This is a genomic window from Synechococcus sp. RC10A2, assembly GCF_047502605.1.
The window spans coordinates 1-44,965 of record NZ_JANSHP010000091.1 but is presented as its reverse complement, the minus strand read 5'-3'; the positions used below and the strand labels follow the sequence as shown (position 1 = coordinate 44,965).

The window sequence follows — 44,965 nt, the reverse complement described above, 5'->3', positions numbered from 1 at the left end:
GTAGATCTCGGTGATCGGACGGCCCAACTCTGACTCAATGCGGGCAAACGCCTCCTGGGAAGGAAAGCTGGGCAATTGATCCTGCAGCTTGGTGAGCTCTTCCAAGTAGTCTTTGCGCACCAAGTCCGGTCGCGTCGAGAGGGCCTGCCCCACCTTGATGAAGGTAGGCCCTAGGTCAGTGAGCAGCTTGCGCAACTGCTCTGCCCGCTGGGGCACTTTGCGATCGCCCTGTCCCCAAAGCTGATCCCAGCGTAGACAGAGAACAAACCAGAGGAGGGGCCAGAGAATGGCCAGCGCCCGACCCATCACCCGGAGCAGGCGCCAGCGGTAGTAACGAGTGATGAATTGCGGATCGTAAACTTCTAGGTCGGCAATGGAGGAAATCCTGTTAACCACGCTCAAGGGATCTCACAATCTGTTTTTAAAGCTCTTAATATCTATCGTAATCTATCGTAATGGCAAAAGCCTCTTGTTTTCTCTTATCTTGCTTAACAGCGCCTCCTCAGCGTTCGCCAGCCAGGTTCTCGGCCAAAGCCGGCTTCCCCCGATCAAATGACGGTGTTGTCCGGGATCACCGAGTCCTTGATGATGGTGACGATGCCGTTGCTGATCCAGATCCCTTCCTCTTCCCGCTGCGCTTCGCTGACGTGATCCTTGTTGAGGATGCGGACATTGCGCCCGATGCGGGCGTTTTTGTCCACGATGGCGTTGACGATGTGGGAGTTGGCGCCGATGCCCACCGGTGGGATCCCAGCCTCCAGCTTGGCCTGCCGCTCTTCTGCCGACTCGTAGTAATCGGCCCCCATGACCAGGGTATTCTCTACAATGGTATTGGCCTCCAGGCGGCTGCGAATGCCGATGATGGAATTGCGAATTTGAGCATTTTTGATGATGCAACCGTCGGCAATCATGGAGTTGACGATCTGGGAATCGAGGATTTTGTTGGGGGGCAAAAAGCGTGGGCGGGTGTAGATGGGCATTTCGCTGTCAAAGAAGCTGAAGGGAGGGTTGGGCTGCTGCACCAGCGCCAGGTTGGCTCGATAAAAAGCCTCGATGGTGCCGATGTCCTCCCAGTAGCCCTTGAACGGGTAGGCCTGCAGATGGTACTTGCCGATGGCTGACGGCAGCACCTCTTTGCCGAAGTCGGTGTGCTCCTTCACCTTCAGCATCTCGATGAGGGCCTCCCGCCTGAATACATAGATGCCCATCGAGGCGATGTAGGGCTTGGCTTTGGCCTCTTCCGGGCTGAGGCCGAGGGCTTGGGTATCCACCTGACAGGCTTTCAGCAGCTCCCCTTGCGGCTTTTCTTTGAAATCGACGATCCGTCCATCGGCGTCGATCTTGAGCAAGCCAAAACCCGAAGCCACTTTTTCTTCGCAGGGGAGCACCGCCAGCGTCACATCGGCTCCGGTTTGCCGGTGATAGTGAATAAAGGGGCGGTAGTCCATGCGGTAGAGGTGATCCCCCGATAGGATGAGGAAGTCCCGCGGCTTCCAGGAGTCCATCAGCCAGAGATATTGGCGCACAGCGTCGGCGGTGCCCTGAAACCAATCCGGGTTATCGGGCGTCTGTTGGGCCGCTAAAATATCCACAAAGCCGCCTGTGAAGGGAGACATGCGGTAGGTGTTGATGATGTGGCGGTTGAGGGAGGCGGAGTTGAACTGGGTGAGGACGTAGATTTTATCAATATCAGAATTGATGCAGTTGCTGACCGGGATGTCGATGAGGCGATACTTGCCTGCCAGAGGCACAGCAGGTTTAGCACGGCGCTTGGTCAGGGGATAAAGTCGGGTGCCACGCCCACCGCCCAGGATAATCGCCAGTACATCGCGCATGGTTGTCCTCCACCAGGCTACACCCAATAGCATAGACTGCTGCGGCGGCACCTGACCCAATCTGGCCAAGGGGAATCGGGAAATCGGAAGCGCCTGAAACAAACCCTGGGGAAGCTGATGGCACGCGTCCTGGCTTTTACCAACAACAAAGGGGGCACCGGCAAGTCCACCCTCTGCGTCCACGCGGCTCAGTTAACGGCTCAACGGGGCTACCGAGTTCTGCTCATCGATCTCACCTCCCAAGCCACCGCCAGCAGCCTTTACCTGGAAGAGGCCGGATCCCTGCCCCCCGAGGAAACGGTTTGGGCCAGCCTGCACCCGCAGTACCGACGTCCTTTGGAAGAGGTGATCTATTGCACCGACAAGGGGGTGGATGTGGCGCCCTCCCACAGCACCATGGCGGAAGTGGCGGCCCAACTGGCGGCTGCTGGCGACTCCGGGCAAGACCTGTTGCAGCATCAGCTCGCTCCCCTGCTGCCGGATTACGACTTTGTCTTTCTCGATACGCCAGGGGAACTGAACGCCCTCACCGCCAACGCCCTGCGGGCGGCCCGGCGCGTGTTGATCCCGACACGGCTCAACCGCGTCGACTTCTCTTGTACAGAGGTGACCCTGCGCTATGTCGAGTCCCTGAAGGGCGAGTTGAGCCAAGTCCGCGCCATCTTGACCATGCTGGACGACCGCTACTTGCCAGGGGGCATCTGGTCCGGATCCCATACCGGGCAATTGTATGTGCAAGCGCAACAGATTTTTGCGGATGTGCTTTCACCCGTTACCATTCCAGATAGCAGCGATTTGCGCACCGCTTTTGACTACGGCTTGACGGTCATGGACTATCGGCCTGGCTCGGTGGTGTGTCAGCGATTGGAGCAGTTTGTCGAACATGAGGTGCTCTTGTGACTGGATCGGACCGTAGCCTCTTTCCTTCTTCGGGAGAAACTTCCCGCACTCGGCGCAAGGCCAGTGCTAAAACCAGTTCAGAGCCCACCCCTGCAGAATCTACTCCCACGGGCGAGGAGCCGACAACGATGTCTTCTCAGTCTCCTACAGAACCAGCCCCAGAATCGCCGGACCTTGAAACCCTCAAAAGCCAACTGGCCGAAGCTCAACAACTTTTGCAGGACTACCAAAACAAAGTCTCTGCCCTGCAAGCTCAGCTACAGCAAGTCACTGCCCACCGCGACGAATTGCAGAAGGCGCTGGCCCAGTTACAGGCGGTGGCCGAGGAGCGGGCCAAGACCATTCAGGAACTGCAAAGCCGCCGAGGGCAAGTCGCACCTTTACCCAAGCCGCAACCCCAGCCTTCGCCTCTGCACGCGCAAAAGAAGATCATGAATCGGCCCATCTTTGACAACGTGTCGCCCACCGACGAAGATATGCCCCCCTACATGCTGGACTAGGCAGTTGGTACTAGTCTGGATTGCGCCGGAGGAAAGGAGGGTGTAGGGTTAGGGATCCCTGTCTGCTCGGTTGCCGTTCCGGTCTGCACGCTATGACTCCATCCCAGGCGAAGATGACTGTTTCTGGCGATGCCATTCCGCCCCACGGGGGCACCTTGGTCAACCGCATTGCCTCCCCTGAGCAGGCGCAGGAGCTGCGCTCCAAAGCTGAACACTGCCCCATCCTCCACCTCGACGAGCGGGCCCAGTCGGATCTGGAGATGATCGCCATCGGGGGCTTCAGCCCGCTCACCGGCTTCATGGGGCGGGAAGATTACCAGTCGGTTCTGGAGACGATGCACCTGGCCAACGGCCTGGCTTGGTCGCTGCCGGTAACGCTGCCGGTCTCTGCCGAGATAGCTGCCGATCTCAAGGAAGGGCAGACCATTGCCTTGGCCAATGCCGAGGGCAGGCTCTTGGGCCTGTTGGAATTGACCGAGAAGTTCACCTACGACAAAACCCGCGAAGCGCAGCAGGTCTACCGCACTACCGATGAGCAGCATCCGGGGGTGAAGGTGCTCTACCAACAGGGATCCGTCTATTTGGCCGGCCCTGTAACTCTCTTGCAGCGGGATCCCCATCCCCTTTTCCCGGCCTACCAGATCGACCCGGCCCAGTCGCGGCAACTGTTTCGGGAAAGAGGCTGGAAAACCATTGTCGGCTTTCAAACCCGCAACCCCATCCACCGCGCCCACGAGTACATTCAAAAGTGCGCTCTGGAAATCGTGGACGGGCTGTTTCTCCACCCGCTGGTGGGGGCCACCAAAAACGACGACATCCCCGCCGAGGTGCGCATGCGCTGCTACGAGGTGCTGATCGAAAAGTACTTCCCCAAGGAGCGGGTGATCCTGGCCATCAACCCTGCGGCCATGCGCTACGCCGGCCCGCGCGAGGCCATCTTCCACGCCCTCGTTCGCAAAAACTACGGCTGCACCCATTTTATTGTGGGCCGGGATCACGCCGGGGTGGGCAACTACTACGGCCCTTATGATGCCCAGCATATTTTCGATGAGTTCCGTCCCGAGGAACTGGGCATCATCCCCCTCAAGTTTGAACATGCCTTCTATTGCACCGTCACCGGCACCATGGCCACGGCCAAGACCAGCCCCAGCCAGCCCCACCAGCGCATCCACCTCTCGGGCACCAAGGTGCGGGAAATGCTGCGCCGCGGCGAGATCCCCCCGCCGGAGTTCTCCCGCCCCGAGGTAGCCCAACTGCTGGCCGAAGCTATGCGTGAGCGGGGACAGCCTGAGTAGGGGCAAAAAGAGCCTGCTCCAGCCCAGGCCCTCTGTGTTCTTGGGGAGTCGGCCAAGCTGAAATAGGGCGCTGCCTCCTTGCCTAGGCTGACTCCGCTAGATTGATCGTTGGGTTGCGGTCGCAGAGCCCCCAGGTATCAGCTTAAAACCGGTTCTGTACATGGGCATCACCGGCCAGTCCTCTGGCGCAGCCTCAGGGATACCAAACCATAAACAAACCCACGCCCAAAAGCAGGGGAAGGATGCTGCTCTCCTAGGAAACTCTCGCCAGGAAGCCCTCCATGGGCAGCAACAGACCTCATCCCGCCTCAAAGCGGAGCTGGTCGGGATCCACATAATAGCAGCGGGCATTGTCAACACAGATCAACGCCCAGCCATTTTGGTCAACATCGACCAACGTATACTCGGATTGAGGGATGAAGTGGCCCTGGTGGTTGCGGGTCTCGCCTTTAACCCAAACGGTCTGACGGTTCATCTTCAAGTTCCTCCAATTTACAGTCAAAGAAAATCAAAAGCAGAACTCAATTTCAATGCAAGTCGATGCAAGAAGTGTCACACCAAACAGAAACCCTTGCATCTCCTCAAAGCCCAACAAATCCACAGGCTTGCGTGGGATGCAAGCTAACTCACAGCGGTGCCCGAATACCGTCTTGCGATTTGGTAAGAGAAGTCTAGCACCAACTCTATGAGAATATTGTTAAAAGTTGCGGATTAAGTTGACAAGCTCTAGATTTTCCTAAATTCTTGTTGCAAAATCGGGTTAAGCCTGCTTAACCTGCTTGGTCTACTTCAAATAGCCATTGGTGCATCTTGCTCAACTGAGGCCAATTGGGACGGCGGTTCCCTCCCTCTGCCAAGTTAGATTTGACCCCCTCGATCTGCTCGGGATCCCGCGCCAAGATTTGCTTGATGATCTCCACCTGCTGGCGTACCCCTGTTTTTTTCAGCTCCAGCATCGCCAAAGTCAAGTTCACCCGCGGCTGGGCGTCCACCGGGTCTAGCTTCACAGCAGTTTGGGCAGCTTTCAGGGCTTTTTCCGCTTGCCCCTCCAAAAGATAGAGCCAGGACAAGCAAGTCCAGGCTGCTGCCGCCTTCGGGGATCCCTTACAAATGGCCTCGAAGGAAGGGATCAGCGTCTTGGCCGCTTCCCCCGCCTCGTAGCGCCGGATCCCTTCCTGAAACAATTCTTCAATGGCTGCGCTCATCGTTCTCAACTCGGCATAATGACGTATTGACAAGTGCACTACTTTATGGGTGTAAGGCTGCTCTTGCCTGTTCGCTCATCTGTTGTAGCGCACCGGTGTCGGGGAGAGGGATCCCTTCTCCTTCCGCCAGCCAGAGCCAGTACTCGATGTTGCCGGCAGGGCCGGTGATGGGCGACCACGTATAGCCCTGCACCTGCCAGCCGCGGGCCACCGCCGCCTGCATTACTGTCTGCAGCACGCGGGCATGGACGGCCGGATCCCGCACTACCCCCCTTTTGCCCACCTGGCCTCGGCCCGCCTCAAACTGCGGCTTGACTAGCAGCAAGGCTTCCCGCGGCGAGCGCAACAGCTTCCACAGAGGATCCAACACCTTAGTCAGGGAAATAAAGGAGAGATCCACCACTGCCAGATCCGGCCAGTTGGGAGTGGGCACCTCGGTTCCGTAGAGATCGGCTGGCTGAAGATAGCGCAAGTTGGTTCGTTCCCTAAGGATTACCCGCGGGTCAGTTCGCAAAGACCAGGCCAATTGGCCATAGCCCACATCCACCCCATAGACCCGCTGCGCCCCTCGTTGCAGGAGGCAATCGGTGAAGCCCCCAGTGGAGATGCCAGCATCCAAACAGATGCGACCCTGGACTTGAATGGGAAAAGCTTGCAGTGCCCCCTGAAGCTTTTCTCCTCCTCGCGAGACAAAAGCAGACTTGGCCTGGATGTGGACTACAGGATCTCCGCTTACCCACGTCCCGGCTTTTTCCGCCCGTACTCCGTTGAGGAAGACTTCTCCCGCCAAGATAGCCCGCTGCGCCTGCTGGCGCGAAGAAAAATACCCTCGCTCCACCAGCCAGGTATCCAGGCGGACTCGATCGGCCATGCCCTAGCCACTGGCCTTCCACTCCATCAAGATAGACGACCGGGATCCCTTCTGTCAGCCGCGACTTAGCCAAAGCGCCCGCTCACATACTCTTCCGTCTCGCGGTTGGCGGGAGAGTTGAAGATCTTCTCGGTGCGGTCAAACTCTACCATTCGTCCGTAGCGGATCCCTCTCTCGTCAAGTTCAGTGTTGAAGAAGGCAGTGAAGTCGGACACGCGAGCTGCCTGCTGCATGTTGTGGGTGACGATGATGATCGTGTAGCGACGGCCCAATTCCTTAAGCAGCTCCTCAATGCGCAGCGTAGAAATAGGATCCAGCGAGGCGCAAGGCTCGTCCATTAGAATTACCTCCGGCTGAATGGCCAGGGTGCGGGCAATGCAGAGGCGCTGCTGTTGTCCACCGGAGAGGGAAAGGGCGCTCATCCTCAACTTATCTTTCACCTCATCCCAGAGAACGGCCTGGCGCAGTGCCCGCTCCACGAGCTCGTCCAGATCCCCCTGGTAGCCATTAATCCGGGGCCCAAAGGCAATGTTGTCGTAGACGGATTTGGGGAAGGGGTTGGGCTTCTGAAACACTAGGCCAACCCGCCGCCGCACCTCAGAGGGATCCACATCCGGGTCGTAGATGTTTTTCCCGTGGAAGATAACGGAGCCTTCTACCCTTGCCCCTGGGATTAAGTCATTCATGCGGTTGAAGCAGCGCAAAATAGTGCTCTTGCCGCAACCTGAGGGTCCAATAAAGGCTGTGATGTGATTTTTCGGGATCTTCAGGGAAACCTGCTTAACCGCCAGGTGGGAGCCGTAGTAGACGCTCAGATCCCGCGTCTCTAGTTCAACCTCCAACCGGGTGGGTTGCTTAGGAGAGCCCGACTTGTCAGAGAGTGGAGAGCGCATAGGCGTGTTGAAAAGAAGATAACGTTGCTGCAAGGCTTAGATAGTGATGGCTTCTTGGCGACGACTCACAAGGAGCCGGAAACTGACGGTGGTAATCAGGACCAAAATCACCAGAGCCAAAGCCCCTCCCCAGGCAAGCTTCTGCTGGTTTTCAAAGGGGACAAGGGCAAAGTTGTAGATCAACACAGCCAGCGAGGCCACTGGCTTCAACAAACCGCTGGGCCAGAGAAAGCTAAACAAAGCCGTGAAGATCAGGGGCGCCGTCTCACCTGCAGCGCGGGCAATGGCCAACGTCACCCCCGTCAGGATCACCGGCAGAGCCGCTGGCAACACCACGCGAAACACCGTCTGCACTCGCGAAGCCCCCAACGCATAGGCAGCAGCCCGCGTATCGGCCGGCACCAGGCGCAGCGCCTCTTCACTGGACAAAATGATGATAGGCAGGGTCAGCACCGATAGAGCCATCCCGCCGGCAAGGGCCGAGAAGGTTTTGGAGGAAAGCACCAGCACCCCATAGGCAAACACCCCGGCAATGATGGAGGGAACCCCCGTCAACACCTTGATAACGAAGCGCAGAAAGGAGGCCGTGGGGCTGTTTTTGCCAAACTCCGAGAGATAGATGGCTGCGAATAGACCAATGGGGAATGTGATGGAGATAGCAATCGACACCACAATAATCGTCCCCAGCACCGCATTGCCAAATCCGCCCACCTGATCGCCCGGAGGAGGGGGAAGCTGGGTCAGCGTCTGCCAGTTCAGGCGCTCGATGCCCCTGGTGAAAACGTAGTAGAGGATGAGAGCCAGCACAAAAATGGCGAAGATGCTGGAGATAGTTGTCAGCGCTGTCATTCCTACATCCAAGAAGATGCGCTGCCAGGGCTTCGCTCTGCGCTTAAACAAATTGCCTTGCTCTACCGCCTGCACTTGCGCCGTCATGTTCCTCTACTCCCACGAAGCTGTTAGCGCAAACTTGACACGGCGTATCATCAGCTCCGCCGCAATGTTAACCACCAGAGTGATGGCTAACAGAATCAAGGCCAAATACATAAGTGCTGCAACCTGCTCGGGGCCCGCTTCCGCAAACTCGTTGGCCAATAGGGCTGGGATGTTGCTGGCAGGAGCCAGAAGCGAGATGCTAATGCCGCGGGCATTCCCAATCAGCATCGCTACTGCCATCGTCTCCCCCATGGCGCGTCCCAAACCCAAAACCACCGCTCCCAGGAGGCCGCCAATTGCTGCCGGCAGCACGACACCAAAGATGGCTTCCCAGCGAGTGGCTCCCATCGCATAGGCAGCCGCCCGCAACTCTGGCGGAACGGACACCAGCATTTCCCTGGCGATGGCAGTAATGATGGGGATGATCATGATCCCCAAGACAACCCCCGATGTCAACATCCCAGGCCCTACTGGTGGTGTGCTGAAAATGGGCAGCCAGTTGAAGTGCTGGAACAAAAACATCTGTATAGGGCGGAAGAAGGGGATGAAGATAAACAACCCCCAAATGCCGTAGACCACACTGGGAATGGCTGCCAGCAGCTCCACCACGATGATCAAGGCTGTGCGCAAAGGCTTGGGCAAAAAGTCCTCGCTCAAAAAGATGGAGATGCCAAAGCTTAAGGGAACGCCCACGATCAGAGCAATCAGAGAAGTTACCAGCGTGCCGTAGATCTGGGGCCAAGCACTGTAAATGTCCTCAACAGGATCCCAGGTGGTGCCCCAGAAAAAGCCCAGCCCGAACTTCCGAATGGCAGGTAGCGCCTGAATCCCAATCTCCAGGGCAATCCACAACAGTAGGAAAGCCGAGAAAAAGACGGCGATCCGCGTTGCCCAAATGAATAGCCAGTCGCGCCGGCGCTGGAAGACGGGCCGGGGCCGAAATAGAGAACTGCTCTCCGAAAAGGTAGTGGTCATCTGCTGGGTAGGGGTAGTGGTCATCTGCTGGGTAGGGGGTACAAACCTCTACGGAGTGATTTTTTCCAGGGCAGCCAGAGCTTTCTTCCGCGTTTCCTCCGGCAAAGGCACATAGCCCAGCGGCTCCGCAAAGGATTGCCCTTCGGTGAGGCCGTAGCGAAGAAACTCTTTGACAGCCTTGGAGGTTTCAGCTTTGGGGTAGGCTTGGTAAGCCAAGATCCACGTGTAGCCCACAATGGGGTAGGAGTCTTCCCCTTCGGGATCTGGGTCAACCCCCAGCAGCCGCTCGTCGAGCTTGATTCTCGCCAGCGCTGCCTGCTCCGTCTCAACTTTGGGGACGACGAACTTGCCTGCCCGGTTTTCCAGGCGAGCGAAATTTAGGTTGTTGAGCTTAGCAAAGCCGTACTCCACATAGCCGATTGAGCCAGGAATCTGCTTGATTTGTTCAGAAACGCCTTCGTTACCGCGAGCTCCCACGCCAGTTGGCCAGTTCACGGAAGAGCCACGGCCCACTTTTTGCCGCCATTCGGGGCTAATGGCGCTGAGGTGGGTGGTAAAGATGTCGGTGGTGCCACTGCCATCAGAGCGGTGCACAACAGTAATCGGCAGATCTGGGAGAGTCACGCCTGGGTTAAGGCCAGCCAGCAGCGGATCGTTCCATTTCTTGATCTTGCCCAGGAAGATATTGGCCAGCGCCAGGCGAGAGAGGCGAAGTTCAGGACCTACGCCGGGGACGTTATAGGCTGCCACCAATGCCCCGCCCACCATAGGCACGGCCACCATGCCCTTGGGAGGGTTGGCTTCACCCTCAATCTTGCTAATCTCCTCAGGACGCGGCACGCTATCACTGGCGCCGAAGTCGACAGTGCGGGCCACAAATTGCTGACGGCCAGCGCCGCTCCCCACCGATTGGTAGTTGACTTGGATGTTGGGGTTTTTCTTGCCAAATTCTTGGGCCCACGTTTGGTAGAGGGGGGCCGGGAAGGTAGCTCCAGCGCCGTTGATGGTTATCGTCTTCTGCTGGGCAAACACTCGCTGCCAGCCGGCCTGACTTGCCGCAAAACCAGCAGCAACTGCCGACAAGGACTTAAGGAAAGAACGACGACCCAAGGAATGCGACATCGACATACAGAGATCTCTCCACTGAAGAGCGTGTCCTAGCCCAGGTCAAAAAGCTGCAACTGTGAAACCTAACTCCAAGAGTTCAGTCCACCGGGCCGAAGAAAGCACAGGATCTCGTTGAGACCCCAGCCCTTGCAACTCAGTCGCTAATCGGTCGCTAAGTGTAACGTAAGGTCAACCCTTTTTGGGTCAACAAGAGGTTAAATTCAGGTTATTTCTAGGTTATTTCTAGGCCCAGCAGCCGAGGTCGCGACTGTCGGGCTTAATCAGGGTAGAGACCCCAGGGGGAGGCTGGGGCTGGGCTGACATTGGTCGGGGGAATGCCTAGAATAGAGGTCTGTCAAGAGAGTGGGTGCCTTCCTCCTATGGCAAAAGATGTGCAGGTGATGCTGCGCCAGGCGGTTCCTGGGCTCGGCAAGCCGGGAGAGGTGGTGAGTGTCAGGCCGGGCTATGCCCGCAACTACCTTTTCCCGCGGCAGATGGCGGTGCGGCTTACGCCTGGACTTCTCAAGGAGCAGCAGATGCGGCGGGAGCAGGAAGCAGCCCGCAAGCTGGCTGAGAAGCAACAGGCGGAAAACTACAAGAAGGCTTTGGAGACGATTGGCCGTTTTGTCATCCGCAAGAAGGTGGGCGAAAAAGACCTGCTCTTTGGACAGGTAACTGCCAGCGATATTGCCGAGGTGGTGCTGGCTACCAGTGGCCTCGATATCGACCGCCGCAATGTCCTACTCGATGAGGAGATCAAGAAAACTGGGGTCTACCTGGTGCAGGTGAAGTTACACCCCGAGGTTACCGCTACGCTGCGCATTCAGGTCACGCCTGAGTAGAAAAGAGGTTCTGGTTCAGACGGCTATGCCCACTTGGCCCGCTGCGCTAGGGTGTGCAGCCTAGCAGTCGGAGAGCGGGGGAGAGCTTGGTTTTTCTACCCTGGCTGGTGGTGATTAGCGATTACGACCTGAGCGGTGGGGATCGGCTTCCGCCTCAGAACATCGAAGCTGAGGAGGAGATCTTGGGCGGCATCCTCCTTGACCCTGAGGCGATGGCGCGGGTGGCGGGGCTCTTGCGGCCTGAGATGTTCTACCTCTCCGCCCACCAGGAGATCTACCGGGCTGCTCTGCAGTTGTACAGCCAGGGCCAGCCCACTGACCTGACCACTGTTTCTGCCTGGTTGGCAGATCACCAGCTCTTGGAGCGGGTGGGAGGAACGGCGGCAATTCGCCGCCTAGTGGAGCAGACGGTTAGCAGTGTCAACATTGACCAGTATGCCCGTCTGGTGGTGGACAAATACATGCGCCGCCGGCTGATTCAAGTCAGCAACACCTTGGCGCGTCTGGCCTACGACACTAGCCAGCCTCTCCCTCAGCTCCTGGATCGAGCCGAGCAAGAGGTGTTCAGCCTCACCCAGGAACGGGTGCAGCGCAGCCTTGTTCCAGCCTCGGAAGTTTTGGTAAACATCTTCTCAGAGTTGGAGGAGAGGTTCCAGAGCGGGGCTCAGATCCCTGGGATCCCGACCAAATTCATTGACCTCGACAACCTGACCCAGGGCTTGCAGCGGTCGGATTTGGTCATCCTAGCCGGCCGTCCCTCGATGGGAAAGACCAGCCTGGCTCTTAACATTGCCCAAAATGTGGCTGCCTACGTCAAGCAACCGGTGGCCATCTTCAGCCTGGAGATGTCGCGGGAGCAACTGGTGCAGCGGCTCTTGGCCAGCGAGGCGCGCATTGATAGTAGCCGTCTGCGATCCGGGCGCATCAGCGAGAATGAGTGGCAACGCCTGGGGCAGGCGATTGGCTTTTTGTCGCAACTGCCTTTGTTTATCGACGACACGCCCAACTGCACGGTTACAGAAATTCGCTCTAAGGCGCGGCGTCTGCAGGTGGAGCAAGGAGGGACGTTGGGGTTGGTGTTGATCGACTACTTGCAGCTAATCCAGGGATCTGAGTCCGACAACCGGGTGCAGGAATTGTCGCGCATTACCCGCGGCCTCAAGGCGCTAGCCAAAGAGCTGATGGTGCCGGTGCTGGTGCTATCTCAGCTCAGCCGGGCAGTGGAGTCGCGCTCAGACAAGCGTCCGCAACTGGCAGATTTGCGGGAGTCGGGTTGTCTAGCCGGCGATACCCGCGTGAGGGACGTGGATCGCGGCAAGATCTGGCGGCTGGAGCAACTGGCAGCCCTGCCGCCTTCAGCAGAACTGCCGCGCCTGCTTAGCCTCAATGGGCGCGGGCGGCTGGTGCCCCAACAGCCAGTGAGGGTATTTTGCAGTGGGCGGCAGCCCACATGTCTTCTAAAAACCCGCCTCAACTTTTCCATTCGTGCCACTGGCAACCACCCTTTCCTAACTCGGGACGGCTGGAAAACCCTCGACGAGCTGCAACTGGAGGAGGAGGTGGCGGTGGTGGTGCAGGAGGGGTTGATCTGGGATCCCGTCGTCTTCATTAGCGAGCCGGGGGAGCCGCAACCGGTTTACGACATCGAGATGCCCCGCCACCACAACTTTGTGGCCAACGGCCTGCTGGTGCACAACAGCATCGAGCAGGATGCCGACGTGGTGATGATGATCTACCGGCCCGAGTACTACGATCCCAACACCAGCGATCGCGGAATTGCGGAGGTAATTGTTGCCAAACATCGCAACGGCCCCACGGGCACGGTGCGCCTTTTGTTTGAAAGCCAGTACACCCAGTTTCGCAACTTGGCGGATCCCTATCGGTGAGCGAAAGCCGCAGCAGAAAAAGCCGCAGCAGAAGTAGATCGGGACTCCTTTCAAGGACAGGTCCGGGGTGCGAGGTGTTAGCCTGAGATTGCCCCCCTAGGGCAGGTTGCTGTTGCTGGCTACCTCCCTCTGCCTAAAGCCATATGTTCAAAAGCCTGTTGATCGCCACCGATTGCCGCGATGGACTGCAGCGTTTTGGCAAATGCCTAGAAGAGCTTTACCTGAATGGGATTGAGCGCGTTGCTTTTGTGCATAGCGTTGCTCGGCAGGACGACGACATTGGCCTTCCCGAAGACCTCACCCCCAAAGTGCAGGCGCAACAGGCTCGCTTACAAGAGGTGTTGAGCGCCGTTCCTGCAGGGCTGGAAGTCAAAGTCTTGGTGCAGGCGGGCAAGGCGGTGGATCTGATTTTAAGAGGGATCCAAACCTGCAGCTCCGACTTGCTAATCACAGGCATGGGGATCCACAATCTGCTCACCGAAAAACTGTTTGGAAGCACCACCTTGGAGCTGCTGCCGAAGCTGACCATCCCGGTAATGGTGATGCGTCCGCAACTCATCGCCGCCTTTACTCTGGAAGAATTGCGCCTGCGCAGCCGCCACCTATTTCGCTCCCTCCTAGTGCCTTTTGACTTTGAGGAGCCCCGCCGGCAGCTCCTCAGCCGTCTTGGCCAACTGCTGCCAGGAACTTCCCAGTGTCAGGCCATTACGCTGCTCTATGTGGTGGATCCCAGCGCCCGCCGCAACCAGGGATCGCCGGCAGAAGAGCTCAAGCGCAGGGCCGAGGCCGACTTGGCCCGGTTAGTCGAACCGCTGGTCGAGCAGGTAAAACCGGTGCAGTTGCGGGCCTTGGTGCGGGTGGGATCCCCGCTTCAGGAAATCCTGGCCACCGCTGCTGAGGAGGACATGACCGCCATTGCCACCGCCTCCCCACGGGTGGGGACCTTTTGGGAGTGGTCAATCCGTAGCCTCACCGGCGAGATTCTACGGCAAAGTTGGCATCCGGTGTTGTTTTTCCCGCGCGGTTCCTTAGCGTAGTAGAGCTGCCCAACCCCCCTTCTATGCCGCTTGACCAAACCTTGAAGGAACTGTTCCAGGCGGTGGCTCAGGGGAAGCTCTCCCCCGAGCAGGCCCTGCAAGCCTGTCGCTTCCTGCCTTTTGAGGCGGTAGGAGACTTCGCCCGTGTGGATCACCATCGCCTTCTGCGCACCGGCTTTCCCGAAGCCGTGTGGGGGCCGGGCAAAACTCCTGAGCAGATTGCCCAGATTCTGGAGCGGCTGCACCGCCAGGGATCCCTAGCTTTGGCCACCCGCGTCGATCCCTCGGTCTATGCCCAAGTTCGCTGCCGCTTGCCCCAGGCCCAGTATTCTCCTGTAGCGCGCTTGTGCTGGATCCCTCCCCAAAAGGTGCATAGCTATCCCGGCCAGATTAGCGTGATCTCCGCTGGCACTGCCGACGTGCCGGTGGCTGAAGAGGCCGCTCTCACCGCCGAGCTCTCCGGGTTTCAGGTCAACCGCCTCTGGGATGTGGGAGTGGCCGGGATCCATCGCCTGCTGCACCACCGCGCCGCTCTGGAAGCCGATGTGCTGATCGTGGTGGCGGGCATGGAGGGAGCCTTGGCCAGCGTGGTGGCGGGCCTGGCAGACTGTCCGGTAATCGCTGTGCCCACCAGCGTTGGCTACGGGGCCAGCTTCCAGGGCTTGGCTGCCCTACTGACCATGCTCAACTCCTGTGCTCCTGGGGTGGGGGTAGTGAACATCGACAACGGCTTTGGGGCTGCGATTCTGGCCGGCCAGATCCTGCGCTGTGGCCAGCGGCTGGCGTCGCGATTGCCCTCGCCTGCATCCCCTGGAGAGGGAGAAGGTTAAGAAATGTAAAACAATCCTAAGCCAGACAGGCTATACTCAGGCCATGGCTAGGCCGGGATTTTGGCTGTCTCCGCTGGGAGGTTGTTTCCAAGAATTGAGGGGTGGGTTCTTTCCTCAGGTATCATTCTTGGGGCGCTCCCTAACGACCATAAAAACGACCATAAAAATGAAAGCAAATGAAAGGAGTTGTCGATTATAGGATAGCAGTCTGGGGTTGGCTGCACTGAACGAACGATTTTTTAGCCGGGGTACATGAAGCTTGCTGCTATGTCCATCGAGGCAATAAATACCGCTGTGGCTCTTGTTCAGGGGATCGTTCAGTCCTTCACTTGGACGGATCTCTTTTTGGTGGTGGCTCTGGTGTTTTTGGAAGCAGCCCTCTCTGCTGATAACGCCGTCGCCCTAGCTGCTTTGGTCAAGCATTTGCCCACCCCCCAGCAACAGAACCGGGCTTTGCGCTGGGGCATCATTGGCGCCTATGGTTTTCGCATCGCCATTGTGTTTGCAGCGGTTTGGCTGGTGGAGTATCCGCCCGCTCAGTTTCTTGGGGCCTGTTACTTGCTCTGGCTGGCCTGGCAGCATTTTCGCGGGGAAGAAGAAGGACCCGAGCAAGACATCACTCGCCAGGCCAATTTTTGGCAAACTCTGGTGATGGTAGAGCTGACGGATCTAGTCTTTTCTTTCGACAGCATCGCCGCTTCGGTGGGCGTCTCCCGCAAGGCTTGGGTGATCATCCTCGGCGGCATTCTCGGCATCACCCTGATGCGCTACATGGCCTCTTTGTTCTTGCGCTGGCTGGATGAGTTTTCCCGCCTGGAAGATGCTGCCTTTGCCATCATCGCCCTGGTGGGAAGCCTCATGCTGCTGGAGGTGTTTTTCCCCCAAATTGAGCTCCCGGAATGGGGGATGGTGCTGGCTGTGCTGCCTTTGTTTGTCTGGGGCTTTTCGCAGCGCCGCAGTCCTTCTCCTCCAGCCGTGGCCCAGCCAGATTCGACTCTGCCCAGTTCGACGGAAGGGATCCCTGCCGGCTTAGCCGCTCTTGCTGAGGTTGAGTCTGCCGCTGAGCTGGACTAAGGGAGCCCAGGGAGGAATTTCGGATCCCTGGGGCCGGTGAACGCCGGCAGGTTGTTCGGGCAACGGGAGGGCCTTGTAGACTAGTAGTGGAGGCAAGCCACCGGAGGAAGGTATCCTGATTCCGCAGTTTTGCCAGAAGTGGTGGGCAAAGTGCTGCCAGCAAGCCACTGCCACAAGCAGGGACAGCCAGCAGAAGCCGCCAGCAGGGGTAGAGAATGGTCAACCTCAGCCCCTTTCCTCTCCAGCCAAGGTAAACGATCCGATCCCTCTGGTAGAGCTGCGGCAGGTCTGCAAGCGCTTTGGGTCTACGGTGGTGCTGGATGGGATTGACCTCAAGGTGTACCGGGGCGATGCCCTAGGAGTGGTGGGGCCTTCCGGCACCGGCAAATCGACCTTGCTGCGCATTATTGCCGGCCTGACGGAGCCGGAGGCTGGCGAGGTGCTCTGGTGTGGGATCCCGCTGCCGGAAATTCAGGCCGGCCATCAGACTCCCCCCCTGCGGGTAGGCATGGTATTCCAGCAAGCGGCCCTCTTCGACTCCCTGACGGTGGAAGAAAACGTCGGTTTTTTGCTCTATGAGCACTCGCGGCTGCCGCGGGCACGCATTCGGGAGCTGGTGGCGGCCAAGCTGGAGGCGGTGGGGCTGGCGGGCAAGGAGCACAGCCTGCCGGAGGAGCTTTCTGGGGGGATGCGCAAGCGGGCCAGCTTCGCCCGCGCCATCATGGAGGATCCGTCGCTGCCCCAGGACGAGCCGCAACTGCTGCTCTACGACGAGCCCACAGCAGGCTTGGATCCCATTGCTTCCACCGTGATCGAAGATCTCATCCGGGATCTGCAGCGCGTGAAAAAAGCTTGCGAGAGCTACATTGTGGTGACCCACCAGCACAGCACCATCTACCGCGCCACCGACCGGATTGTGCTCTTGGCCCAGGGGCGGGTGCAGTGGGAGGGATCCGTGCAAGAGATCGAAACGTGCGACAACCCCTTTGTGCGGCAATTTTTCAGCGGTAGCGTAGAAGGGCCAATTCAAGTGGCAGGGCAGGTGTGATGCGTTCGCGAGCAATCCGAGAAGGGGCGGTGGGCCTGTTGATCTTGGCGGGGGCACTGGGCTTTGCCGGGCTGTTTTTGTGGATCTACAACTTGCGCTTCGGCAGCCGCGGCTTTCGGTTCACCGTCACCTATCCCAATGTGGCCGGCCTGGCGGAAGGCTCCAGCGTGCGGCTGCGGGGAGTAGCTGTGGGCCGGGTGGAGCGCATCCTGCCCCAGGCAGCCCAGGTGGAGGTGCAGGTGGCTATCGACCAGCCGCTGGTCATCCCGCGCGACGCCCTGTTTGTTACCACCCAGACGGGGCTGGTGGGGGAGACGGTGATGGATATCCTGCCGCAGGCGGCTGTGCAGCTAACAGGATCTCCCTTGGCAGCCGATTGCGACCGCAGCCAGATCATCTGCGATGGGGATAGGGTGGAGGGCGAGCCGGGCGTGGGTTTCGGCCAGTTGCTGGTTCAGGTGGATCGGCTGGTGACGCGCATCAACAACGATGAGTTCTTCGATACCCTCAACGCCACCTTAGAAGGGATCACCCGTGTTGCCAACAGCGTGGCCGACCTCTCGGAAACTGTGGAGAAGCAGGTGGCAGCCCTGCGCACCGAAGATCTGGACTTGTCGCAATTTACCTCGGCTGCTGTGGCTATCCAAGACGCGGCTGGAGCTGTGAGGGAAACGGCCCGCAGTTTTCAAGCGGCTGCCGATCGGTTCACCGTTCTGGTGGAACAGAACCGCACCTCCCTCCAGGCTGCCCTGGAAAACATCCAGCAGGTGAGCGCTGATCTGCAAGCCATGTCGAGCGCGGTTCGCCCGCTGCTTACCGATCCGCAACTGCAGGCGGATGTGCGCCAGATCCTGGCCGAGGTGCGAGCGGCGGCGGAGAACGTGTCCCAAGCTACCGACGATCTGCGGCAGCTTGCCGCCAGCCTCAACGATCCGGGCACCCTGGCGACCTTGCGCCAAACTCTGGACTCGGCCCGCATCACCTTTCAAAACGCGCAAAAGATCACTGCCGATATCGACGAGCTGACCGGGGATCCCCAGTTTCGTCGCGCTCTCCGGGAACTGGTGTTGGGGCTGAGCAACTTGGTCTCCAGCGCCCCTTCCAACAACGGGATTCAGCCCGCTGCCGTCCAAGTCGCGCCCGTTTCTTTTACCCTCGCCCCTATGGGGCAGCAGCCGGTTCCCCAAGAGGAAGCCAAGATCCCTGCCGAGATCCGCTCCCCTAGCAGCGGCAAAAGCCATTGAAGGGATCCCGAAGCTGGGGTAGGCTTTGCGGGTATAGGACGCCGCGCCGTCGACCAGGGTTGAGGTGTGAGGAATGTGTGGCATTGTCGGCTATGTGGGCTTTCAGTGGGCTGCCCCCATTCTGGTGGAGGGCCTACGCACCTTGGAGTATCGCGGCTATGACTCCGCAGGCATTGCCACCGTGGATCCAGAAGAAGGCTTGAGGATCGTGCGGGCCACCGGCAAGCTGCACAACCTGGTGGTGAAACTCACTACAAACATGCCCACAGCCAGGGTGGGGATTGGGCATACCCGCTGGGCCACTCACGGCGGCATTAGCGAAGAAAATGCCCACCCCCACTGCGACGTCCAGGGGCGCGTCGTGGTTATTCAAAACGGCATTGTGGAGAACTACCTGGAGCTGAAGGAGCACCTGCTGCAGCGCGGGATCCCTTTTCGCTCCCAAACCGATACCGAGGTGATCGCCCACCTGCTGGGCCTGTACACGGAGGAGCTGGGCTGCTTTGAGGCAGCTTTTGCCAAAGTCATGGGACAACTGCGGGGAGGCAATGCCGTGGTGGCCTTGGATCGGGAGGCGCCGGATCGTCTGATTGCCGCCCGCCTGGGCAATGCCGGGGCTGTGGTGATTGGCGAAGGGGAAGGGGAAAATTTTGTGGCCTCGGATCTGCCCGCCATCGTCCGCCACACCCGCAGGGTGGTGTTTCTGGAAGATGGGGAGATGGCCATCCTCACCGACTCCAGCGTGCGCTACCTGCGCATTACCGGCGAAGAGCTGCGCAAGACTCCCATCACCGTAGCCTGGGATCCCGTCTCGGCGGCCAAGGGGGGCTACAAGCACTTCATGCAAAAGGAGATCTACGAGCAGCCGCGCACCATCACCGAGACGCTGCGGGGGCGGGTGGATCTGGAAGCAGGCCGGGTGAACTTGGAGGGGCTGGCCCTGGCAGAAGCGCAACTGGCCCAGGTGGAGCAGATCCACGCTGTGGCCTGCGGCACTGCCTGGCACGCCTGCCTGGTGCTCAAGTACTTCATTGAGAGCCTGGCCCGCACCCCGGTGCAGGTGGACTATGCTTCCGAGTTTCGCTACCGCCAGCCGGTGCTGCGTCCCCACAGCCTGCTTTTGGCTCTTACTCAATCCGGGGAGACGGTGGATACGCTGGCAGCCATGAGCGAGGCCCGCAGCCAAGGGATCCCCACCCTGGCCATCGTCAACGCCATCGGATCCCAGGCCACTCGTCTGGCGGATGCCGGGGTGATCTACATCCACGCCGGGCCGGAGATCGCCGTCGCCTCCACCAAGGTGTTTACCGGCATGCTGGTGGCAGGATACCTGCTGGCCCTGCAACTGGCCCAGGCCAAAGGGATCCTCAGCCCGGCCCAGATCCGATCCCACCTGCAAGCTTTAATCGAGCTGCCGGGCAAGATCAGCCTGTTGTTGAAAGACGCCGCCCTCTACGAGCAGTTGGCGGAGCAGTACCACCACGTCACCGACATGCTCTACCTGGGCCGCTGGGTCAACGCCCCCATAGCCCTGGAGGGGGCCTTAAAAATGAAAGAGGTCAGCTACATCCACGCCGAGGGCTACCCAGCAGGGGAGATGAAGCATGGCCCCATTGCCCTCATCGACGAGCGCATGCCGGTGGTGTGTATTGCCACCCGCGATCCCGTCTACGAAAAAATGCTCTCCAACATCGAGCAGGTGCGGGCGCGGGGCGGGCGAGTCATTGCCCTGATCAATCCGGAAGATACCCAGGTCCGGGAAAAAGCCGACCACGTCATCGAGGTGCCCAGCACCACACCTCTGCTGTCGGCGGTTTTGAACGTCATCCCCCTGCAGCTGTTTGCCTACGCCATGGCGCTGCGCCGCGGGGCCGATGTGGATCAGCCCCGCAACCTGGCCAAGTCGGTAACCGTCGAGTAGCGTCTGCCAACCTTGTCACCGCCGGCCTCTGGCTTTTGCAAAATCGGGCAGATCACGTCCTCCTGGGCCGTCGGTTCCGCTGGGATCCGCCAATCGGAAAGGAGGCTTTCAATTTGGCCTTTTAGAGTTTGCAATTCGGCCATGCGCTCTTCGATTTGCCACAGCTTCTCCTGCAGGTGTTGGCGGATTTCTGGGCAGGGCTGCTCCCCCCGGTCGTACAACTGCAGGATCTGGCGAATTTCCTCCAAGCTCAGGCCCAGGCTTTGGCAGCGGCGAATGAAAGCCAGCCGCCCCAGCACTGCCGGATGGAAGAGGCGATAGCTGGACTCCGACCGCTGCACCGTTGGCTTCAGCAGGCCCAGCGACTCGTAGTAGCGCACCGTGCGCACCGGCAACCCCGCCGCCGCCGCCACCTGGCTAATTCTCAAGCTGCCCAATGCGCCATCGGCAACTGCAGGACTGAACATAGCACCACCAGCTCCCCAAGAGCTTCAGCTTAACAAAGCCAGCCCCGCAGCCGGATCCCCTGCCAAGAAAAGCGGGGATCCCTCAGCTTTTGTGGCCCATCTCGGCGGCTTGGATCAAGGCCCTGGCCCGCTGTTGATCCAACTTGGCCTGCAGGCGCTCTTGCTTGTCGCTGCTGGTGTTCAAAACTTGGCTCGCTTTGTCCAAGAGGGCCTGAGCTGCGGCCTTATCCACTTTTTCTCCCCGCTCGGCGCGGTTGACCAGAACGGTTACCTCGTTATTTTCCACTTCCGCAAACCCGCCCATCACGGCAATGGCCGACCACTTGCCACCGGCCTTGACCCGCATCACGCCGTTGCCGATGGCCGTCAAGAGAGGGGCGTGGTTGGTGAGGATGCCCAACTGACCTGAGGTAGCCGGGAGGATCACTTCCTCGGCGGGGGCATCCCAAACCGTGCGGTCGGGGGTGATCACGCGAACCATCAGCGTCACAGCAGGTCTCCTGAAGGGTTGAGCTTGGCACTTCTATCCTACCGGATCGCGGTTGCTCTCGGTTCTGCCCCTCTGCGTGGCGAGACTTAACCTGGGCATAACCTCTCCTTTACTTCCGTCGAAGAGGCAAGCGGTAAGGTGTTGTCGGGAACACTTGTCCTCTACCCCAACTCAGCCGCGAAGCCAACCCCATGCTGTTATTGGTAGGGGAAAGCCCAACGACCAGTGTGCCCAGTTTGCCCTAGCGGAGCTAGCCTATGCCTGAAACGATGCCCGGCCATTTTGCTGCCGGCCTGCCTACACGGGAGCGGCAATTGCTAGAAGACCTCTACCGAGGCCGCAGTTTATCTCCCTACAGTCCCGGCCAGGTCATCCCTTTGTTTCCCGAGGAGTGGGTGATCGTCTGTCGGGGTGTGGTGCAATTGACTACCCTCTATCCCAATGGCGGCGAGGCGCTGTTGGGATTTGCTGGCCCCTCCATGCCCCTGGGATCCCCGCTGACAATGTTGGATCCCTACCAAGCCAAGGCGTTGACGGCGGTTGACGTGTTGCGGCTGCCGGCAGCCGAGGTGGAAGCCTCAGCAACCCTGAGCCAGGGGCTGCTCAAGCAGTTGGTGCGGCGGTTGCGCCAAACCGAAGCGCTGCTGGCCTTGGCCGGGCGGCGGCGGGTGGAGGATCGGCTGCGCCAGTTGCTCTGCCTATTGGCGGTGGAGTTGGGATCCCCAATGGCGACGGGGGTGCGCCTGCAGGTGCGCCTCACCCACCAAGACTTGGCCAATGCCATCGGCACTACCCGCGTCACCATCACCCGTCTTTTGAACCGTTTCCGCCAGCAGGGCTGGATCGCGGTGGACAAAAACCGCCATCTCATCATCAAGCTGGCCCAAACGCCCTGACGGCTTTAAGCCTGGCGTTGGAGCTGTTGGAGGAGCCAGTTGGCGGCAGCAGTGTTGGTCTGGCTGGCCAGGCGTTCCAGAGCCTGTTCAAGCAGGGCTATCGGCAAGCCTGCCAGCACCTGTGACTGGGCAATGGCCCGATAGCGCCTGTCCTTGGCCAGGGCAAAGGCAAAAACACGCCGCCCCTTGACATCGATGACCCAGTACTCGCGAATGCCCAGACTGGCATAAAGCTGCTTTTGCTCGTCCAGGTCAAGAGCCAGGGTGGTGTCGGCAATTTCGCCCACCAGGTCGGGAGGTCTTTGGAAACGCAAATCAATCCGCCGCGGCTCGCCGGCTTGGTATTTGGGGATGTTCTCCCCTTTGTAGAGCACTAGGTCAGGGGCGCAGGCGTGGGTTTCTGGGTACTCAATCAGACAGCGACCATAGGACTGCAGCGGCACATCCGGGTGCAAAAAGGCCCAGGCGAAAAAAATGGCCGTCATCAAATCGCTGACGGAGGCGTGCTCTGGCCCTTCTTTGCCCATGTTGACCCACAACCAACCCCGATGAAAGGAGAGTTTTTGCCACTCCAGGTCAGGATGGCTGCGAATGGCCACATAGTCCTGCCAAGTGGCGTCGTGCCGCTCGAGGATGGGGGAAGTCGAGGTCTTGAGAGAGATTACAGTCATAGTCCATCCTGAAGCTGGGAATCTTAAGCCTGGCGTTGGAGCTGTTGGAGGAGCCAGTTGGCGGCAGCAGTGTTGGTCTGGCTGGCCAGGCGTTCCAGAGCCTGTTCAAGCAGGGCTATCGGCAAGCCTGCCAGCACCTGTGACTGGGCAATGGCCCGATAGCGCCTGTCCTTGGCCAGGGCAAAGGCAAAAACACGCCGCCCCTTGACATCGATGACCCAGTACTCGCGAATGCCCAGACTGGCATAAAGCTGCTTTTGCTCGTCCAGGTCAAGAGCCAGGGTGGTGTCGGCAATTTCGCCCACCAGGTCGGGAGGTCTTTGGAAACGCAAATCAATCCGCCGCGGCTCGCCGGCTTGGTATTTGGGGATGTTCTCCCCTTTGTAGAGCACTAGGTCAGGGGCGCAGGCGTGGGTTTCTGGGTACTCAATCAGACAGCGACCATAGGACTGCAGCGGCACATCCGGGTGCAAAAAGGCCCAGGCGAAAAAAATGGCCGTCATCAAATCGCTGACGGAGGCGTGCTCTGGCCCTTCTTTGCCCATGTTGACCCACAACCAACCCCGATGAAAGGAGAGTTTTTGCCACTCCAGGTCAGGATGGCTGCGAATGGCCACATAGTCCTGCCAAGTGGCGTCGTGCCGCTCAAGGACAGGGGGGGTGGCTGGCTTTGAGGCAAGAACCATCGCTCTTCCCTCAGGGGGTTTCCCTCAAGCCTATCATCAGCCCTCGAGAAGTCGCTCCTCCCGCTCCAGAGAAGCAGGCTAGGGCCGGCCAGAAGCCTCAAAAGGTCAGGAAACCTGCCGGGATCCCTAGACCGACAGCGGGGCTTTGCGCCAGGCCTGGGGCTGTTGGAACTTGTGCAGATCTCGGATCAGCCGCACCCAGCCGTCGGCCATCGACTCGACCAGGAGCTTGCCTTTTTCGGGCGTGGCGGCGGTGGCATCCCCCAGGACGCCGCTCCGGCTGAGGTCGCGGGTTGTCCAGGCAAACGAGATCCGCCCTTCCAGGCTGAGCAAGCTATCTTGCGGCAGATCCGAGGGGTACTCGCAGACCAAGCGGTCGGTGCGCACCGTCTCGGGCAACAGGTACATCAACATGCTGGTCTCGCCGTCTCCGGCGTGAATGCCCAATTCCTGCTCTTTTGCGGTCATCAGCTCCTGGCCTTGGTGGGGAACGCGCCAGACGGACACCGGGAAGAGCAGGAAATCTTCGTACTTCTGGTGCAGGTCGCGGGCCACAATCTGCAGCACCTCGGGCTGGCCGCCGTGGGAGTTGAGGAACACCAGCTTGCGAAACCCAGCCCGGTAAATGCTTTCGGCCACTTCGGTCAACACCGCCATCAGGGTTTGCGCCGAGAGGGTGATGGTGCCGGGGAAATGCCAGTGCTCGTTGGCCTTGCCGTAGCACTGGGTGGGCAGGACATAGGCCGGGATCTCCGGCTCTAGTTTTTCCATGGCCCGCCCGATGATTGCCGTGCCGATGCAGGCATCTACCACCAGGGGCAAATGGGGACCGTGCTGCTCGATTGAGGCCACCGGCTGGATGATGACTACGTTCTCTTTGTCGGGCATGGCCTGGATCTCCGTCCAGGTCAGGTAGGGAAAGAAACGGTGGGGCGGGATAAAGGTGTGCATCATGGCGGGATCCGGTTTCCAGGAATTTGGAGGAGCCTTGCCTGCAAGACTAGCACCATGGGCAATCTGGGATCCCCTCGCAGAACCTGAGAAGGCATCCCTTAAGATCAGGTGTAGTTGGTCTCAACTTTCCTAAGCGGAAGCCAGCCGTTCCATGACCCTGTGGCCCTGTCTGCCCGCTCAATGTGGCTCTGGTGAGGATCTCCCCATTAGGGGACGTCCTCTGCCTGCTGGGAGGACGGAAGTAGGGAGTGTCCTCACCTCACCCCGCCCCATCCTAGCCTTGCCGGGGTCGCAGGCCACCCTCTACGTGGAGCTGATTCAGGTTTCTCTTCACAATCTTGAGGCGGGATCCCCAGCTCTGCTTTGGGTGCGACCCCTGTTGCTCAAGCAGGGATCCCAAGTTTGGAACCTGCGATCCACCTCGGATTTGCTCTGGCCGGCTGCCGGCTTTGTCCCGGCCTACGCCGAGGAGGTGCTGCCGCTGCTGGAGCAGGCCGGGGATCCCCTGCCCCAGGAGGCCCGCCAGCGGCTGCAAGCCTTTTTGCAGCAGGTCTGCCAGGGCTAGGACTCCGTCCCGCTATTGCCAAGGGCCAAGCTCTGCAGAGCCGATTCCAGCCGCGCCAGCGCCTCGTCAATTTCCGCAGGCGTGACGATCAAGGGGGGCACCAAGCGCACCACCTGGGATCCCGCCGGCACCAGCAACAGCCCTCGCTCCAGGGCCGCCCTGACCACCTCAGCCGCCGGGATCCGCATCACCAGGCCCTGGATCAGGCCCCAGCCGCGCACCTCCTGCACAAGCTGCGGGAACTGCTTGGCCAAGCGAGATAGACCCTGGCGCAGATGGGCTCCTGTCTGCTGGGCATTCCAAACCAGGCTCTCGACCATCAGGGTGTGGCAGACCGCCAGGCCAACCGCACAGGCCAGGGGGTTGCCGCCGAAGGTGCTGGCGTGATCCCCCGGCTGGAACACGGCGCAAAAGTCTTTGGCCAGGAGGGCGCCAATTGGGATCCCGCCCGCCAGGCCCTTGGCCAGGGTAAACACATCCGGCTCTATCCCCAGGTTGCAGTAGCCCCAGAGCCTGCCGGTGCGGCCCAGCCCCACCTGTACCTCGTCCAACATCAGCAAGATGCCCCGCTCGCTACAGACCCGGCGCAGCCACTGAAAGTAGGCGGGATCCCCGGGCACAACCCCTCCTTCTCCCTGCAGCGGCTCCAGCAGCACGGCACACACCCGCTCGCCCCAACGCTCCAGCACTGCCGCCGTACCCTCGATATCGTTGTAGGGAACGTAGTCGAAGCCGGGCACCAGCGGGGCAAAGTCTTTTTGGTATTTCGGCTGGCCGGTAGCGGTGAGGGCAGCCAGGGTGCGTCCATGAAAGCTAGCCTGGGCGGTGAGGATCACCGGATCTTGGATCCCGCGCACCGTATGGGCATATTTGCGGGCCAGCTTGATGGCGCCTTCGTTGGCCTCTGCCCCTGAGTTGCAGAAAAAAACCTTATCGGCACAGGAGTGCTGGGTCAGCCATTGGGCCAGTTGCGCCTGGGGCCGGTTGTAGTAGAGGTTGGAAACATGGTGCAACTGTTGCGCTTGCTGAGTCAGCGCCTGGATCCAAGCGGGGTGGGCATGGCCCAGCGTGCAGGTGGCAATGCCAGCCACAAAATCCAGGTACTCGCGCCCTTCTTCGTCCCAAACCCGGCAGCCTTCCCCCCGCACCAGGGTCAAAGGATAGCGAGCGTAGGTGGACATCACATGCCGGTCGAACAGCTCGGCGGTTGTCCCGGAGCCCAAGTCGACAAGAGAAGCGCTTAGCGGCGGCATGGCAGAGGGAGAATGGACAATGTCTCGAGTGTATCACTCTGGGCGGGGGATGATATTCTGGCAAAGCCCAAGGAGAAGGGATCTACACCCATGAGGCGGCGGGGGGTAACGGTCTGGTTTACGGGGCTCAGCGGCGCGGGCAAAACCACCCTGAGCTGCGGTGTCGCCCAGCAGTTACAGGCTTTGGGGTTGCCGGTGGAAGTGCTCGATGGAGACCTGGTGCGGCAACACCTCAGCAAGGAACTGGGCTTCAGCAGGGCGGATCGGGATGAGAACGTTCGTCGCATCGGCTTTGTGGCAGAGATGCTGACCCGCCACGGGGTGATCGTGCTGGTGTCGGCCATCTCCCCCTATCGCGCCACCCGGCAGGAGGTGCGGCAGCAGATCGGCAACTTCATCGAAGTCTTTGTGGACGCCCCCCTGGAAGTTTGTGAACAGCGCGATGTGAAAGGCCTCTACCGCAAAGCGCGGGCAGGCCTCATCCGGCACTTCACCGGCATCGACGACCCCTACGAGCCGCCAGAATATCCAGAGGTGGTCTGCAAAACCGCCGAGCAAAGCATCTCTGAATGTATCGACTTGGTGATGCAAAGCCTGAGAAGCCACGGCTATCTCCAATAGGGCGCTGGGCCTGGCGGGTTTGGGATCCTTGTGGGAAGATGTGAACAAGCATTTCGTTTCTGAGAATCAAGGTAGCTATGGCAGTGACTCGTGCCGGACGAACCTTTGTGATGCGGGGCAGCAGCGAAGGGAACCCTGCCAAGTTTCTGGAAATGGCCAGCTCTCTGATCAACACCCGCACCCGCCAAGGTAGCGGCAAAAAGGTTCAAGATCGCTCCTCCTACGGCAAGGCGGGCAATCCGCAAGAGTTTATACAGATGGCCAGCGAGTTGCGCCGATCCCTGGAGCAGCGGGGGCGGTAGCTGCTCTTTTCCTCTCCTCTAGACTGTAGGATCCCCGTCCGGCTCAGCTAGCCGGACGCTTTTCTTTGTTTTGCCCTCCAGGCAGACAATTGCTGGCCTGAGGCTCCCTGGCTTTCTATTCCACCCTCCCCAACCTTGCTCCTGCGGTTTGCCGCTCACAAAAGAAGAGAGGATGTCAGGATGGGAAAAGTGCTCCTCTGAGCGCTCTTGCCGGTGGACGTAGTGAGGTGAAAAAGCATGAAAAACACGGGCTTTTGGCTGGCCGGGATCCTGGGGTTGCTCCTGGATCAGGCGAGCAAGCGCTGGGCGGTGGAGCGGCTGCTGCCGGGGCCGGAAATCGAGCTGTGGCCAGGGGTGTTTCACCTTACCTATGTGGAAAATACCGGCGCCGCTTGGAGCCTATTTGCCGATTCGGCAGAGTTCCTCAAGTGGGTCTCGCTGGGGGTAGCGGTGGCGCTGGCGCTGCTGGCGATTCGCGGCAGCAGCCTGGGCCGTTGGGAACAGGTGGGCTACGGCTTGGTCTGGGCAGGAGCGATGGGGAACGGCATCGACCGCTTTCTCAACGGCTATGTGGTGGATTTTTTCAACTTCGTCTGGATTGGCTTCCCCGTCTTTAACGTGGCGGACGTGGCCATCAACGTGGGGGTGGCCTGCTTGTTGGTTGGCCTGTGGCAGGGCAGCCCGAAAAAAACGGCGCCGAGACCCTAGGCGACCTACTTCGCCCCCGCCCACTGGCGATCCCCAGCTTCTTGCGCGGCCAACTCAGGCTGCGAGGGAGCCTCAGGATCCGGCGGAGCGCTCCACCACAACCCCACAGCTGGCCCCAATCCCAGCAAGAGCCCCAGCCCTGCTGGCGCGACAATGCCGGATCCTACGCTCATCAGCAGGGCAAAGGCAAAATTGGCTACATAGAGCAGCAGCGGCCCCAGCAACTGGCGGCGGTTCAAGACCGGCTGATCTTTCCCCCAAAGGAGGTTGGCCGCGGTCATAAAGGCAGCTCCGGTGAGCATCCAACCGCCGAAGTTTTGCAGCGGCATGCCGAAAAAGGGCCCCGGCTGGAACCACGTCCAAAAGGGGATCAGGCCGCGGGTCATGGCCGGATCCAGCACGAAGTCCCAGGCGGTGAGCAGCAGCGCCCCCAACAGGATGGCCTCGCAGTGGATCAGCCAATGGCGCCCCGCTTGCAACGCCACCCGCCCCAACAGGTAGGACGACAGCCCCACGTAAAACCAAGACAAAGGGATCGTGAAGGGAACCAGTCCGGCGATCTTGTAGCCCAGCCCGCTCAGGTAGCCGTAGTCGCCAAAAGGGATCCCGGTGCTGGTGCCCAGCAGCTCGCTGGCCAAGGAAATGCCCACCGCCGGGATCAAAAACATCAACAGGCGCCGCACCCCCAACAGCCGGGATCCCATCAAAGCCGCCGCCAGCGCTCCAGACACCATGTAGGCCACGCCGCCATTGCCCATGCTCCAAGAGAAGGCCTGCAGACCAATGGGGGGTAAACTGGCCACCCACTCGGGATGCGGTACTACCCACAGTAGGCCCACCAGCCCGAAGAGCAAGGAGAGAATGTGCAAGCCCAGCGCCAAAGCCTCCAACCGCTGCCAGATTGACCCAAACCCAAGGAGAACACCTCGCCTATCAGAAAACCGGAAAGGCAGGCTAACAAGGACACCAGAGGATAACGAGGAGAACAGCCAACGCATGAGAAGCTCCCGTAGGGTGGTTGATCAGAGCCGCCTCGCTACCCCACCGCTTGAGCAGCGGCTGAGGAGAAAAGCGGATGGCCAAAGCAAACTGCCTGGCCTGACCAGGGTAGGCCTGCTGATATTTTGCTGCCTATTGTATCAATTCGTAAACATCCTGCCTGGTTTTCCGCAGAGCTCCTCTTGGTCAGAGGGATCCCTGAGGGGAGTGTACGCTCAGTTGAGGCGGGCTGTGGAGCGCCGGGACTGGGCTCAGGCCTTGCGCCTGGTGGATCTTCTGCTGCAGCGGTCCCCAGATCCCGCCCAGCGTCAGGATCTGGAGCACTATCGGTTGGCGCTGGAGAGCCATCGCTCTTCTAATGGGGATCCGCCGCCGCCCCAGTGGCCGTTTTTGCACAAGCCCTTTGTCGGGGAATTTCCCGTCACCAACCTCTTCGACCACGACTTGCCCTTGGGGGAGGAGGATGGCAACGGACGGTTTGTCAGTGGGCAAGGCCAAGTCTGGATCCCTGGCCCGCTGCACCCCTGCGGCAAAAGCGATGGCCATGCCGGCTATGACTGGGCCATGCCGGTGGGCACCCCCATCCTGGCCGCCGCCCCAGGACGGGTTACCGTAGCGCGTCCGGAGCCAGCGTTTTTCTGCCCTGCCTTGGGTCGCCCGGTCAGGGGGTTGCGGGTGCGCATTCTGCACGAGCCAGCTGGCTTGGAAACCCTCTACGCCCACCTCAGCCAAATCCAGGTGCAGGAGGGACAGAGGGTAGCCGCCGGGGAGGTGATCGGCCTGTCGGGCGACAGCGGCTGTGCCAGCGGGCCCCATCTCCACTTTGAGGTGCGCCGCTTTGACCAAACCAATTCCGGCCAGCCCGCCCCTGTCGATCCCTACGGCTGGTTTGGGGCTGACCTGGATCCCTGGAGCCTGCATCCCCTGGGAGCCGAAAGCCTGTTTCTCTGGCAGGTGGGCCAAGCGCCCAGCCTAGGCGCCTGCTGGCAGGCTCAACAGCTCTCTGGCCCTCCTCAATAGACTAGAGACATTTCCCGCAGCCCCGACCCCTCTCCCAGTGGGAGTCTCCCCTCACCCCCGACCCCTCTCCCAGTGGGAGAGGGGAGTTGCAAGGGACTGCTTTGTGGCAATTTGGAACGAATCCCAGCGGTCTATTGTCTCGTCGCCAATCGGAAGACTTGGGATGTTACAGATCGCGGCGGACAAAGCCATCTCCCTCCCACTGGTAGAGGGTGGCGCGCGAGTCGCGGTTGGATCCCGGCACGCTGGAGATGACCAGGAGCCCTTGGGAGCTGACCCGCAAGCTGGCATTGCTTAAATCGGTTACGCTCAGCAGCGGCACAAACCCCTCCGGCTGGTGTTCCAAGATCAAGACAGACCGCAGCAGGCTGATTCCCCCTCGCTCGGTGAGCAGTACCAGCTTGGGCTGGGCGCTGGAGGTAATGTCGGTGCGCAGGTGCGCCTCCACCAGCCGTCCGGGGATCGGCTCAGCCGCATGGAGCAGGCGAAAATCGTATCCTCCCTGATGGGCGAAGCTGAGAACGCGCACCACCGGCTCCACTGTCGGCTGCCGCTGGATTTCAAACACGGCCACCACATCCTGCCGATCGGAAGCGGTGAGGCTGGCCGCAAACAGGCGCAGGTTTTGGCCGCGATTGCCGCGGATGAACTCCCACCAGATGGATTGACGAAAGAGGGCAACTACTCCCTCGCGCGCGGTGCCTCCCTCAGAAACAGCCGGCAACAGCGGAAGCAGCGGCTGGGGGTGGGCAGAGTTAACAGCAAGGGGTAGCGCCAGAGCCAAGGCTGCTCCCCAACTTATCCGACCCCAGAAATCCAAGGGCTTTCGCATACTTCCCCACTCCTCGACCCTAAGATTTTAAGAGATTGCCCGGTTTTGCTTAAGAGACAGTTGGCAGTTCCCTCAAGCAGAATCTCTAGAAGTGGGCCAGGGCAAAAAGCGATAGCCCGCCTCTTCAACGGCAGCAACGATCTCCGGCAAAGCTTCTGCAGTATGGGGCCAGCGGTCGTGCAGCAGCAAAACCAGGGGTTGTTCAGAGGCTTTCATCACCGACAACTGGGATCGAACCCGCTGCAAAAGCTGGTCTACTGTTTGGCCGGCATAGGCATCCTCAGGACTAAGGTTCCAGTAGAGAACCTGATACCCTGCCTGTTCCAAAGCGCGACGCAAAGCAGAGTCTAAGCGAAAACCGCCCGGTGGGCGAACCACCAGTTGGGGATCCAAGCCCAACGTCTTGAGCAGTTGGGTTGTCTGATCCACCTCGGCATAGAATATCTCGTCGCTGCTATAGAGGCGTCGATAGTCGTGAGTAAACGTGTGGTTGGCTATAGTGTGGTCGTGGGTTTGAATGGCTTTGGCCAACTCTGGAAAGCGAGAAACGTGATTGCCGATGAGAAAGAAGGTGGCCGGAATCTGTAGCTGATCCAAAACCTCTAAAAGGCGAGGGGTGGACTGCGGCCAAGGTCCATCGTCAATGGTGAGAAAGGCAGAGCGAGGTGGCACTTCCAACAAAGGCCCGAGCGCCTCTTCCAAAGGCAGTTGCAAAGGCCGGCTATTTTCCAGCGGATCGAGCAAAGTGGGATCCGCTGTCCAGCCATGCTGCAAAAAGACCTCTACCTGGGCAGGTGCAGGGGTGATCAGCAGGCGCCCAGTCTGTTCGTCTCGGTTGCCCCAGCTCAGCCGGTAGGGCAGCTCCCTAGGAACCTCAACAGCGGTCGAGGGCGTAATCACCGCATAGGGAATATCGATCAAGTAATGCCCATTTACCCGCTCTTGGTAAACCCAGGCAGCAGAAGGAGCCGATAGGTAAACCAGCAGGTCTTGGGGAGGGCTGCCGAGCACAACCCGAACGCTCTCGATCGGGAGAACAGGATCGTATTCTGAGGTTAGAGTCAGCTTTAGATCAAAAAAAGACTGGGCCTCCACCGCGCAGTACTGCAGCCCCACCAATAGGAAAACCAAAAAAAAGATCGCCGCTTTCAGAGAACGCATGGGAGTTTCTCGGGGCTTCGCAACAATCATAGGGCAAAGGGCCATCCCAGCTCCCTCAAGAGGGCGGAATGAGCCCAAACTAAGAGCGCAGGCGCTCTTCCCATTGACGAGCAGGGGAGGCTCGGCGGATGTCCCGCCAAATGGCTGTGGCCGCCAGCGCTCCGTCAGCAACCGCAATCGCCACCTGATTGAGGCCTTGCTTCAAATCTCCTACCGCGAACAGCCGCGGATGGGTGGTGCGGCACCACTCGTCGGTCACGAGGTTTTCGCCCTGCCACTGCAAGTTGGGGATCCCTTTCAAATAGTCGTTGTGGTACTTGGCTCCCATGGCCACCAGGCCGGTAGTTGCCTCGATGTAGGTGCCATCCGCGAGCTCTACACCGCGCATCTGGTGGTTCTCGCCCAGAAAGCGGCGGATGGGAGATTCGTAAAGGGGATAGCCGTGCTCGGCCAGTTTTTGGCGCATTTCAGGGCCGACCGAGCAGAGGCCGTGAGTCAACACCGAGATATAAGGCGTAAACCAGTTGAGGACAAAGGCAGTGTTGATTTGAGCCTCTGAGCCGACGATTAAAACTGCCTTTTGATCCCGCATTTCGTAGCCATCGCAAATCATACAGACATGCAATGAATAGCCGGCATAGTCGTAAACATTTTGCATGTCCGGCAATTGCGGCAGATGATCGATGATGCCTGTTGCCGCGATCAAATACTTGCTGCGAAAAACGGGGTAGAGGCTGTTGACTTTTCCCACCTTGACCTTGACGGCAAAAAGGTCTCCCTCATCCTTCACATTTTCCACATAGCCCCATAGATAGTCCACCCCCAAGCTGAGGGCGTGCTCCCTTCCCTGTCGCAACAGCTCTCGTCCTGGCGTGTTTGGCGGCAGGCCCAGATAATTGCGCAGATCCTGCATCCAAAAAGATCGGCCTTTGCCTTTTTCCACCACCAGACAACTCAAGCCATAGCGAGCCAGATAGATTGCCGCCGACAGCCCCCCTGCGCCGCCACCGGCGACAATGACGTCGTAGGTTTTGTTCAAGCCAACTTCTAGGTTCTTGCTGTTTAGTTTCATAGACAGACTCCCTTTAGGTGCTTTTCAGTCTTTCCGGTTGCCCCCACCGGTCAATGAGGTATGGGTCAAGACATCAAACCTTAAAATTTTAGGAAAAAGCCAGAAAGAGTCTCCGCCTTCAGGGGCCTCGAGGTCAAGGCCGACAAGCCCAGAGAACAATCGTCTAAGATAAGAGGCAAAGCTCCCACTCAGGAGAGACGTCTTATGCCAGGCATCTTAGCGGCAATCGCCCTGATCTTCCTCGGTTACCTGTTTAACTCCGTCAAGATCATCAGCCAGGGCTATGAGGCGCTGGTAGAACGTCTGGGCCGGTTTCACCGCAAGCTAACACCCGGGCTGCACGTCATTTTTCCTCCCATCGACAGGATTGTGTTCCAGGAAACCATTCGCGAGAAGGTGTTGGACGTGCCGCCGCAGCAGTGCATCACCAGCGACAACGTTTCTTTGATGGCGGATGCGGTGGTCTATTGGCGCATTACGGATATGATCAAGGCTCGCTATGCAGTAGAGGATGTACAGCGGGCTTTGGTGAACTTGGTGCTGACGGCCCTGCGGGCCGAAATTGGCCGCATGGATCTAGATCAGACCTTCTCCTCCCGCGCCGAGATCAACGCCCGCCTTTTGACAGAACTGGACGAGGCCACCGATCCCTGGGGGATCAAGATCACCCGCGTGGAAGTTCGAGAGATTCAGCCCTCCAAAACCGTGCAGGACTCGATGGAAAAGCAGATGGCTGCCGAGCGGGAGAAGCGAGCGGCCATTCTCAAATCCGAGGGGGAGCAGCAGGCCAGCATCAACCAAGCGGCGGGGGCTGCCAAGGCGCAGTTGTTGCGAGCAGAAGCTGAGAAGCGCGAGCGGCTGCTCCTAGCCGAGGGCACGGCTGAGGCCATCAAAACCATTGCCGCCACTTTGCAGGAAAACCCAGAGGCAGCCAACGCGCTGCAATACTTGATGGCGCAAAACTACATCGATATGGGTCTCAAGGTGGGCAGTAGCCCCAGCTCGAAGGTGATCTTTATGGATCCCAATTCCATCCCCGCTACCCTGCAAGGGTTGCTCTCTATGGTGGATGTGGCCAAGGGAGAACAGGGATCCCGCGCTTCCGGGGCTTCCCAAAAGTTGGGCAGCTCCACAGCTTTCCCGACCGAGGTGAACTTTCCTCAGCTCGACTAGCAGCGACAGCTATGGTAGCTTCAAGGGATACCGCTTGGCTGCTGGTGGGGCAGGTGGTGGCTGCTCATGGACTGCGGGGCTGGCTGCGGGTTAAGTGCTGGTCGGATTTTCCGGAGCGCCTTACCGAGCCAGGGCCGCGCTGGCTGCAGCGGGATAGCGATCCGGAGCCTCTGTTGCATCCTTTGATCGAGGGGCAGTTTTTTCCCGCCAAGGGCCTATACCTGGTGCGGCTGGAAGGAATTCCCGATCGGACGGCGGCAGAGGCTTGGGTGGGAGCTAAGGTGTTGGTGCCGGCTTCCCAGCGCCTGCCCCTCGAGCCGGAGGAGTACCACTACTCCGATCTCATCGGCCTGGCCGTTTACCATCAAGGGCGGCTGCTGGGGCATGTCTCGGCCATCTGGGCCGCTGGCCAAGATGTGCTGGAGATCGCCACCCCCGACAAGCGGCAGGTGTTGATCCCCTTTGTGAAGGCTCTGGTGCCGGTTGTGGATTTGGAAAAAGGTGAGCTGCAGGTGCAGCCGCCACCGGGATTGGTGGAGAGCTTTCTCGGCCAGGATCGGGCAAGAAACTGATCTCCATCCCTGCATCCCCTGCCAAAGTTTGCCCTCAGAAGCGGCTGTGTGGCCGTTTTAGCCTTTTGTGCTATTATGGGGGCAGGTTTTTGGCATTTGGATTATCTCTGGCTTCTGGCGTCAATTTCTCTGGGTTTAGGTCGGCGGGGGCCGGGATCTCTCTTCGGGATTGGAGTTACGAATGACGGAGAACTACGGTGCAGAGCAGATCCAAGTTTTGGAAGGCTTGGAGGCTGTGCGCAGGCGGCCTGGCATGTACATTGGCTCCACTGGGCCGAAGGGATTGCACCACCTGGTGTACGAGGTGGTGGACAACTCCGTCGATGAAGCTCTGGCTGGCTACTGCAACGAAATTGAGGTTACTCTCCACCCCGATGGCTCGGTATCGGTGCTGGACAATGGCCGCGGCATCCCGGTAGACATCCACCCCAAGACCGGGCAGTCGGCGCTGGTGACGGTCATGACTGTGTTGCACGCTGGCGGCAAATTCGGCGGCGGCGGCTACAAGGTCTCCGGGGGGCTGCACGGCGTTGGGGTATCGGTGGTGAATGCCCTCTCCGAGTGGTTGGAGGCCAGAGTCTGGCGGGAGGGCAAGGTTTACTTCCAGCGCTTCGAGCGAGGGGCGGTGGTGGGATCCCTTCAGTCCGAGCCGCAGCCTGCCGGTGCCCAGCGGCGGGGCACGGAGGTGCGCTTTAAGCCGGATGAGCTCATCTTCCCGGAGCGGGAGTTTGACTACAGCCTGTTGGCGGCCCGCTTGCGCGAGCTGGCCTACCTCAATGCCGGCTTGAAAATCATCTTCAGCGATCTGCGGCGGGATCCGCCTCACCGCGAAGTCTATCAATTTGCCGGCGGCATTAAGGAATATGTGGCCTTCATCAACCACGAAAAAACCCCCATCCACCCCGATATTATCTATGTGCGCGGGGAGCGGGATGGCGTCGAGGTAGAAGCGGCATTGCAGTGGTGCGCGGATGTCTACACCGATACCTTGATTGGCTTTGCCAACAACATCCGCACCACTGAGGGGGGCACCCACTTGGAGGGATTGAAGACCGCCCTTACCCTCACCATCAACAGCCAAGCCCGCAAGCTCAACAAACTCAAGGACTCCGACAGCAACCTGGCGGGAGAAAATGTGCGGGAGGGGCTGACCGCCATCCTTGCAGTCAAGGTGCCCAACCCTGAGTTTGAGGGGCAGACCAAAACCAAGCTGGGCAACACCGAGGTGCGGGGCATTGTCCAGACCCTTGTCTCGGAAGCCCTTACAGAATACCTAGAGTTCAACCCCAACGTGGCCAGGGGGATCGTCGAGAAGGCCATCCAGTCCTTCAACGCGGCCGAGGCGGCCCGTCGGGCCCGGGAGCTGGTGCGCCGTAAGTCTGCCCTGGAATCTTCCACCCTGCCGGGGAAACTGGCCGACTGCAGTTGCCGGGATCCGGCGGAGTCGGAGGTGTACTTGGTGGAGGGCGACTCGGCAGGGGGCAGCGCCAAGCAGGGACGGGATCGCCAGTTTCAGGCGGTGCTGCCTTTGCGGGGCAAGATCCTCAACATCGAGAAGGCGGATCCCGCCAAGATCTACAAAAACGCCGAGATTCAGGCCATGATCACAGCGCTGGGCCTGGGGGTCAAGGGCGAGGAGTTCGATCCCAGCCAACTGCGCTACCACCGCATCATCCTCATGACCGACGCCGACGTGGACGGCAGCCACATCCGCACCCTGCTGCTCACCTTCTTTTACCGCTATCAGAAGGCGCTCTTGGAGCAGGGCTACGTCTACATTGCCTGTCCGCCCCTCTACAAGATTGAGTGGGGCCGCAACAATGTGCGCTACTGCTACAACGAGGCGGAAAAGGAGCAAGTTCTGCGCAGCCTGCCGGCCAACGCCAAGTACACCATCCAGCGCTTCAAGGGCTTGGGGGAAATGATGCCGGAGCAGCTTTGGGAAACCACCATGAACCCGGCAACGCGCGTCCTCAAGCAGATCACCATCGAAGACGCAGCCGAAGCCGATCGCATTTTCACCATCCTGATGGGGGATGCCGTCGGGCCGCGTCGGGAGTTCATCGAGGCCCACAGTGCCCAGTTGGATCTGGCGGCTCTGGATATTTGACGGGGGAGATGTGGTAGCTGCCATCGGCCTGCACCCAGGCAATCTCCGGGATCCGGCAGCGGCGGGCGTAGGCCTCGATTTCTTCGGGGGAGCGGTCCAGCAATTCCAGCTCCACCGCCTCTGACTCGCGCCAGCGGGCGGCCAAGGCCAGCGCCGCCGGGATCCCTGCCGGCACCAGTGGCACCACCAACCGCTTGCACCCCGTTGCCTCGTCCTGGGGAGTGGGGGGCAAAAGCCGCAGCAGGGTATCCGGCAGGAGGGTAAAGCCGATCCCTGGCTGCTCCAGTTGCTGTGGGCTATAGAGGGCATAGAGCCGGTCGTAGCGCCCGCCTAAGGCGATGATTTCTCCCCCCACCACTGCTTGGAAGACAATGCCGGTGTAGTAGGCCAAGGTTTGCAGCAAGCTCAGATCCAACACCACCCGCACTTGCTGGGCTTCCAGAATCTGGCACAACTGCCGCAGATCTCGCAGCCGCTCCGACGGCACCGGAAGCTGGGCAAGCTGGGGTAGAACCTGGTCAGGCTGGCCGCGCAGCCCCAGAATCTGCAAGCCAATTTGGCGGGCTGCTTCTGGCAAAGGGGCGGACTCCAGGTAGACGTAGTCAAGCTGGGCTATGGCGCGGCGCACTGCCGCCTGGGCCTTGGGAGCAACAGGGTTGAGCAGGCTCTCGGTCAAGCCCACATCTCCCAAAAGTAACGTCCAGTTGCTGAGGCCGACAGCGCGCACGCAATCGGCCAAAAGCAGCAAGATCTCAGCGTCGGCTAGCCATCCGCCCGCGCCGATGAGCTCCACCCCTGACTGGAAAAACTCCTGGCTGCTGTAGGAGCCCTCCTCCCGCCGGCTATTGCGGAACACGTTGCCGTGGTAGTAAAGCCGCAGCGGCAGGGGCCCGCTGGCCAGACGCGTGGCTGCTGCCCGCACGATGGAAGCGGTGAATTCCGGGCGCAACCCCAGCATTGTCCCTTCCCCGTCCCGCAACTGCAGCACTGCCTCGGCGCGGATGGATCCCCCAGCCAGTAGCGTCTCTAGCCGTTCCAGGGTGGGCGTGATGATACGTTGGTAGCCGTAACGGCGAAAAACCTGGGTTAGCTGCGCCTCTAGCCTTTCCCGCCGCTGGACTTCCCGCGGCAAAAAGTCGCGGGCGCCAGTGGGAGGGCGCAGGGAACTGGTTTCCCAAAGCAAATCTGCACCGCCAGGACGATCGTCCACAGGCAAACTCCCACAGCCTGTCCTGCCGCATCCTAGCACTGGGGTAGAGGAGATCAAGTCTTCCGCCACGGAAAGCCAGGCCACGTCCAGAGGGGATCGGTGGAGCGCACCCGGTGCATCCCCGCGGCGGCAAAGCGGGCAAAGGCCGCCTCCGCCTGCTCGCTAAAATCGACTACGCCGGGGATCACCACCGGCGAGGTGCAATCTTCCAGAAGGTAAATCTTCTTGGCCAGGGCGGGATCCCTGGACTGGATCTCCTGCAGCAGGTCGCTTACCGTCCAGGCGACGCAGTGGCTTTTGGCTTGGCCAGCCACGATCAGGGCATCGAATTCCAGTAGGTGGCCGATAAGGGATTCATTTTTCTCGTCGATGGGATCCCCTTCCGGGCCGGTCAAGACTTCCGGGCTGAGGGCGGAGTAGTTTTCCGTCAGGGGGTTGGCCCCCTTGAGCTGCAAGCTGGGCTGGCTGCAGCGGGCAATGGTGTGGAAGAAGATCGCCTCCTCCACCGCCGGCACCAGGGCATGGCCAATCCCACCTAGCATGGAATGGTAGGGCCAGACAATGAGAGGATATTTCCCCCCTTTCTCCAATTGCTCGGCATAGTGGAGGGCGTAGACCTGCAGCCGCGTCAGATCCCCTTGGGTGAGGTTGGCGGCCACCGCGGGGTTGACCCGCCAGCGCCCGGAGCGGATCTCGGCGGCAGAAATGGCTGTAGCTGGCTCGGGATGGGATCCCTGGGCGTCCACCCAGAAGATGGGGTGGAAGATCTGCATGGCGGTGTGGGTGTCCAGGGTAGCCACGATCTGGGTGATGTGGGCGAGGTGGCGGTAGATAAATTGACACAGACGCCGGTTATCCTCCACCGCCCCCAGGCCGCTAGAACCACCCACAAACAGCTCAAAGCCAGGAATGCAGAAGGTATTTTGCACATCGATGAGCAACAAGCCTACCCGCACCTGGTCGGATTCTGCCGATGGGATGCGGTGCTCTTGGGCCCACTGCTCCGCCTCTAGGGCCCGCTGTTGGTAGGGCACCCGCCAAATCTCCCCCACCCGCTCGGGATCAAAATGAACAGGCAAGGGAAGTGTCGGCGGAGCTTGAGTCGTTACTCCCTGGACAGTGGTGTTCATGGCTTTTTAGAGTGCAGTCAAGCTCTTATCGCTGGGGCCACCTCGCCGGGATCCCTGGCAGGCCAAACCTGTTACCATAGTAGCTCCAACTTTGGCAAGGACTTCTTTGCCCGCTCCCCTAGCTTTTCAGCGGCTTGTCCCTTGAGGTTTCCATGGTGAATTCAGACTTCTCCTCCCTGCAGCCCCAGGACTACGGCCTGTTGACGGATCTCTACCAGTTCACAATGGCTGCCTGCTATGTGGGGGAGGGGCTGGAGAATCAGCCGGCGGCCTTTGAGCTGTTTGTGCGGCGCTTGCCTAGCGACTATGGCTACCTCATCGCCATGGGGCTGGCCCAAGCGGTGGAATACCTGCAGCAGTTGCACTTTCCGCCGCAAGCCTTGCAGGCGCTGCGGGAGACGGGCATTTTTGCCGAGGCACCGCAACGCTTCTGGGAGCTGCTGGCTAGCTGCCGCTTCGAGGGGGATGTGTGGGCAGTGCCGGAAGGAACGGCCGTTTTCGCCAACGAGCCGCTGCTGCGGGTAGAGGCTCCTCTGTGGCAGGCGCAACTGGTGGAAACCTACTTGCTGACCACCTTCAACTACCAAACCCTGATTGCCACCAAGGCGGCCCGCATGCGGGATGCTGCCGGGGATGAGGCCATTTTGTTGGAGTTCGGCACGCGGCGAGCCTTTAGCCCCCAGGCGGGCCTGTGGGCAGCGCGGGCAGCGCTGGCGGCGGGGTTCAACGCCACCTCCAACGTCTTGGCAGCTCTCAAGCTGGGGCGCAAGCCGGCAGGCACGATGGCCCATTCTCTGGTGATGGCCATTGCCGCCCTCTCCGGCGATGAGACCCGCGCTTTTCAAGCCTTCCGGCGCTACTTTCCCCAGGCGGTTCTGCTCATCGATACCTACGATCCCATCCAGGGAGCGCGCACAGCGGCCCAGCTCTTTGCAGCCACCCATCCGGATCAACTGGGATCCCAAGGCGAGATCGGCGGCGTGCGCATCGACTCCGGGGACCTGGAGGCCCTCTCCCACCAGGTCAAGGCCATCCTGCCCCAGGGGGCGCCGGTCTTTGTCAGCGGCGATTTGGACGAGTACGAGATCGAACGGCTGCACCGCTCCCAAGCCCCTATCAGCGGCTATGGAGTGGGGACGCGGCTGGTGACCGGCGAGGGCGTGAACGGAGTGTACAAATTGGTGGAGATTAACGGGATCCCAGTGGCCAAGGCCTCCTTTGCCAAAGCCACCCTGCCGGGGCGCAAGCAGATCTTCCGCGGTCCCACAGGGGACTTGCTCGGCCAGGCCGACGAGAGCCCGCCCCCTGGCTACCAGCCGCTGCTGCGCCCGATCCTGCGCAAGGGTGTGCTGTTGGAGCCCCTGCCGGATCTGGAGGCGATTGCCCGCACCAGCCGTGCCTCGGTCCTGCGCCTGCCCCAGGCAGTGCGGCAACTGCGCCAGCCGGCTCCCTGGCCTATGGCCCTGACCCCTGCCCTGCAGCAGGTTAAGGATCGTCACCTGGGCTCTTCCTAAGCAAGCAGAACCCCAGAGAAGGGGTTCCCGCTGCTCTATAATATTCTGGCTTTGGGGTTTCAGCTTTGCGAGTTTGTGCTTGGCAAGGCGCTGAAGTCCCCGCTCTGGCTGAAGTCTTACAAGTGCTTGTTTTCGCCTCCAGCTCTATGACCCAACGTGCCTTAATTACCGGCATCACCGGCCAGGATGGCTCTTACCTGGCCGAGCTGCTGTTGCAAAAAAACTATGAAGTCCACGGCATTGTCCGCCGCGCCAGCACCTTCAATACCGACCGCATCGACCACATCTATGTGGATGCCCACGATCCCAACGCCCGGCTGTTTCTCCACTATGGGGATCTCACCGATGGCACCACCCTGCGCAAGATCCTGGAACAGGTGCAGCCGACGGAGGTGTATAACCTGGGGGCCCAATCCCACGTGCGGGTCAGCTTTGAGGCGCCAGAATACACCGTCGATGCGGTGGCTATGGGCACCCTACGCCTCCTGGAGGCCATCCGCGACTACCAGCAGCGCACGGGGATCCGGGTGAAGTTTTACCAGGCGGGATCCTCGGAGATGTTCGGCCTGGTGCAGGAGATCCCGCAAAAGGAGACCACCCCCTTCTACCCCCGCAGCCCCTACGCCTGCGCCAAGGTGTACGCCTACTGGCAAACAGTCAACTACCGCGAAGCCTACAACCTCTTTGCCTGCAACGGCATTTTGTTCAACCACGAGAGCCCACGGCGAGGAGAAACCTTTGTTACCCGCAAGATCACCCGCGCCGTCAGCCGCATCGTGGCCGGCAAGCAGGACAAGCTCTACCTGGGCAACCTGGATGCCAAGCGGGACTGGGGCTACGCCAAGGACTACGTCGAGGGGATGTGGATGATGCTGCAACAACCCCAGCCGGACGACTACGTGCTGGCTACTGGCGAAACCCACAGCGTGCGGGAGTTTGCCGAACGCGCTTTTGCTTTGGTGGGCATGCCCATTACCTGGCGGGGATCCGGACTGGAAGAACAGGGACTCTACAAAGATCGCGTGCTGATCGAGATCGATCCCCGCTACTACCGCCCCACGGAGGTGGATCTGCTCTTGGGGGACGCCTCCAAGGCCAAGCGGGTACTGGGGTGGCAGCCCAAGGTGACCTTTGCCCAACTGGTGGAGCTGATGGTGCTGGCGGATCTGGAGGCCATCGGCTTGGATCCGGATCCCATCCTGGGGGAGCGGCGCACCCTCAACGGCCTGCTGAGCGAGGATCGCGCCTTCATCCGCACCCAACTGGGGGTTCGCTACGACTAATGGCACCGCTCCCCAAAGTCAGCTAAAAAACGGCTCTCACCCCTTGCTTAAAGGCCGGGCTAAGACCTTAATATAGGAGATCGCCAATTCTTTTGGCGCACGGCCAATGTTTTCGCCTGTGCTCTTCTGCTGAGTATCTTTGCCGATTTCGGAGAAACGCCCGCATGTCCCGCTACACAGGTCCCCGCCTCAAGATCATTCGTCGCTTCGGGGGACTTGATCTGCCCGGTTTGACGCGCAAGCGCCCCAAAAATACCAATCCACCTGGTATGCACGGGGCCGAGCGCAAGAAAAAATCCGAGTATGCCATCCGCCTAGAAGAGAAGCAGAAGGTGCGCCTCAACTACGGGGTGAGCGAGCGCCAGATGCTCCGCTACATGCGCAAGGCGCGGCGCTCCAAGGGATCCACCGGGCTAGCCTTGCTGCAGATGCTGGAGATGCGGCTGGATTGCATCGTCTTTCGCCTCGGCATGGCTCCAACCATTCCGGCGGCTCGGCAGTTGGTAAGCCACGGCCACATCGAAGTCAACGGCCGCAAAGTCACCATCCCCAGCTATGGCTGCAAAGTTGGGGATGTGATCACGGTAAGGAACAAGGAGTCTTCTCGCAAATTGGTGGCCGCCTACGCTGAGTATCCGGGGCTGTTCCTGCCCGATTACCTGGAATTTGACAAAGAGAAGCTGCGCGGGCGTATCAAAGAACTGCCTCCCCGAGAGCAGATCTGCGCACCAGTGAACGAGCTGCTGGTTGTCGAGTTCTATTCCCGTAAACTCTAGGCCTCTCTTTTGCCGTCATTGCGGATCGTGAGGAAACCTCAGGGGCTAAGCCCAGAGGGGGCGATTTTTCTCAGTTCGTCGCGTTTCTTCTGCTGGCGCCAGCGGTACTTGGCACCATGGCTATTTCGAAACGTTTCTCCACATCCTTATTACTACGCAACGCTGTCGCGAACGAGCTGCCCTAGCTCCCCTCTCCCAGAGGGAGAGGGGTTGGGGGTGAGGGAGAAAGAACCGAGCAGAGATCAAAGCCTGCCGACGGCCCGCTGCAGTTGTACCAGGGCGCGGTTGTAGGCGATTACAGCATTGGAGAGGTTGCCACGGACGGTGGTGAGGGCAGTTTCGGCGTTGATCACCTCTGTTTGCGTGCCCACCCCGGCCTGAAGGCGCAGCCGCGCCAGGCGCAGGCTCTCCTCTGCCGAGGCAATCGCTACCTTGGCTGAGTCGATCTGTTCGCGGCTGGAGCTGAGCGTGAGGAAAGCCTCTTCCACACTGCGCCGGATTTCGTTACGGCTGCCGATGAAATTGTTCACGGCCACCTGCCCGTCGATCTCGGCTTGGCGAGCCTGGGCGGCCGCCTTACCCCCGTCCAGCCAAGTCAAACTGAAATTGGCGCCGACCGAGTAGCCGATATCGAAGCTGTCGCGGCTGGCCTTGAAATCGTTAACCGCATCGAGGGTGGCGAACAAACCAATCTGGGGACCGTTGCTGGCTTGCGCCAGGCGCACACGAGCTTGGGCTTGTTCCAACTCTCGGCGTTGGCGCTCCAGCTCTTGCCTTTGGGCAAAAGCGGCAACAATAGTCTCTTCTAGGCTCAGGTCCCACTCTCCCACAGGCTCGATGGGATCCCTGGCCAGCACATCAGTGGGACTGGGAAAGTTCAGCAGCTCGGCCAGGCGGCGGCGGCTCAGTTGTTGGGTGTTTTGGGCCACCAGTAGGGTTTGTCGATTGTTGGCCAATTCGGTCTCCGCCTGGAGAATCTCGAAGCGGGTACCCACCCCAGCCCGCTCTCGGGCTTGGGCATCCCGCAGGGTGGCTTCAGAACTTGCAACGGCAGCCTGGCTGATGGCCACTCGGGCATCGGCGCTCTGCAGATCGTAGTAGGCGTTGGCCACAGCTTGTTTCACTGTCTGCAGGGTTTGCTCCAGTTGCAGTTGGGCGACGCGCAGAGCTTCTTGGGCCAGTCTTAGGTTTTGTTCTCTGATCCCGTTGTCGAAAGCGGTGTAGTCCACCCGCACCACGCTAGCTGAGAGAGTGTGAACTTCGCGGCTTGGCCTGCCACCAGGCGAGGGAGGTTCGCTGTATTGGTAACTGGCTCGAGTGGAGAGGGTGGGGGCAAAAGCTGCCTGCGCCAGGGCAACCCCAGCCTCAGCCCGTTCTACAGCCAGCCTTGCCTGCTGCACCGCTGGGTTTTGGGCAACAGCAATCTCCAGGGCTTCTTGTAAGGACAAGCCCTCCGTCCGCTCGATGCGCACCTCCAAAGGGGATTGAGGCACCACCAGTTCTTCGGCCCTAGCAGCCCCCTGCGAGACCGGGGCAGGAGTGGCAGGGCGGGCCTCGGGCGGGATCGACAGGGTGGGAGGCAGGTTGGGGGTGCGGATGGCTCGGCTATCTGGGAGAACCAAGGCGGCAGGATCAGGCGCTTTCGTTTCTTGGGCAAAGGCAGGCACAGCCCAGAGCAGGCTGAACAGGAGGCCGCAGGGGGCAAACCGGCTAAGGGACGACCGGGATCCCGCCGAGCTTGGCTGTCGTTGAGGACGTCGAAGCTGGCCCCTGGCTAGATGCTGCATCGCCATCGCGTTATCACTCTCAACATCACCTCTAGCAGTATCGCAAAGGAAGGGACGAAGATAAGACGGTTTTCCACAGGCTTGATTGCCGCTCTGTTTGGGCCGGTGGCAGGAAGCCGAACCTTCAGACAGCCCGCAGGAAAATCTTCTGCGCCATCAGGGCCCCTCTTTACCAGCCCCAACAGGTCTCGAGACACAAAAGGATAGCTTGGTAGCCCCGCACTTGAGTGCGCGCCGGAAAAGCCCGCTAGCGACTTTGGTCGCTTACCCATGATGGGGGTCGTTGATATAGTTTCATAGCTCAAACAACCTCT

The 44,965-nt window shown here is 60.1% G+C and carries 44 protein-coding genes and 1 pseudogene; 23 read left to right on the top strand and 22 right to left on the bottom strand.

The window, feature by feature from the left end; translation table 11 throughout:
- Nucleotides 1-396 (bottom strand): annotated as a pseudogene (locus NW848_RS12600) (AarF/ABC1/UbiB kinase family protein); the annotation flags it as partial.
- A gap of 152 nt (nt 397-548) precedes the next feature.
- Nucleotides 549-1,835, bottom strand: coding sequence for a glucose-1-phosphate adenylyltransferase (locus tag NW848_RS12595; protein WP_011430404.1), 1,287 nt, complete (start codon nt 1,833-1,835; stop codon nt 549-551).
- Between the two features lie 117 nt (nt 1,836-1,952).
- Here NW848_RS12595 and NW848_RS12590 point away from each other — a divergent pair, with 117 nt between their 5' ends.
- From NW848_RS12590 to sat, 3 genes are all read left to right on the top strand, one after another.
- Entirely contained in the window at nt 1,953-2,735 is a 783-nt protein-coding gene (locus NW848_RS12590) for a ParA family protein (RefSeq protein WP_011430403.1), read from the top strand.
- A 128-nt stretch (nt 2,736-2,863) separates the two neighbouring features.
- Nucleotides 2,864-3,235 carry a hypothetical protein gene (locus NW848_RS12585; protein ID WP_011430402.1) on the top strand — a complete coding sequence of 124 codons (372 nt, stop codon included), beginning with the start codon at nt 2,864-2,866 and terminating at the stop codon, nt 3,233-3,235.
- A 113-nt stretch (nt 3,236-3,348) separates the two neighbouring features.
- Entirely contained in the window at nt 3,349-4,530 is a 1,182-nt protein-coding gene (sat, locus tag NW848_RS12580; RefSeq protein WP_168173349.1) for a sulfate adenylyltransferase, read from the top strand.
- 298 nt (nt 4,531-4,828) lie between these two features.
- Here the strand turns inward: sat and NW848_RS12575 are convergent, their stop codons facing one another.
- From NW848_RS12575 to pstS, 7 genes are all read right to left on the bottom strand, one after another.
- Nucleotides 4,829-5,005, bottom strand: coding sequence for a hypothetical protein (locus NW848_RS12575; protein WP_168173350.1), 177 nt, complete (start codon nt 5,003-5,005; stop codon nt 4,829-4,831).
- A gap of 295 nt (nt 5,006-5,300) precedes the next feature.
- A complete protein-coding gene (locus tag NW848_RS12570; RefSeq protein ID WP_011430399.1) occupies nt 5,301-5,735 on the bottom strand; it encodes a hypothetical protein in 435 nt (144 codons plus the stop codon).
- 43 nt (nt 5,736-5,778) lie between these two features.
- Nucleotides 5,779-6,606: a TlyA family RNA methyltransferase gene (locus tag NW848_RS12565; RefSeq protein ID WP_099887110.1), complete on the bottom strand. Its 828-nt coding sequence runs from the start codon at nt 6,604-6,606 to the stop codon at nt 5,779-5,781.
- A gap of 65 nt (nt 6,607-6,671) precedes the next feature.
- Nucleotides 6,672-7,499, bottom strand: a complete 828-nt coding sequence (gene pstB / locus NW848_RS12560) for a phosphate ABC transporter ATP-binding protein PstB (protein ID WP_414402335.1) — start codon at nt 7,497-7,499, stop codon at nt 6,672-6,674.
- Nucleotides 7,500-7,535: 36 nt separating this feature from the next.
- Nucleotides 7,536-8,435, bottom strand: a complete 900-nt coding sequence (gene pstA, locus NW848_RS12555) for a phosphate ABC transporter permease PstA (RefSeq protein ID WP_414402336.1) — start codon at nt 8,433-8,435, stop codon at nt 7,536-7,538.
- A gap of 6 nt (nt 8,436-8,441) precedes the next feature.
- A complete protein-coding gene (pstC, locus tag NW848_RS12550; protein ID WP_414402337.1) occupies nt 8,442-9,434 on the bottom strand; it encodes a phosphate ABC transporter permease subunit PstC in 993 nt (330 codons plus the stop codon).
- Between the two features lie 24 nt (nt 9,435-9,458).
- Nucleotides 9,459-10,532 (bottom strand): phosphate ABC transporter substrate-binding protein PstS, encoded by a 1,074-nt coding sequence (gene pstS, locus NW848_RS12545; protein WP_414511174.1) that lies wholly within the window; start codon nt 10,530-10,532, stop codon nt 9,459-9,461.
- Between the two features lie 365 nt (nt 10,533-10,897).
- Between pstS and rplI the strand changes: the two genes are divergently transcribed.
- From rplI to glmS, 8 genes are all read left to right on the top strand, one after another.
- Entirely contained in the window at nt 10,898-11,359 is a 462-nt protein-coding gene (gene rplI, locus NW848_RS12540) for a 50S ribosomal protein L9 (protein ID WP_011430393.1), read from the top strand.
- Between the two features lie 128 nt (nt 11,360-11,487).
- Nucleotides 11,488-13,245: a replicative DNA helicase gene (gene dnaB, locus NW848_RS12535; protein ID WP_414402351.1), complete on the top strand. Its 1,758-nt coding sequence runs from the start codon at nt 11,488-11,490 to the stop codon at nt 13,243-13,245.
- A gap of 143 nt (nt 13,246-13,388) precedes the next feature.
- Nucleotides 13,389-14,282: a universal stress protein gene (locus NW848_RS12530; RefSeq protein ID WP_414395103.1), complete on the top strand. Its 894-nt coding sequence runs from the start codon at nt 13,389-13,391 to the stop codon at nt 14,280-14,282.
- Between the two features lie 23 nt (nt 14,283-14,305).
- A complete protein-coding gene (larB, locus tag NW848_RS12525; protein WP_099887115.1) occupies nt 14,306-15,112 on the top strand; it encodes a nickel pincer cofactor biosynthesis protein LarB in 807 nt (268 codons plus the stop codon).
- Nucleotides 15,113-15,364: 252 nt separating this feature from the next.
- Nucleotides 15,365-16,186, top strand: a complete 822-nt coding sequence (locus tag NW848_RS12520; RefSeq protein ID WP_228375215.1) for a TerC family protein — start codon at nt 15,365-15,367, stop codon at nt 16,184-16,186.
- 310 nt (nt 16,187-16,496) lie between these two features.
- Complete coding sequence (locus NW848_RS12515; RefSeq protein ID WP_240527653.1) at nt 16,497-17,234, top strand: ABC transporter ATP-binding protein; 738 nt, start codon at nt 16,497-16,499, stop codon at nt 17,232-17,234.
- Nucleotides 17,234-18,478: an MlaD family protein gene (locus NW848_RS12510; protein WP_414402339.1), complete on the top strand. Its 1,245-nt coding sequence runs from the start codon at nt 17,234-17,236 to the stop codon at nt 18,476-18,478. The genes NW848_RS12515 and NW848_RS12510 overlap by 1 nt, the downstream gene beginning before the upstream one ends.
- Before the next feature lie 73 nt (nt 18,479-18,551).
- A complete protein-coding gene (gene glmS / locus NW848_RS12505) occupies nt 18,552-20,399 on the top strand; it encodes a glutamine--fructose-6-phosphate transaminase (isomerizing) (protein WP_414402340.1) in 1,848 nt (615 codons plus the stop codon).
- Here the strand turns inward: glmS and NW848_RS12500 are convergent.
- Both NW848_RS12500 and atpC read right to left on the bottom strand, forming a co-directional pair.
- Nucleotides 20,360-20,866 (bottom strand): heavy metal-responsive transcriptional regulator, encoded by a 507-nt coding sequence (locus NW848_RS12500; protein ID WP_206336901.1) that lies wholly within the window; start codon nt 20,864-20,866, stop codon nt 20,360-20,362. The two genes, glmS and NW848_RS12500, sit on opposite strands and share 40 nt — an antisense overlap.
- Nucleotides 20,867-20,948: 82 nt before the next feature.
- On the bottom strand, nt 20,949-21,356 hold the full coding sequence (gene atpC, locus NW848_RS12495; RefSeq protein WP_011430385.1) for an ATP synthase F1 subunit epsilon: 408 nt from the start codon (nt 21,354-21,356) through the stop codon (nt 20,949-20,951).
- 257 nt (nt 21,357-21,613) lie between these two features.
- Here atpC and NW848_RS12490 point away from each other — a divergent pair, with 257 nt between their 5' ends.
- Nucleotides 21,614-22,252, top strand: coding sequence for a Crp/Fnr family transcriptional regulator (locus NW848_RS12490; RefSeq protein WP_414402341.1), 639 nt, complete (start codon nt 21,614-21,616; stop codon nt 22,250-22,252).
- A 5-nt stretch (nt 22,253-22,257) separates the two neighbouring features.
- Here the strand turns inward: NW848_RS12490 and NW848_RS12485 are convergent, their stop codons facing one another.
- The 3 genes from NW848_RS12485 to NW848_RS12475 all read right to left on the bottom strand — a co-directional run bounded on the left by NW848_RS12485 (nt 22,258) and on the right by NW848_RS12475 (nt 24,560).
- Nucleotides 22,258-22,923: a Uma2 family endonuclease gene (locus NW848_RS12485; protein ID WP_414511173.1), complete on the bottom strand. Its 666-nt coding sequence runs from the start codon at nt 22,921-22,923 to the stop codon at nt 22,258-22,260.
- Nucleotides 22,924-22,946: 23 nt separating this feature from the next.
- Nucleotides 22,947-23,609, bottom strand: a complete 663-nt coding sequence (locus NW848_RS12480) for a Uma2 family endonuclease (RefSeq protein WP_414511172.1) — start codon at nt 23,607-23,609, stop codon at nt 22,947-22,949.
- Between the two features lie 126 nt (nt 23,610-23,735).
- Nucleotides 23,736-24,560, bottom strand: a complete 825-nt coding sequence (locus NW848_RS12475; protein WP_011430381.1) for a creatininase family protein — start codon at nt 24,558-24,560, stop codon at nt 23,736-23,738.
- 283 nt (nt 24,561-24,843) lie between these two features.
- Here NW848_RS12475 and NW848_RS12470 point away from each other — a divergent pair, with 283 nt between their 5' ends.
- Nucleotides 24,844-25,128: a hypothetical protein gene (locus tag NW848_RS12470; RefSeq protein WP_240527364.1), complete on the top strand. Its 285-nt coding sequence runs from the start codon at nt 24,844-24,846 to the stop codon at nt 25,126-25,128.
- Here NW848_RS12470 and NW848_RS12465 read toward each other — a convergent pair.
- Entirely contained in the window at nt 25,125-26,381 is a 1,257-nt protein-coding gene (locus tag NW848_RS12465; RefSeq protein ID WP_099812087.1) for an aspartate aminotransferase family protein, read from the bottom strand. The two genes, NW848_RS12470 and NW848_RS12465, sit on opposite strands and share 4 nt — an antisense overlap.
- Before the next feature lie 90 nt (nt 26,382-26,471).
- Between NW848_RS12465 and cysC the strand changes: the two genes are divergently transcribed.
- From cysC to lspA, 3 genes are all read left to right on the top strand, one after another.
- Entirely contained in the window at nt 26,472-27,002 is a 531-nt protein-coding gene (cysC, locus tag NW848_RS12460; protein ID WP_414402343.1) for an adenylyl-sulfate kinase, read from the top strand.
- A gap of 77 nt (nt 27,003-27,079) precedes the next feature.
- Complete coding sequence (locus tag NW848_RS12455) at nt 27,080-27,304, top strand: hypothetical protein (protein ID WP_011430377.1); 225 nt, start codon at nt 27,080-27,082, stop codon at nt 27,302-27,304.
- A 237-nt stretch (nt 27,305-27,541) separates the two neighbouring features.
- Nucleotides 27,542-28,012 (top strand): signal peptidase II, encoded by a 471-nt coding sequence (gene lspA, locus NW848_RS12450; protein ID WP_011430376.1) that lies wholly within the window; start codon nt 27,542-27,544, stop codon nt 28,010-28,012.
- A gap of 5 nt (nt 28,013-28,017) precedes the next feature.
- On the opposite strand, the gene NW848_RS12445 is transcribed toward lspA, so the two are convergent.
- Nucleotides 28,018-28,893: a carotenoid biosynthesis protein gene (locus NW848_RS12445; protein WP_414508504.1), complete on the bottom strand. Its 876-nt coding sequence runs from the start codon at nt 28,891-28,893 to the stop codon at nt 28,018-28,020.
- 337 nt (nt 28,894-29,230) lie between these two features.
- Between NW848_RS12445 and NW848_RS12440 the strand changes: the two genes are divergently transcribed.
- Nucleotides 29,231-30,031, top strand: a complete 801-nt coding sequence (locus tag NW848_RS12440; RefSeq protein WP_414508503.1) for a peptidoglycan DD-metalloendopeptidase family protein — start codon at nt 29,231-29,233, stop codon at nt 30,029-30,031.
- Between the two features lie 166 nt (nt 30,032-30,197).
- On the opposite strand, the gene NW848_RS12435 is transcribed toward NW848_RS12440, so the two are convergent.
- The 3 genes from NW848_RS12435 to NW848_RS12425 all read right to left on the bottom strand — a co-directional run bounded on the left by NW848_RS12435 (nt 30,198) and on the right by NW848_RS12425 (nt 33,096).
- Entirely contained in the window at nt 30,198-30,863 is a 666-nt protein-coding gene (locus tag NW848_RS12435; RefSeq protein ID WP_011430373.1) for a hypothetical protein, read from the bottom strand.
- 72 nt (nt 30,864-30,935) lie between these two features.
- Entirely contained in the window at nt 30,936-32,024 is a 1,089-nt protein-coding gene (locus NW848_RS12430; RefSeq protein ID WP_414402346.1) for a polysaccharide deacetylase family protein, read from the bottom strand.
- Nucleotides 32,025-32,103: 79 nt separating this feature from the next.
- Complete coding sequence (locus tag NW848_RS12425) at nt 32,104-33,096, bottom strand: NAD(P)/FAD-dependent oxidoreductase (RefSeq protein WP_011430371.1); 993 nt, start codon at nt 33,094-33,096, stop codon at nt 32,104-32,106.
- 204 nt (nt 33,097-33,300) lie between these two features.
- On the opposite strand from NW848_RS12425, the gene NW848_RS12420 reads away from it, so the two are divergent.
- From NW848_RS12420 to gyrB, 3 genes are all read left to right on the top strand, one after another.
- The gene (locus NW848_RS12420) at nt 33,301-34,269 is read left to right on the top strand and encodes an SPFH domain-containing protein (protein ID WP_414402347.1); all 969 of its coding nucleotides are present in this window, start codon (nt 33,301-33,303) and stop codon (nt 34,267-34,269) included.
- 11 nt (nt 34,270-34,280) lie between these two features.
- A complete protein-coding gene (gene rimM, locus NW848_RS12415) occupies nt 34,281-34,841 on the top strand; it encodes a ribosome maturation factor RimM (RefSeq protein WP_011430368.1) in 561 nt (186 codons plus the stop codon).
- A gap of 181 nt (nt 34,842-35,022) precedes the next feature.
- Nucleotides 35,023-36,951, top strand: a complete 1,929-nt coding sequence (gene gyrB / locus NW848_RS12410) for a DNA topoisomerase (ATP-hydrolyzing) subunit B (RefSeq protein ID WP_414402348.1) — start codon at nt 35,023-35,025, stop codon at nt 36,949-36,951.
- Here gyrB and NW848_RS12405 read toward each other — a convergent pair.
- Nucleotides 36,902-38,161, bottom strand: coding sequence for an ATP phosphoribosyltransferase regulatory subunit (locus NW848_RS12405; RefSeq protein WP_414402349.1), 1,260 nt, complete (start codon nt 38,159-38,161; stop codon nt 36,902-36,904). The two genes, gyrB and NW848_RS12405, sit on opposite strands and share 50 nt — an antisense overlap.
- A gap of 53 nt (nt 38,162-38,214) precedes the next feature.
- Entirely contained in the window at nt 38,215-39,291 is a 1,077-nt protein-coding gene (locus NW848_RS12400) for an isochorismatase (protein ID WP_099812090.1), read from the bottom strand.
- Between the two features lie 152 nt (nt 39,292-39,443).
- Here NW848_RS12400 and NW848_RS12395 point away from each other — a divergent pair, with 152 nt between their 5' ends.
- From NW848_RS12395 to rpsD, 3 genes are all read left to right on the top strand, one after another.
- Nucleotides 39,444-40,805: a nicotinate phosphoribosyltransferase gene (locus NW848_RS12395; protein WP_011430364.1), complete on the top strand. Its 1,362-nt coding sequence runs from the start codon at nt 39,444-39,446 to the stop codon at nt 40,803-40,805.
- Nucleotides 40,806-40,951: 146 nt separating this feature from the next.
- A complete protein-coding gene (gene gmd / locus NW848_RS12390; RefSeq protein WP_011430363.1) occupies nt 40,952-42,088 on the top strand; it encodes a GDP-mannose 4,6-dehydratase in 1,137 nt (378 codons plus the stop codon).
- A gap of 164 nt (nt 42,089-42,252) precedes the next feature.
- Complete coding sequence (gene rpsD / locus NW848_RS12385) at nt 42,253-42,864, top strand: 30S ribosomal protein S4 (protein WP_011430362.1); 612 nt, start codon at nt 42,253-42,255, stop codon at nt 42,862-42,864.
- Nucleotides 42,865-43,106: 242 nt separating this feature from the next.
- Here the strand turns inward: rpsD and NW848_RS12380 are convergent, their stop codons facing one another.
- On the bottom strand, nt 43,107-44,657 hold the full coding sequence (locus NW848_RS12380) for a TolC family protein (protein ID WP_099812091.1): 1,551 nt from the start codon (nt 44,655-44,657) through the stop codon (nt 43,107-43,109).
- Nucleotides 44,658-44,965: the final 308 nt, after the last annotated feature.

Excerpts from the sequence above, each read along its gene's own strand:
- NW848_RS12595 (WP_011430404.1), bottom strand. The coding sequence starts at position 1,835 with ATGCGCGATGTACTGGCGATTATCCTGGGCGGTGGGCGTGGCACCCGA.
- NW848_RS12590 (WP_011430403.1), top strand. The coding sequence starts at position 1,953 with ATGGCACGCGTCCTGGCTTTTACCAACAACAAAGGGGGCACCGGCAAG.
- NW848_RS12585 (WP_011430402.1), top strand. The coding sequence starts at position 2,864 with ATGTCTTCTCAGTCTCCTACAGAACCAGCCCCAGAATCGCCGGACCTT.
- sat (WP_168173349.1), top strand. The coding sequence starts at position 3,349 with ATGACTGTTTCTGGCGATGCCATTCCGCCCCACGGGGGCACCTTGGTC.
- NW848_RS12575 (WP_168173350.1), bottom strand. The coding sequence starts at position 5,005 with ATGAACCGTCAGACCGTTTGGGTTAAAGGCGAGACCCGCAACCACCAG.
- NW848_RS12570 (WP_011430399.1), bottom strand. The coding sequence starts at position 5,735 with ATGAGCGCAGCCATTGAAGAATTGTTTCAGGAAGGGATCCGGCGCTAC.
- NW848_RS12565 (WP_099887110.1), bottom strand. The coding sequence starts at position 6,606 with ATGGCCGATCGAGTCCGCCTGGATACCTGGCTGGTGGAGCGAGGGTAT.
- pstB (WP_414402335.1), bottom strand. The coding sequence starts at position 7,499 with ATGCGCTCTCCACTCTCTGACAAGTCGGGCTCTCCTAAGCAACCCACC.
- pstA (WP_414402336.1), bottom strand. The coding sequence starts at position 8,435 with ATGACGGCGCAAGTGCAGGCGGTAGAGCAAGGCAATTTGTTTAAGCGC.
- pstC (WP_414402337.1), bottom strand. The coding sequence starts at position 9,434 with ATGACCACTACCCCTACCCAGCAGATGACCACTACCTTTTCGGAGAGC.
- pstS (WP_414511174.1), bottom strand. The coding sequence starts at position 10,532 with ATGTCGCATTCCTTGGGTCGTCGTTCTTTCCTTAAGTCCTTGTCGGCA.
- rplI (WP_011430393.1), top strand. The coding sequence starts at position 10,898 with ATGGCAAAAGATGTGCAGGTGATGCTGCGCCAGGCGGTTCCTGGGCTC.
- NW848_RS12530 (WP_414395103.1), top strand. The coding sequence starts at position 13,389 with ATGTTCAAAAGCCTGTTGATCGCCACCGATTGCCGCGATGGACTGCAG.
- larB (WP_099887115.1), top strand. The coding sequence starts at position 14,306 with ATGCCGCTTGACCAAACCTTGAAGGAACTGTTCCAGGCGGTGGCTCAG.
- NW848_RS12520 (WP_228375215.1), top strand. The coding sequence starts at position 15,365 with ATGAAGCTTGCTGCTATGTCCATCGAGGCAATAAATACCGCTGTGGCT.
- NW848_RS12510 (WP_414402339.1), top strand. The coding sequence starts at position 17,234 with ATGCGTTCGCGAGCAATCCGAGAAGGGGCGGTGGGCCTGTTGATCTTG.
- glmS (WP_414402340.1), top strand. The coding sequence starts at position 18,552 with ATGTGTGGCATTGTCGGCTATGTGGGCTTTCAGTGGGCTGCCCCCATT.
- NW848_RS12500 (WP_206336901.1), bottom strand. The coding sequence starts at position 20,866 with ATGTTCAGTCCTGCAGTTGCCGATGGCGCATTGGGCAGCTTGAGAATT.
- NW848_RS12490 (WP_414402341.1), top strand. The coding sequence starts at position 21,614 with ATGCCTGAAACGATGCCCGGCCATTTTGCTGCCGGCCTGCCTACACGG.
- NW848_RS12485 (WP_414511173.1), bottom strand. The coding sequence starts at position 22,923 with ATGACTGTAATCTCTCTCAAGACCTCGACTTCCCCCATCCTCGAGCGG.
- NW848_RS12480 (WP_414511172.1), bottom strand. The coding sequence starts at position 23,609 with ATGGTTCTTGCCTCAAAGCCAGCCACCCCCCCTGTCCTTGAGCGGCAC.
- NW848_RS12475 (WP_011430381.1), bottom strand. The coding sequence starts at position 24,560 with ATGCACACCTTTATCCCGCCCCACCGTTTCTTTCCCTACCTGACCTGG.
- NW848_RS12465 (WP_099812087.1), bottom strand. The coding sequence starts at position 26,381 with ATGCCGCCGCTAAGCGCTTCTCTTGTCGACTTGGGCTCCGGGACAACC.
- cysC (WP_414402343.1), top strand. The coding sequence starts at position 26,472 with ATGAGGCGGCGGGGGGTAACGGTCTGGTTTACGGGGCTCAGCGGCGCG.
- NW848_RS12455 (WP_011430377.1), top strand. The coding sequence starts at position 27,080 with ATGGCAGTGACTCGTGCCGGACGAACCTTTGTGATGCGGGGCAGCAGC.
- lspA (WP_011430376.1), top strand. The coding sequence starts at position 27,542 with ATGAAAAACACGGGCTTTTGGCTGGCCGGGATCCTGGGGTTGCTCCTG.
- NW848_RS12435 (WP_011430373.1), bottom strand. The coding sequence starts at position 30,863 with ATGCGAAAGCCCTTGGATTTCTGGGGTCGGATAAGTTGGGGAGCAGCC.
- NW848_RS12430 (WP_414402346.1), bottom strand. The coding sequence starts at position 32,024 with ATGCGTTCTCTGAAAGCGGCGATCTTTTTTTTGGTTTTCCTATTGGTG.
- NW848_RS12425 (WP_011430371.1), bottom strand. The coding sequence starts at position 33,096 with ATGAAACTAAACAGCAAGAACCTAGAAGTTGGCTTGAACAAAACCTAC.
- NW848_RS12420 (WP_414402347.1), top strand. The coding sequence starts at position 33,301 with ATGCCAGGCATCTTAGCGGCAATCGCCCTGATCTTCCTCGGTTACCTG.
- rimM (WP_011430368.1), top strand. The coding sequence starts at position 34,281 with ATGGTAGCTTCAAGGGATACCGCTTGGCTGCTGGTGGGGCAGGTGGTG.
- gyrB (WP_414402348.1), top strand. The coding sequence starts at position 35,023 with ATGACGGAGAACTACGGTGCAGAGCAGATCCAAGTTTTGGAAGGCTTG.
- NW848_RS12400 (WP_099812090.1), bottom strand. The coding sequence starts at position 39,291 with ATGAACACCACTGTCCAGGGAGTAACGACTCAAGCTCCGCCGACACTT.
- NW848_RS12395 (WP_011430364.1), top strand. The coding sequence starts at position 39,444 with ATGGTGAATTCAGACTTCTCCTCCCTGCAGCCCCAGGACTACGGCCTG.
- gmd (WP_011430363.1), top strand. The coding sequence starts at position 40,952 with ATGACCCAACGTGCCTTAATTACCGGCATCACCGGCCAGGATGGCTCT.
- rpsD (WP_011430362.1), top strand. The coding sequence starts at position 42,253 with ATGTCCCGCTACACAGGTCCCCGCCTCAAGATCATTCGTCGCTTCGGG.
- NW848_RS12380 (WP_099812091.1), bottom strand. The coding sequence starts at position 44,657 with ATGGCGATGCAGCATCTAGCCAGGGGCCAGCTTCGACGTCCTCAACGA.